Consider the following 57,497-nt stretch of genomic DNA (forward strand, 5'->3'; position numbering starts at 1 on the left):
CAGACCCCAAGCCCTACGTCTGGACCAAGACCGCGGACGAGATCCTCGAACGCCTCGCCTCATATCTGAACAGAATTCCTGACTCAGAAGACTAGCGGTCGCGACTCGTACGGCCGTGCCAGTCCAGGCACATCACCAGGGAGTCGTCCGCCGCGGGGCCGGACCCGCGGTGACCCAGCAGTTCCTGCAACATCACCCTGGGCACCTGCGGGGCGGGCAGGAGACGAGTGCTGTTGATCGACGCGGCCAGTGCGCGGAGGCTGTACTTCTCACCGCCCGGGGACAAGGCGTCGTAGACGCCGTCGCTGACGAAGAGCAGCCGGTCTCCGGGTTCGACCCGGAAGTGCTGCGGGACGTAGGCGGTGTCCTCGAACATACCCAGAGGCATCTGCGCCTCCAGCTCGATCTGCTCGACGACCCCTTCGCGTACCCGCCAGACCCGAGGGGAACCGGCGTCGATGACCTCCACATTCCCGGTCGGAAGGTGGAAGCGGAAGAGCAGCGTCGACAGGTACTGGCTGCCTCCGTGCTGCCCGTACACCGCCTGATCGGCCAGATACGCCTGGTCGCTCAGGCCGAGGCCGGCGCGGCGGGCGTTGCGCAGGGCGTTGACGGCGAGGTTCGTCAACAACGCGGCGTCGATGCCTTCGCCCATGCCGTTGCTGACGGTCAGGTACAGGTCATCGGCCGAGGCCGACCAGTCGAAGCTGTCACCGAAGATGGCGTAGGCGGGCTCCAGCTGGGCCCCCAGGCTGTACTCCGGGCGGGCGCAGGAACGCCCGGGCAGCAGCTGCCACTGCATCTCGGCGGCCAGGGTCAGCCGTTCCGCCCGTCGTGCCTGCAGGAAGAGGTCGGTGTCCCGTTCCGCGACGACCACCTCGTGCGCCAGCGCATCGGCGCACTCCTGCAGATCCTCCAGCACGTCCGCCGCCGGACCGTCCGCCCCCTCCACCGGCACGGTGACACTCAGGATGCCCAGCCGGTCGCCTCGGACGCCGACCGGCAGGTGCACCGTCACCGTGGATGCCGAGTGGTCGTACACACAGTGCGGTTCCTGGGCGCCGAACGCGCGTCCCGGGGCGCTGTCGTGCACCGAGACGGGAGGGCGCGTATGAGGCAGCACCTCGACGGGCTGCAGCCTCGTCATGGCGTAGTCGACCAGCAGGAGATCCACCGCCCGGGCATGATGGCGCTCCTCGATCACGGAACGCATCACGTCGAAGATCTCGTGGGGCGCGGCCGAGCGCAGCGAGCGCTCCACCGCACTGGGTCTGGGTCTGTCCACCGGTGCCGAACCTACCTTCTTGCGTTTGACTCCATCAAAGCGGCTGTCACCATCGACCGGCCGGGACGGGCCGCGAGGCCCACCCGGGAGTGTCACACGCACAAGGGCTCATGACCGCCCCGATCGGCCTGCCCCGACGAGCTCGTGCGCTGTGGCGTGGGAAGCAGAGCTCTGAATCGTCGATCATCGCCGACCTGTCTGAGATGAGCGGCGGCGGGTAGGCGGGAGAGGTCGCACCCGCAGTGAACGCGGGTGGATGTTGACGGGGGCACGTTTCATGGAGCAGTCGATGATGTACGGCAGGGCGGAACAGGAGCGGCGGGAGGCAGCCGGCACGAGCACCATGCAGGGCAGCGCCGCATACGAGATGACCTCGGGTGAGATCGCGCGCGCCCGTGAATTCGTGCGGTACTTCCTCTCCCGGGCTGAGGCCCTGCACGGGGCTTCCGTTTCCGAGCGTGCGGTGGACGTGGCGCAGCTGGTGGTGAGCGAGCTTGCCACGAACGTGTGCAAGTACGCGCCGGGTCCGTGTTTGCTGGATCTCGAGACCGACGGCAGCATGCTGGACATCACCATGTGGGACTCCGGCTCCGTACTTCCCGCGGCTTCGTCCGCCGATCCGACCCGAGTGGGCGGGCACGGACTGGAACTGGTGCTCATGGTCTGCCAGAGCTTCGAGATCCGCCGGGAGCCCGTCGGCAAACGCGTCCGCGTCCAGCTCTCCCTCCACGACAGCCCCAACGGGAACCCGGCCGGCCAGACCACCTGGTAGAAGCTCCCTCGGCGGTGCCGCCGGAGCGCGCGGAAGCCGTCGCGGGTCGGACGGGGTGCCTTGGCCCGGCAGGACGACGGGCCGAGCCCCGCGACCGCGTTTCCCGGCCGGGTCAGGCGAGCCCGAACGACCGGATCGCCGCGAGGAATTCCTCCGGCCGTTCGGTGTGGATGAGGTGCCCGGCGTCGATGGTGACCAGCTCGGCCTCCGGTATCGCCCGGGCCAGCTGTGCGAGCTGCTCCTGGTCGATGTGGCTGGTGGGGCCGCCGCCGATGACGAGGGTGGGCGCGGTGATCTCCGGGAGCCGCCCCCGGACGGCCGGGTCGGGGTCGTTCAGCTGGACGTCGATGTCGGGAACGACGGGCCAGTCGAAGTCGAGGGTGCCCTCCGGGCGGGCGGAGGGCGGCCGGGGCTGGTCGAGCGGGAGGAGGGGCGGCGCGTCCTCGATGACCAGCCGTCCGATCAGGCCCGGTTCCCGCTGGGCCAGGAGGTAGGCGGCCACCCCGCCCATGGAGTGCCCGACGACGGTCGCGCCGGCCAGGTTGCGGGCCTCCAGGAAGGCGTGCAGGTCGTCGCGGAACGTCTCGAAGGAGTAGCGGCCGGGCCAGTCGCTCAGCCCGTGGCCCCGGAAATCGGGGGCGTACACACGGTGGTCGGCGGCCAGGTCCTCCGCGATCCGGGTCCAGGTCCCGCTGGATCCCGCCCGTCCGTGCAGGAGGACGACGGGCGGGGACGCCTCGTCGCCCCACGCCCGGTATGCCAGCCGGACCCCGCCCGCCTGCACCGTGCGGACGTCCGGGTCGAGGAAGGCGTCCACCGTACGGGCGAAGGCTCCCGGGTCGTCCAGCCACGGGAAGTGCCCGGCACCCCGCTGGACGACGAACTCGGCGCCCGGGAACAGCGCGGCCAGCTCCGTGGCCCGGTCCGGGCTCGGGTGGCCGTCGTACTCCCCGGCGAGGACGAGGACCGGCACGGCCAGTGCGCGCAGGGCGGCGGCGGTGGCGGCGGGGTCGTGAATCCCTTCCCCGCTGTAGTGGCCGCGTGCCTCCGCGTTGGTCTGTCCGGCGGAGGCTTCGGCGTGGGCGCGGGCAGCCGCGTCCCAGCGGCCGTAGGTGAGGGGCCGGACGGCGGGCCACAGCTCGGCGAACGGTCCGCCGGCGAGCAGCGCCTCCTGGGCGGCCCTGGCCTCGGCGTACCAGGGCTCGTCGCGCCGCAGCTCGGCGGCCTCGCGCAGGTCCTGGTCGCTGATCTCGATGCCCGCGGCCCGGGTGCTGGGCGTGACGAGGGTCAGGGTGCGCAGCCGGTCCGGATGGCGGGCCGCGTACAGCAGGGCCAGGTCGGCCCCGGCGGAATGCGCCAGTACGTCGATCCGATCGAGGCCCAGGTGTTCGCGCAGCGCCTCCACGTCGTCGACGAGGCGATCGCAACGGTACGTCGAGGGGTCCTCGGGCACACCGGAGTCGCCGGTGCCGCGGAGGTCCAGCAGCACGAGCCGGCGCCGGGCGGCGAGCCCTCCGAGGTCACCGAGATACGCGCTCGCCCGCATCGGCCCGCCGGGCAGACAGATCAGCGGCTCCCCCTCCCCCACCAGGTGATGGGCGAGCGGAGTCGTGTCGTACGCGGAGAAGATCGGCATGTCTCCCATCCCAACAGGTAGCCGTGAGCGGGCGCACCGCACTTCGCCGCGGGCTGATCCGCCGCGAACTCCGCGTACCTCTTGCCAGCACCCATGGCCGCCTGAATTACTGCTCCCAGGAAGATCGACCGAATGATCGGTCGCCCCCTTGCGGCCGGTTTGTCACGCGCCGGCCGCCTGTTTCGGAGGGAAGGGCCTTGATGACGGCCATGCTGGACGCGGCGGAACGGCTCGGCCGCGGCGAACTGGAGGCCCTGCAACGGGAACGGCTGCGGTCCACGCTGCGCCACGCGTACGACAACGTCCCCTTCTACCGGAACGCCTTCGACAACGCGGGGCTGCGGCCCGACGACTGCCGGACACTCGCCGATCTGGCCCGGTTCCCCTTCACTGTGAAGGCGGACCTGCGGGACAACTACCCGTTCGGGATGTTCGCCGTGCCGGAGCACGAGGTGCGCAGGATCCACGCCTCCAGCGGCACGACGGGGCGTCCCACGGTCGTCGGGTACACCGAACGGGACCTGGACACCTGGGCGGACGTGGTGGCCCGTTCGATCCGGGCTGCGGGCGGGCGGCCCGGCCACAAGGTCCATGTGGCGTACGGATACGGGCTGTTCACCGGCGGGCTCGGGGCGCACTACGGTGCCGAGCGGCTCGGCTGCACGGTGATCCCGGCCTCCGGGGGCATGACCGCGCGCCAGGTCCGGCTGATCCAGGACTTCCGGCCCGAGATCATCATGATCACGCCGTCGTACATGCTGACGCTGCTGGACGAGTTCGAGCGGCAGGGCGTCGATCCGCGTTCGACGTCCCTGAAGGTCGGGATCTTCGGCGCGGAGCCGTGGACCGAGGAGATGCGCCGGGAGATCGAGAACCGGTTCGCCATCGACGCGGTCGACATATACGGACTCTCCGAGGTGATGGGCCCGGGGGTCGCGCAGGAGTGCGTGGAGACGAAGGACGGACTGCACATCTGGGAGGACCACTTCTATCCGGAGGTCGTGGACCCGTTCACCGGTGAGCCGCTGCCGGACGGCGAGGAGGGGGAGCTGGTCTTCACCTCGCTGACCAAGGAGGCGATGCCGGTGATCCGCTACCGCACCAGGGACCTGACGCGGCTGCTGCCGGGCACGGCGCGGACGTTCCGCCGGATGGAGAAGGTCACCGGCCGCAGCGACGACATGGTGATCCTGCGCGGGGTGAACCTCTTCCCCACCCAGATCGAGGAGATCGTGCTGCGTACGCCTGCCGTCGCCCCGCACTTCCAGCTGCGGCTGACCCGGCACGGGCGGCTCGACGCACTGACGGTCGTCGCGGAGGCGCGGGCGGACGCGACGGCCGACGAACGGGAGGAGGCGGCGCGGTCCATCGCGGCGGCCGTGAAGGACGGCGTCGGGGTGTCGGTGAGCGTCGAGATCGTGGATCCGGAGTCGCTGGAACGCTCGGTGGGCAAGATCCGGCGGATCGTGGATCTGCGGGAGTCCGGCACGGGCTGAGAGAGCGCCGGTGACGGGCGTGTTCACACCACCGCAACACCCGTTCCCACGATGCGGACAGCTGCCGGGAAGTCTCGACAGGGAGGGCCGGGCACTGCCAGTCTCCCGCTATGCATCTCGCCAACCGGCCCCTGGTCACCGCCCTCTGCTCCGCCGTCGCCCTCTGCGCCGCCCTCACGGGCTGTGCCCCGCAAGCGGAGGAGAAGGCACCGGACCGGGCCGCCGGTGCGACGGCGTCCTGCGCTCCCGGCAAGCTCGCCACCCAGGTGTCCGGCAAGGTCACCGTCGGCACCGACAAGCCCGCCTACGCCCCCTGGTTCTCCGACGACGAACCGTCCAACGGGAAGGGCTTCGAGTCGGCGGTGGCCTACGCCGTGGCGAAGGAGCTCGGCTACGGCCGCGACGCGGTGGTGTGGCAGCACACGCCGTTCAACAGCGCGTTCGCGCCCGGTGCGAAGAAGTTCGACTTCGACATCAACCAGGTCTCCATCAGCGAGGAACGGAAGAAGGCCGTCGCCTTCTCCTCCGGCTACTACGACGTGCGCCAGGCCGTCGTCGCGCTGAAGTCGTCGAAGGCCGCGAAGGCGACGCGGGTGGCCGACCTCAAGGACGTGAAGCTGGGCGCCCAAGTGGGCACCACCAGCCTCGACTTCATCACCGACCTGGTGAAGCCGAGTGAGAAGCCCGCCGTCTACCAGCGCAACGACTTCGCCAAGTCGGCGCTGAAGACCGGTCAGGTGGACGCCATCGTCGTGGACCTGCCGACCGCCTTCTACATCACCGGGGCCGAGGTGCCCGAGGCGGAGGTCGTGGGCCAGTTCGCCGCCCCCTCCGGTGATCCCGAGCAGTTCGGTCTGGTCCTCGACCGGGAGAGCGCGCTCACCTCCTGTGTCAGCGCTGCGGTGGACGCCCTGCGAAAGGACGGCACGCTCGCCGCGCTGGAGAAGAAGTGGCTCTCCGAGGCCGTCGACGCGCCGGTGCTCACGTGACCCTGCACAAGGCGCCGGCCGTCCATGAGGACGCCTACGTCCCCTCCGAGCGCCGGATCGCCCGCGAGCGGTACCGGCGGGCCCGCACCCGGCGGGCCACCGCGATCGCCGCGACCAGCACCCTGGTATCGGGCGCGGTGCTGTTCCTGCTGATCACGGGCTCGCCCGGCTGGACCCGTACCAAGGAGACGTTCTTCAGCGCCCATTACGCGCGCGTCGCCTTCCCGCAGGTCATGGAGGGGCTGTGGCTGAATCTCCGGCTGCTGGCCGTGTGCGGTGCGGCCGTCCTGGTGTTCGGCCTGCTGCTGGCCGTGGCGCGCACCCTGCGCGGGCCGGTGTTCTTCCCGGTGCGCGCCCTGGCCACCGCGTACACGGACTTCTTCCGGGGGCTGCCGCTCATCATCTGCCTGCTGATGGTGGTGTTCGGGGTGCCCGCCCTGCGGCTGGAGGGGGTGACCACCGATCCGGTGCTGCTGGGCGGCTGCGCGCTGGTGCTGACGTACTCGGCGTACGTCGCCGAGGTCTTCCGGGCCGGCATCGAATCCGTGCATCCCTCACAGCGGGCGGCGGCGCGTTCGCTGGGGCTGAGCAGTGGGCAGGCGCTGCGCTTCGTCGTGCTGCCCCAGGCGGTGCGGCGGGTGGTGCCGCCGCTGCTCAACGACCTGGTGTCGCTCCAGAAGGACACCGGGCTCGTCTCGATCGCCGGGGCGGTGGACGCCGTGTACGCGGCGCAGATCATCGCGAGCAAGGACTTCAACTACACCCCGTACGTCGTCGCGGGTCTGGTCTTCGTGGCGCTGACCATCCCGATGACCCGGCTCACCGACTGGGTGACGGCCCGGATGGACCGGCGGCGGGCCCAGGGAGGGATCGTATGAGCGTGACACCGACCCCGGAACCGACCGCTCCGGTGCTGCGGATGGAGGCGGTCCGGAAGTCGTTCGGGGCGTCGCCCGTGCTGCGGGACGTCGACCTGGAGGTGGCCCCGCACACGGTGACCGCCCTGATCGGCGCGTCGGGGTCCGGGAAGTCGACCCTGCTGCGCTGCGCAAACCTCCTGGAGGAGATCGACGACGGCGCGATCTGGCTGGAGGGCGAGGAGATCACCGATCCGCGGGCCGACGCGGACGCGGTGCGCCGCCGGATCGGCGTGGTGTTCCAGGCGTACAACCTCTTCCCGCATCTGACCGTCCTGCAGAACATCACCCTGGCGCCGCGCCGCGTCCACGGGCTCTCCCGGCCCCGGGCCGAGGTGGAGGCCCGCGAGTTGCTGGAGCGGCTGGGGCTCGGGGCGAAGGCGGACGAGTATCCGGACCGGCTCAGCGGCGGTCAGCAGCAGCGGGCCGCGATCGCCCGGGCCCTGGCCGTACGCCCCCGGCTGCTGCTCCTGGACGAGATCACGGCCGCCCTGGACCCGGAGCTGGTGGGCGAGGTGCTGGGTCTCGTACGGGAGGTGAAGGAGGACGGCATGACGATGGTCATCGCCACCCACGAGATGGCGTTCGCGCGTGAGGTCGCCGACCAGGTGTGCTTCCTGGACGCCGGGGTGGTGCTGGAACGCGGCACGCCCGAGGAGGTGTTCGGCGCACCCTGCCAGGAGCGCACGCAGCGGTTCCTGCGGCGGATCGTGGCGGCGGGGCGGCTGTAGCGCGGCGGAGGGCGGCCGGGCGAAGGGCCCGCGCGCTGTTCAGCCGGTCCGCTCGACGGGCCACCGGGCTCGGGCCAGCTCGTCCCGCAGTTGCCGCTTGAGGATCTTCCCGCTGGCGTTGCGCGGGAGCGCCTCCACGAACACGACCCGCTTGGGCGCCTTGAAGGCGGGGAGCTTCTCGCGGGCGTGGGCGATGAGTTCGCTCTCGTCCGCCTCGCCGCGCAGGACGACGACGGCGGTGACGGCCTCGATCCAGCGATCGTCGGGAAGGCCGATGACGGCGGTCTCGGCGACGGCGGGGTGGGTGTAGAGGGCGTCCTCGACCTGGCGGGAGGCGACCAGGACGCCTCCGGAGTTGATGACGTCCTTGACCCGGTCGACGACGGTGAGGAAGCCCTCGGCGTCCCGGACCGCGAGGTCGCCGGAGTGGAACCAGCCGTCACGGAAGGCTTCCGCCGTCTCCTCGGGCTTGTCCCAGTAGCCGGAGCACAGCTGGGGCGAGCGGTAGACGACCTCGCCGGGGGTGCCGTCGGGGACGTCCTCGCCCTTCTCGTCGACAACCCGGGCCTCCACGAAGAGGACCGGCCGGCCGCAGGACTCCATCCGGCCCTCGTGCTCGTCGGGGCCCAGCACGGTGGCCAGGGGGCCGATCTCGCTCTGGCCGAAGCAGTTGAAGAAGGCCAGGTGCGGAAGGCGTCCCCGCAGTCGTTCCAGGACGGGGACGGGCATGATCGAGGCCCCGTAGAACGCCTTGCGCAGTCCGGCGAGGTCGCGGGTGGCGAACTCCGGGTGGTTGGCGAGGCCGATCCAGACGGTGGGCGGGGCGAACAGACTGTCGGCCGCCCCCGCCTCCACGAGGTCGAGGATCGTGGCGGCGTCCGGGGCGTCCAGGATGGTGTTCTCCGCGCCGACCGCCAGATACGGCAGCAGGAACACGTGCATCTGGGCCGAGTGGTAGAGCGGCAGGGAGTGCACGGGCCGGTCGGTCGCGGCGAGGCCGAGCGCGGTGATCGCGCTGACGTACTCGTGGACCAGGGCCCCGTGCGTCATCATCGCACCCTTGGGCAGCGCGGTGGTCCCGGAGGTGTACAGCAGCTGCACCAGGTCGTCGGAGGCGGGCGGGCGCCGCGGGGTGAACGCCCGTTCCGTCTCCAGGGCGTCGAGCAGCGAGCCGGGTGCGTCGCGCAGCGCGCGCACCGGGAGTCCGGCGGGGAGCCGCGCGGCGAGGTCCGGGTCGGTCAGGACGAGGGAGGAGCCGGACTGTTCGAGGAGGTAGGCCAGGTCGTCACCGGTGAGGTTCTGGTTGACCGGTACGTGGACGAAGCCGGCCCGTGCGCAGGCGAGGAAGCCGATCAGATAGGCGTCGGAGTTGTGCGCGTAGGCGGCCACCCGGTCGCCGGGGGCGAGCCCGTACTCCTCGGTGAGGACGGCGGCGGCCGTGGAGACGGCGGCGTCCAGGGAGCGGTAGGTCCAGGCCCGGCCGGCGTACCGCACGGCGGTCCGTCCCGGGGTGCGCCGGGCGCTGCGGGTGAGGACGCCGTCGACTGTGCTGCTGCGTACACCTGTCATGGCGTGATCCTGTGCGTCCGGGCCCCCGGGGTCAAGAGTCCGGATACCGACCAGACGGTTGACAGCTCCCGGGGCTGCCTGGCTGAGTGGCGCGTGGCTGTCCGGACGGGCCGGACCGTCCGCCGTGCCACCCGCACCGGTGGGAGGAACACCTCGACGTTACGCAACCGTCTGGGACTGCTCGGGGTCGCCGGTCTCGCCCTGTTCACCGTGTCGGCGTCACTGCCGCCGGCCGTCGCGTCCGGGGCCCAGGAGACACGGCACCCGTCCGGGGGCGGTCTCTCCGCCGTCATCCGGTACACGGAGGTCTGCCACGAAGACGGCGGATGGCCGTCACGTCATGCCGAAGGACCGTGTCCACCAGGTGGGCCGCGTGTCGTAGCACTCCAGTGCGCTGTGCCCCTCGTAGTCGCTCTCCAGCGGTTCCTCGGGGACACTCACGTAGCCCAGTTCCTCCAGCGCCCGCTCCGCGGTGGCGAGGTCGGCGGGGTCCAGCGCCCCCTGCTCCCGGGCGTCTTCCGTACCGAGGAAGGCTCCCGGGTTGTCGGCGCAGACCTCGGCGAGTGAGCCGAACCTGCTCACACAGACCACGATCCGCCTCCCGCAGACCGTCGCCTCGGCCGGCACGCGGACGCGCCCCTACTCGCTGGTGTCCCGCGCGTCGTGCTCGTACTCGCACGGGGCCCCGAAGTCCGTCTCGAGCCGGCGCACGAGTGCGCGCAACGCGAGGCGGGGCGCGGAGGGCTCGTAGTGCAGCGGCCACTCCGGCCGTTCGGGGCCGTCGAGTGCACGCAGGAGGGCCGCCAGCCCGGTCTCGCTCATCGCCATCCGCCCATACTGCCGTCCGGCGCGGGTGGGACGTGCTCGGTGAATACGGCACCGGGCCCGCGAGCGGCGGGCGGGCCCTCGCGGACCCGTTGTCCTACAGGGGGCGTCGGCGCCCCTCCCAGTACGGTTCGCGCAGCCGCCGCTTGTAGAGCTTGCCGTTGGGGTCGCGGGGCATCGCGGCGATGAAGTCGAGGCTCCGGGGCCGCTTGTACCCGGCGAGCCGCTCCTCGCAGTGGGCGAGGATCGCGGCGGCGAGCGCCGGGGACGGCTCGTGGCCCCCGGCCGGTTCGACGACGGCCTTGACCTCCTCACCCCGGTCGGCGTGCGGGATGCCGAAGGCGGCGGCGTCCGCGACGGCGGGGTGGGTGAGCAGGGCCGACTCGATCTCGGCGGGGTAGATGTTGACCCCGCCCGCGATGATCATGTCGATCTTGCGGTCGCGGAGGAAGAGGTACCCGTCCGCGTCGAGCACGCCGAGGTCGCCGACGGTGAAGAAGTCGCCGATGCGGTTCGTGCGGGTCTTGGTCTCGTCCTTGTGATAGCTGAAGCCGCCGGTGCTCATCTTCATGTAGACGGTGCCCAGTTCGCCCGGACCCAGCCGGTTGCCGTCGTCGTCGAAGACGGCCAGCTCGCTGATCGGCCAGGCCTTGCCGACAGTGCCCGGCTTCTTCAGCCAGTCCTCGGCGGTGGCGAACGCTCCCCCGCCCTCGCTGGCCGCGTAGTACTCCTCGACGCAGCTCCCCCACCAGTCGATCATGGCGCGTTTGACGTGGTCGGGGCAGGGTGCCGCCCCGTGGATGGCGTGCCGCATCGAGGAGACGTCATAGCGGGCCTTCACCGCGTCGGGGAGTGCGAGCAGGCGGTGGAACTGCGTCGGGACCATGTGGGTGTGGGTGCACCGGTGGGCGTCGACGAGGCGCAGCATCTCCTTCGGGGACCAGCCGTCCATCAGGACGAGTGGGTGACCGATGTGGAGTGCGGCGCCCGCGAACTGGAGCACGGCGGTGTGGTAGAGCGGTGAGCAGACCAGGTGGACGTTGTCGTCGAACGGGCGGATGCCGAAGATGCCGAGGAACCCGCCGAGGTAGGTCTCCTCGGGGCGTTTGCCGGGCAGGGGACGTCTGATGCCGCGGGGGCGGCCGGTGGTGCCCGAGGTGTAGTTCATGACCCAGCCCAGGGTGCGGTCGTCGGGCGGGGTGGCGGGGTGGCCTTCGAGGAGTTCGGCGTAGGGGCGGCAGCCGGGGACCGTGCCGACGCCGTAGCGGTGGGTCGCGGGCAGTTCCGCCTCGTCGGCGGCGGCCGTGGCGGTGGCCGCGAAGCGTTCGTGGGCGATCAGGACACGGGCGCCCGAGTCGGCGACGATCCAGGCGATCTCGGGGCCGACGAGGTGGTGGTTGACCGGGACGAGGTAGAACCCGGCCTGCGAGGCGGCGAGGTGGGCGGTGAGGAGTTCGACGCCGTTGGGCAGCACGACGGCGAACGCGTCTCCCTCGCGCAGTCCGGCCGCGCGCAGTCCGTGGACCATGCGGTTGACGTCTGCGTGCAGGCGGCCCGCGCTCCACTCCTCGCCGTCGGGGGCGATCAGGACGGTGCGGTCGGGGTCGGCGGCGGCCTGGGCCCAGAAGCCGCCTGGCGGCTGGTTCACGTGGCACTCCTTCCGGCGATGCGGTTCATGCGGGTGACGGCCCGTTCGAAGCCCCGGGTCAGGTCGTCGACGACGGCCCGGACGCTGCGTTCGCTGGTCATCCGGCCGACGATCTGCCCGACGGGTGTGCCGAGCAGCTCGTCGACCTCGTACTTCTGGATCCGGGACACGGCCTCGGCGACCAGCAGCCCCTGGAGCGGCATGGGCAGGGTGCCGGGTCCCGCCGTGTCGTCCCAGGCGTCGGTCCACGCGGTACGGAGCTGGCGTGCGGGCTTCCCCGTGAGGGCTCGGGAGCGGACGGTGTCGCCGGAGCCCGCGGCCAGGAGTTTGGCGGTCAGGGCCGGGGAGTGCAGGTCGGCCTCCTCGGTGGTGAGCCAGAGGGAGCCGAGCCAGACGCCCTGCGCGCCGAGGGCGATCCCGGCTGCGGCCTGTTCGCCGCTGCCGATGCCTCCGGCGGCGAGGACGGGCAGCGGGGCGACGGCCTCGACGACTTCGGGAACCAGCACCATGGAGCCGATCTCGCCGGTGTGGCCGCCGGCCTCGTATCCCTGGGCGACGACGACGTCGATACCGGCCTCCGCGTGCCGCCGGGCGTGCCGGGCGCTGCCTGCCAGGGCGGCGACGAGGACGCCGTGGTCGTGGGCCCGCTCGATGACGTCGGCGGGCGGGGAGCCGAGGGCGTTGGCGAGGAGTTTGATCGGGTAGTCGAAGGCCACGTCGAGCTGACCCCGGGCGACCTCCTCCATCCAGCCGGTGATGCGCCAGCCGGACACCTCCCCCTCGGCCAGCTCGGGCACGCCGTGGCGGGCCAGGAGTTCCGTCACGAATCCGCGGTGCTCGGCGGGGATCATCGCCTCGACGTCCGCCTCGGTGACGCCCTCGACCTTCTTGGCCGGCATGACCACGTCGAGGCCGTAGGGCTTGCCGTCGGCGAGTCCGTGCAGCCGGTCCAGGTCGCGCGCGAGGTCGTCGGGTGCGGTGTAGCGCACGGCTCCGAGCACGCCGAAGCCGCCGGCTCTGGTGATGGCCGCGGCGACCTCGGGGAACGGCGTGAAGCCGAAGATGGCGTGCTCGATTCCCAGTTGCTTGCTCAGCTCCGTCTCCATGGGCGGCAGGATGCCGCAGCCGGGCGGCCGAGGGAAGAGTTTTTCTGATGCAGCGTCAGATTCTTTGCGGGCCGGGACGCACCCGGGAGCGCGCAGGTGACAGTAACCTCTGCGGCGGCAGGAACTTTCACTGATCGGCGAGATTTCGGAAGTTACTTTCGCGCAGGCTCCGGCGCACGGGCAGGGCCCCGTGACCGGACGTCGGGCGCGGGAAGGAGTTGCGGATGACCGGGGACATGCGGGGCAACGGGCGGGCGCAGGAAGGGCGGGGCGCGCGCGGGGGTCCCGAGCGGGCCGGGGGCCGCGGCTCCACGAGCGGCCCGCGTCCGGCCGAAGACCAGGGCGCCGGCGCCCGCGTGGGCGGGAGCGGCATCGCCCGGCGGCGGCTGGGCGGCGGGATACTGGCGCTGGGCGGCGCCCTCGCGCTGACGCCGATTCCGCTCGCGGGCGCGACCGCCCGGAACGGGCCGGGCGCGGGGACGGCGGACGAGGCTGCGGACACGGGAGCGGGCATGGAGTCAGGGGCGCACCGGCCCACGCTGCGGCGCGGGAGCGCCGCGCGCGCCGGGCTGCTGGAGGGCCCGCTGGACCAACTCGTCCGGGACGCCGAGGCCTACCTCGCCGACTCCCCCGCGCACCCGTGGTACGCGGGCGCGGTCCTGCTCGCCGGGCGGGGCGGGACGGTGGCGCTGCACCGGCCGATCGGCAAGGCGGTGCGCTATGCCGCGTACGACGAGAAGACCGACACCGGGGTGGAGTTCCCGGCGGACCAGCAGATCGCGATGGCCGAGGACACCGTCTTCGACCTTGCCTCGATCTCCAAGCTGTTCACCTCGCTTCTGGCCGTCCAGCAGATCGAGCGCGGCGAGCTGGAACTGGAGGCCACCGTCGCCGCCTACCTCCCGGACTTCGCGGGCGGCGGCAAGCAGGACATCACCGTCCGCCACCTGCTGACGCACACCTCGGGTTTCCGTTCGTGGATCCCGCTCTACGAGGAGCCGACCCGGGAGGGGAAGCTCCGGATGCTGTGGGAGGAGGTCCCGGCGAGCACCCCGGGCAGCGCCTACCTCTACTCCGACCTCAATCTGATCTCGCTGCAGCTGATCCTGGAGAAGATCACCGGCCGCCCGCTGGACGCGCTGCTCCACGACGAGATCACCGCCCCGCTCGGGATGCACCGCACCCGCTACAACCCGCCCGCCTCCTGGAAGCCGAAGATCGCGGCGACCGAGGACGCCCGGCCGCCCTGGTCCGGTCTCGATCGCGGGCTGGTCTGGGGCGAGGTGCACGACGAGAACGCCTTCGGCTTCGGCGGAGTGGCGGGCCACGCCGGGGTGTTCTCCTGCGCCTGGGACCTCGCGGTCCTCGCCCGGACCCTCCTCAACGGCGGGGTCTACGGTCGCTCCCGGATCCTGTCCGAGGAGTCGGTCGACCTGCTGTTCACCGACTTCAACACCGCGTTCCCGGGCGATGAGCACGGCCTCGGCTTCGAGCTCTACCAGCACTGGTACATGGGCGCGCTGGCGACCCCGCGCAGTGCGGGGCACACCGGATTCACCGGGACCAGCCTGGTGCTCGACCCGTCGACCGACACCTTCCTCATCGTGCTCGGCAACTCCGTGCATCCGGTCAGGAGTTGGCGCTCGGGCAGCGCGCCCCGTGTGGCGGCCGCCAACCAGCTGGCGCGGGCCGTTCCGGTCCGGCCCGAACGCGGGCGCACCGCGTGGTTCTCCGGGATGGCGAGCGCGTCCACCGCCACCCTCACCCTGCCCGCCCTGCGCCTGGAGTCCACACGGGCCCGCCTGGAGTGCGCGCTGTGGTGGGACACCGAACCGGCCGCCGACGGCCTCTTCCTGGAAGCGTCGGCGGGGCAGGACTGGCAGCCGGTGCCGTTCACCACCCTCGCGCCGGGCCCCGGCCACCGCCCGGAACCGCGGCCGCACCCGGCGGGCTCGGCGACCGGCTGGTCGGGGCGCGTCTGGCACCGGCTGGAGGCGGACCTGACGGCCTGGCGCGGCCGGGACGTACGCCTGCGGTGGCGCTACGCCACCGACCGGCTGTACGTGGGACGCGGCGCGTACGTGGACGGGCTACGGGTCCGCGACGGCGCCCGCACGGTCTTCGACGCGGAGCGGCCCCGGGACGCCGGCCGGATCGAGGCGACGGGCTGGGCGCCCTCGGCGGACTGAGCCCCCGGCGACCGGTCCCCTCACCCTGCCGGAGCCACCGCGCCCGGAGCCACCGCGCCCGGACTCGCCGCGTCCACGCCCACGGGCACAGGCGCGGTCGACTCCCGGACCACCAGCCGCGGCCGGATCAGCAGGGAGCGGCCCGCCGAGGGCGCCGACTCGATCCGGGCGCGCAGTTGCTGGAAGGTCTCCGCCGCCATCTCCGTCAGGGGCTGGCGGACGGTGGTGAGCGGCGGCTCGAAGAGGTCGGCGAGCAGGATGTCGTCGAAGCCGACCACCGACACATCGCGCCCGGCGGTGCGCCCGGCGTCCTTGGCGCCCCGGCAGATCCCGATCGCGCACATGTCGTTGATGGCGACGAACGCGGTGGGCGGGCGGGGCCCGGAGAGCAGTTCGCGGGCGGCCTTGCGGCCCAGTTCGGCCGCGTCCTTGTCGCCGAACTCGGCGGTGTCCGCCCCGGGCCAGACCGTGGCGTCGGCCGGGTCGAGCCCCGCCTCCTCCAGCGCGGCGCAAAAACCCCGGAGCCGCTCGCGGCGGTTGACGCTGTTGACCGAGCCGGAGACGAAGGCGAGTCTTCGGTGGCCGAGTTCGAGGAGATGGCGGGTGGCCAGCTCCGCCCCCATGGCGTTGTCCACGCTGATGCTCGCCAGTGACGGCGGGTCGCCGGCCTGGGCCGTGCGGTCGAAGGCGACCATCTTCAGCCCCCGGCTGAGCAGCGGCTCGACGTGTTCGAGCGAGGGCAGCGAGGAGCAGAGCACCACTCCGCTGACCCCGTCCGCCAACAACTCCTCGCCGTACTTGAGCTCCCGGGCGGGGTCGCGCTCGCTGTTGCAGAGCAGCACGTGGTACCCCTCGGCGAGCGCCATGGCCTCCAGCTCCCGCGCGAGCGAACCCCAGAACGGGTTCGCCACGGAGGGCACGATCAGGCCGATCACCTTGATGCGGCCCGTGCGCAGCATGCGCGCCGCACGGTTGGGCCGGTAGCCGAGGCGCTCGATGGTCTGCTCGACACGGGCCAGGGTGGCCGCCTGCATACGGTCGGTGCGCCCGTTGAGGACGTTGGAGACCGTACTCGCGGAAACGCCCGCAGCCGCCGCGACCTGATGGATCGTTACCCCGCTCATGCCACCTCCGGTTCGAAACTCCCTGACGACTCTAGTGTATCGATTTACTGACGTCTCTCTACCGATACACCCGTAACTTGCTCGAAAAATTTTTGTGCATCAGCTGTTGACGTCGCTCCAGGGGCATTCCTAGTCTCAGTGCATCGATTTACCAGCACTTCCCAGCCATGGCTGGGACACCGTCACTGGATCGATCCACAAACTCCGCCTCAAAAGGGGTGCCTCATGGAACTCAACAGACGGTCGCTGCTCGCCGCCATCGGTGCGGGCACCGCCGCCGCGCTCACGGGCTGCGGCACCGGCACCTCGGCGGCCGGCTCCGCCGACGGTCCCGCCGAGGGCGAGATCACCCTCCTCACCCCGATCTACGAGGGCGCGAAGGGCAAGAAGCTGCTGGAGGGCGACATCCTCGGCGGGTTCCGGAAGAAGTATCCGGACGTCGAGGTGAACGTGGACTACACCACGTACGACCAGCTCAACGAGAAGATCACCACCGGGCTCGCGGGCGGCCTGCTGCCCGACGTGCTGATGATGGGGGTCGGCTGGATCCCGCCGTTCGCCGCCAAGGGGGCGATCGCGGAACTGCCCGAGAAGCTGGCGAAGACCCACGACTACGAGAAGCGGGTGCTGGAGCCTTCGCGTCACGACGGCAAGCTGTACGCCCTGCCCGTGGTGCTCGACACCCGCATCGTGGTCTACCGCAAGGACCACTTCGCCGAGGCCGGCATCCGCAAGACGCCCGCCAACTGGTCCGAACTGCACGCTGTGGCAAAGCAGTTGACGAGGAAGGGTCGGGTCGGGTTCGACCCCTTCTCCATCAATCTGCGCCAGTGCTGGGAGACCTTCCTCTTCGCCAACGGCGGCCGGTTGTTCAGCGCGGACGGCAGGAAGCCGCTGTTCACCGACGCCCGCGGGGTGGAGGCCCTCCAGTTCTTCAAGGACCTGGTGGCCGACGGTTCGGCCGACTACGCGCGCAAGACCGACGTCGGAGCACCGTCGAACGTGCAGACCGGCCAGGGCTCGATGATGATGACGACCAGCGCTCTGTGGGTCCAGGTCAAGGAGCAGAGCCCGGAGCTGATCGAGCAGGACAAGCTCGGCTCGTTCGTCCTGGCCAACCGCAGGCCCGCGATGCTCCAGGGCGGCACGCTCGTCAGCCAGTCGGCGAGCTCCCGGCACCCGGCCGCGGCCCGTGCGCTCGTGGAGTGGCTGGCCACCCCCGAATCGATCCTGGGCGCGGCCCAGCAGCGCGGTTCGGTGCCCGGACTGCGGGATCTCAGCGACACCGCCTACGTCAAGGAGAACCAGTTCGTCGACCTCTCCCTGAAGAACCTCCAGCACGCGACGTCCGAGGGCGGCACCGCCGCCTGGATGGAGATCCGCGAGAAGATCGTGCCGACGCTGGAGCCCGCGATCGTGGGCGACCAGTCGGCGAAGGACGCCATCGCGGAGCTCGGCCGGCTCGCCGAGGCCGCCATCGGCCGGATGTGAGGACCCGTCACTGTGGGAGCGACATCCGTACTCAAGGCGCGGCCCGTGCGGCCGCCCGCACCTCCTGAATCGGCGCCGACCCGGCGCACCCGCCGGACCCCCACGGGCCCCGGACGCCGACGGCGCCGGGCCGGCATGCTCATGGTGGCGCCCGCGCTGCTGCACGCCTCGCTGTGGATCGGCCTGCCGGTACTGGCCGCGGTGGTCCTGGCGTTCACGAAGTACGACGTGCTGACCGCCCCGCAGTTCGTGGGTCTCGACAACTTCCGGGACATGCTGGACGACACGGTCTTCCGCAAGTCCATCGTCAACACCGTCGTCTACACCTTCTTCACCGTGCCGTTCGGCATGCTGCTGGGCCTGCTGCTGGCCATGGCCCTGCACACCGGCCTCAAGGCCCGTGGCGTCTTCCGCACCGCGGTCTTCCTGCCCCAGGTCACGGCCACGGTCGCCATCGCCCTGGTCTGGCTGTGGATCTACAACCCGGGCAACGGCCTGCTCAACGCACTGCTGTCGTTCCTCGGCATCGACGGCCCGGCCTGGCTCTCCTCGACGACATGGGCGATGCCCTCGGTGATCCTGGTCGGCATCTGGCAGGGCATCGGCATGAAGATGCTCATCTATCTCGCCGCGCTCCAGTCACTCCCCAGGGAGCTGTACGAGGCGGCGTCGGTGGACGGCGCCTCGAAGGTCCGGCAGTTCTTCTCCATCACGCTGCCGCTGCTGAAGCCCGCCACGTTCTTCGTGCTCATCACGTCGATGATCAGCGCGTTCCAGTCCTTCGACCAGATCTACATCCTCACCGACGGCGGCCCCGCCAACAGCACGACGATGATGACCTACGAGATCTACAAGTCCGCCTTCCGGGAGTTCCGCGTCGGATACGCCTGCGCCCAGTCCCTGGTGCTGTTCGTGCTGCTGATGGGCTTCACCCTGGTCAACCGGCGGATCATGGGAGGCACCCGTGGCCACAGTTGATACGCGGAAGCCGGTGGACGTGAGCGCCGCGAAAGCGCGAGGGCACGGCGGCAGGCGGCCGGTGTCCCCGGGCCGGATCGCGCTCTACATCACACTGTCGGTGATCTCCCTGCTGATGGTGGTGCCGTTCGTCTGGATGGTGATCACCTCACTCAAGTCGCCGGTGGAGATCGCGTCCCAGGACGCCGGACTCCTGCCCGGAAGCTGGCAGTTCAGCAACTACGTCGAAGCGTTCCGGGCGGCCCCGTTCGCCACGTACGCCCGCAACAGCTTCATCATCGCGATCAGCCACACCGTGCTGAACGTCCTGGTCGCCTCCATGGCCGGGTACGCGCTGGCACGGATCAGGTTCCGCGGCAGCGAGGTGATCTTCTACCTGTTCATCGCGGCGCTGATGATCCCGACGTACACGAAGGTGCTGCCGGAGTTCCTGATCGTCCGCTTCATGCCGCTGGCCGGCGGGAACGACATCCTCGGTCAGGGCGGGAGCGGCTGGCTCGACACCTGGTGGGCCCTGATCGTCCCGGGTGCGGTGACGCCGTTCGCGGTCTTCCTCTTCCGCCAGTTCTACCTGGACCTGCCGGTGGAGCTGGAGGAGGCGGCCCGCCTCGACGGCCTCGGCGAGTTCCGCATCTACGCCCGGATCATGACGCCGCAGGTCAAGCCGGCGCTCACCACCGTGGCGCTGCTGACCTTCGAGTCGTCCTGGAACAACTTCCTGTGGCCGTTGCTGGTGACCCGGACGGACAGTCTGCGGGTCATCCAGGTCGGGCTCTCCGTCTTCAAGACGGAGAACGGCACCCAGTGGCACTTCCTGATGGCCGGCACCACGCTCGCCACCCTTCCCATGGTCCTTCTCTTCCTCGTCGGCCAGCGCTACTTCGTGCAGGGCTTCGCCACCGCCGGTCTCAAGTGACCGGCCCCCGGCCGCCTGTGGCCGGGCACCGCATCCGGCCCCCGGCGGCCGGAAACCGAAAGGGCTTCACCCATGTCTGCTGATCTTCAGGGCTCCCGCGCGCTGGTGACGGGGGCGGGGCACGGCATCGGCCGCGCCATCGCGCTCGCACTGGCAGAGGCCGGCGCCGACGTCGCCGTGCACTACCACTCCTCCGCCGACCGGGCGGCCGACACGGTCTCGGCGATCGAGGCGCTGGGCAGGCGCTCCAAGGCGTTCGCCGCCGACGCGACCGTCACCGCGGACGTGGACCGGCTGGTCGAGGAGGCGGCCGGCTTCCTCGGCGGACTCGACATCCTGGTCTGCAACGCCGGTCACCTCGTCGGCCGCTCGACCATCGCCGAGATGAGCGACGAGCACTTCGACCGGGTGATCTCCACCAACCTGTCCTCGACCTTCCGCACGGTGCGGGCGGCGCTGCCGCATCTGACGCGGTCCCCGGCCGGACGCGTCATCACCATGTCCTCGCTCGCCGCGCACAACGGCGGCGGCCCCGGCTCGGTGGCGTACGCCGCCGCGAAGGCCGGGATCCGCGGCTTCACCAAGGGCCTGGCCAAGGAGCTGGCCGGCACCGGCATCACGGTCAACGCGGTCGCGCCGGGCTTCATCAAGGGCACGGCCTTCCACGACACCTTCACCGCGCCCGCGGCGCAGCAGGCCATGGAAGCGGGCATCCCGGTCGGCCGCGCGGGCACCCCCGAGGACGTGGCGTCCGCCGTCGTCCACCTGGCCTCGCCCGCCTCGGGCTTCCTGACGGCGACCACGACGGACATCGACGGTGGCGTATGGCCGCGTTGAGGCGGATCGCGCGGGAGCGCGGCGGCTGGTGGCACGCGTACGTATGCCCGGCGCACGGAGTGGAGCTGGAGCACGGCGACCTCCTCGCCGGGGTGTTCCCCGAGGGCGGTGCGCGGTGTGCGCACGGCTGCCGGGTGGACACCGAAGCGGTACGGGGCGGGTGGCTGGTCCTCTCGCACCAGGCCTGGGCCCGTCATCTGCGGGTGCTGGCGCACCGGGGCGAGCGGGCGGAGGCGGTGGAGCGGCTGGGCGAGTACGCGGGCCTGTACGCCGAGCTGGCCGCCGACCGGCACGGCGAGGCCCAGGGCTGGATGCTGCGCGGCCGGCTCTTCCACCAGGCGCTGACGGACGCCATCTGGGCGGTGAACGTCGGGCACGCGGTGATCACGCTCGCGGAGAAGGAGTCCGGGGATCTGGCGGCGGTGCTGCCGCTGCTGGAGGCCCTGGAGGAAGCGGCGCTGGAGGCCCGGGACGTGCTGACCGCCCAGGGCCACCTGGCCTCCAACTACACGGCGTGGCTGAACGCGGCCGGTGTCGCGGCGAGCCGGGCGGCGGCGGCCGTCCGGTCCACGGCATGGGAGGGCGCCGGGTGCTGGTTGGAGGGCGAGCACGGGCTGTACGCGCATCTGCGCGTGGCCGTCGCGGACGACGGCTGGGAGTGGGAGGGCAGTACCTACTACCACGGCTTCGTGCTGCGGGCGGCGTTGCTGGCGCTGCGCTCCACCGATCCGTCCGCCCTGCCGACCGACGTGGTGGGCGTGCTGGCGGGGATGACGGACGTGCTGGCGGCCGTCGCGACGCCGGGCGGTGTGCTGCCCGCCCTGCACGACGGCCCCTACCGGCGCGACGCTCTCGGTCTTGAGTGGCTGGAACTGATCGCGCTGGCCCGGCAGTCGGTGCCGTCGGACGCGCTGGACGCGGTGGCGGACCGGGTCCGTGCGGAGCTGGGTGACGCGGACGACGCGCTGGACCGTGAGCTGGGCGGCTGGTTCGCCGGGCCGCCGCTCCCCCGACGGGCCGCTTCCGCCCCGGTCACCGTGTTTCCCTCGACCGGGTACGCGGTGCTGCGGGCGGCGGGCATCCACGCCCTGGTGGACTTCGGCCCGCACGGCGGATCGCACGGCCACCGGGACAAGCTCTCGCTGTATCTGTACGGCGACACCACCGCGTGGCAGCCGGACCCGGGCCAGGTGCCGTACGCCCACCCGGACTTCCGCGACCTGTACACCTCGACGGCGGCCCACCCCACGTTCCGGGTGGACGGCGCCGAGCAGGCCGAGTGCGCCGGTGCGCTGACGGCGGCGGACGCCGTCTCGGTGACCGTTGAGGTGACGGAGGCGTACGAGGGTGTCCGGGCGGTCCGCCGGGTGGCCGTCGGCCCGTGCTATCTGGTGGACCTGCTGACGGTGGAGGTCACGGGCCGAAAGGACCCCCGCGTCACCGCCCAACTGCGGCCCGGCACCGCGCTGGACGTGCAGGTGCAGGCGGCGGGCCCGGTGCGCACCACCTGGTACGGGGACGAGACGCTGCACGGCTGGCACACCCGGAGCGCCGGGGTGCCGGTGCGCCCCCTCACGCTCCCGGGTCCCGGTCCGGCGGACGACCCGCAGCGCGCCCTGCCCCGGGTCGACTTCACGGCCGATGGAGCGCACGTCGTCTTCGCCTCGGTCTACCAGGCGGCGTCGGCGGGCCCCGCGGTGAGCGAGGTGCGGCTGGACGGCATGGAGCTGACCGTGGAGCTGGCGGACGGTTCGCGGTCCCGCTTCCGGACGGAGGGCTGAGCCGTGCTGCTCTCGGCGACCCCGCCGCCCGGTCCGCGCCCCGCCCAGGAGACCCGGGTGCGGGAGGAGGCGGCCCGGCACCGCGGGCTGGCCCCGCCCCGCACCCACCCGCCGGCCAGCATCACCTGGCTGGGCCCGGCCGCGTCCAACCCGGCGCTGGCCTACCGGATCGGCGGCGACCCGGCCGATCTCGCGGAGAGCGTGCGCTGGATCGAGGCGGCGTCACGGCTGCCGCACTGGGGCCGGGCCCATATGCCCGACCACGACCTGGACGCCGGCTGGCTGCTCCACCACCTGGCGCTCGCCCTGCGCTGGATCGGGAACGACCTGCCGGACGACGTGGCCGCTCTGCTCCGCTACAAGCTGCTGATCCAGGGGCGTCGCCTCTACGACTTCGCGGTGGCGAGCGAGGGCCGCTGGTGGTCGTCCTCGTACTGGCAGAACCACAACTGGATCTGCTATGCCGGTCTGGCGACGGCCGGCTACGTGCTGGGCAAGGAGGAGTGGACCGAACGGGCGAAGTCGAACCTCGCCACGGTGCTGGAGGTGCTGCCCGAGGACGGTTCGCACGCGGAGGGAGTCGTCTACTGGCGTTACGGAGTCCCGTTCCTGGCGATCCATCTGGATCTGCTGGCGGAGGCCGAGGGTGTCGACTGGTGGGACCGGGGAGGCTTCATGGCGAACACCTTCGGCTACCGGCTGCACCAGAGCGCCCCCGGCTTCGCGTTCACGATCGACCACGGTGACTGCCACGACCGGCGCAGCGGCCACAGCGCCGGGCTCTACTACCGGCTGGCCGCGCAGTACGGCATCGCCGAGGCGCAGTGGCTGGGCGACCTGGCATCGGGCGAGCTGCTGTGGACGGAGGCGGAGCACAGCGGGGTGCGGCCGGGCATCCTGCCGGAGGCGTATCTCGAATACCTCTGGTACGACCCGGCGGTCTCTGCGGCCCGGCCCACCGCGACCCGGGCCTTCTTCCCGGACCTCGGGCTGCTCGCGGCCCGGACCGGCTGGGACGCGGACGCCACCGCGGTGTCGTTCAAGGCGAGTCCGGGCGGCGGTCACCGGGCCTGGGAGACGAGCGCGAAGCACCGGGCGGAGCTGGGCCACGAGACGCTGAACCAGGGTCACCACCACCCGGACTCGGGCTCCTTCGTCCTGCTGTCGGGGGGCGCCCACCTGGCCGTGGACGACGGTTACAGCAACCGCAAGCGGGCGGAGCACCACAACCTGCTGCTGGTCGACGGGCAGGGGTACGCGGACGAGGACCGCTACCACGTCTACGAGGGGATTCCCTATCTGCGGCAGGCCCGGCAGCGGGACGTGCTGGTGGGCGACGAGGAGGGATGGGCGCACGCCACGGCGGAGATCGCCGCGATGTACGACCCGGCCCTCGGGGTCGGCCGGCTGGACCGGACCCTGGTGTTCACCCCGGCGGGGCGCCTGGCCCTCCTGGACCTGGCGGAGTCGGAGGAACCGCGGGAGTGGACGTTCCTGCTCCGGACGGACCGGCCGACGGAGGAACACGGCGACGGCAGCCGGCTGATCAGGTCCGGCGAGGCCACCGCCCGGGTGCGGCGGCTGGCCCCGGACGAGGCGTCGGTGCGCACCGGGGTCATGGAGGTGGCGGCGAATCCGACGTCCAGCACTCCGGAACTGCGGCTCACCCGCACCCTGCACACGCTGGACGTGACCACCCCGGCCTGCCGCGCGGGCCTGTTCCTCACCGCCATCACTCCGGACGCCGCGTGCCCGGTCGCGGGGGCGGAGCTGACCGAGGGCCACGGAGTGCGGTTCGCGGACGGCGAGGAGAGCGTGCTGCTCTCCCCCGTCGCCCGCCGTATCCGGGGGGTGGGGATCTCGGCGGACGCCGCCGCCGTCCTGCTCACCGCCGCCGGAGCCCCGTACGTCGTGGCGGCGACCCGGCTGGAGCTGGCGGACCGGGTACTCCTCGACGTAACGGATCCGTACACAGGAAAGGTCGGGTAGATCATGGGGACCCCTCTCGCCGGGGCGGTGGCGTCGCCGCCCGTTCCGGAAGCCACCCCGTCGGGCTGGCCGACGCTGCTGCGCCGGCTGGAGTTCGTCGCCTACCCGGCCGCCGCCGGGGCCGCGTTCACGCTGCTGGCGCTGGGCGTGGTGACCTGGCTGCCGGCGCTCGCCGCGATGGGCCGCGCGCTCCAGCGGTGGCGGGTGGACGGGGACAGCCGATGCTTCGCCAACACGCTGGCCGCCTTCGGCGGTTACTGGCGCGCGCTGTGGCCCCACGGTCTGCTGTCCACCGCCGTCGCGGTCGTCCTGGTCGGCAACACCCTGCATCTGCTGGGCCGTTCGGAGGCGTGGACCTTCCCGTTGCTGGCCGCGCAGGTGGGCATCGCAGCGGCGTTCGTGATCCATCATGTGGCGTTCGCGGCCGAGGCGGGCCGGGAGCCGGACGGCGGTGTCCGGTCCTGGTCGGCCGGGGCGCTGGCACTCGGCTTCGGCTCCCCTGCCCGGGGCACCGCCCTGCTCGGCGCGGCGATCTCCGCCGCCCTGCTCTCCCTCGTCGTACCGCTGGGGCCACTGCTGCTCGGCCCGAGCGTTCCGGTACTGCTCGCCCTGTCCTTCGCCGATCCCAGGAGGCACACCTCGTGACCCGTCCACCGCGCACCGCCCTGGCCGCCGCGCTCGTCGTCGGCCTCGCCCCGCTCGTCGTGACCACGCCCTCGGCCGCCGCCCCTGCGGCGGGCGCGTACTACGTGTCGCCGTCCGGCAGCGACGCCAACTCCGGTACGTCGGCGGGCGCTCCGCTGGCCACGATCCAGAAGGCGGTGGATCTGGCTCCGTCGGGCGCGGTGGTGAACCTGGCGCCGGGCACCTACCGGCAGGACGTGGTGACCGCGCGGGCCGGGGTCACCGTCACCGGCCCGTCGAACGCCGTGGTGAAGGGCGCGGGCGACGCCCGGATCATCCAGGTCCGGCACGACGGCACGACGCTCAGCGGCTTCACCGTGGACGGGCTGCACGGCTCGGCCTCGGACGTTTCGGGCTACCGGCTCAAACTCATCTATGTCATGAGCACGACCCCCGGGAACGGGGTGGGCGGCCTGCGCGTCACCGGCATGACCCTCAAGAACGCCGCCGACGAGTGCCTGCGGCTGCGCTATCTCGTCACGGGGGCCGAGGTGGACGACAACACCATCACGGACTGCGGGGTCGCCGACTTCGTGTTCGACGGGGGCGGGAAGAACGGCGAGGGGATCTACCTCGGCACGGCTCCCGAACAGCAGGGATCCAACGGGGCACCGGACGCGGCGGCCGACGTCAGCCGGAACAACCGCGTCCACCACAACACCATCGTCACGCGGGGCAACGAGTGCGTGGACGTGAAGGAGAACGCGACCAACAACTACGTCGAGCACAACGACTGCAGCGGCCAGCGCGACCCCAGCTCCGGCGGGCTCGACGCCCGGGGCAGCGGCAACATCTTCCGCTACAACACCGTCCACGACAACGTGGGCGCGGGCGTCCGGCTAGGCGGTGACACCGCGACGGACGGCACCGCGACCTCCGTCTACGGCAACACCATCACCGGCAACGCGGGCGGCGGCATCAAGTTCATGCGCACCCCGCAGGGCCCGGTCTGCTCCAACACCATGAGCGGCAACACGGGTGGCGACGCCGTGGGTACCTACGGCAGCTCCTACGACCCGACCGGTGTGTGCCCGAAGTGAGCGGCCGGGGGCCCGCGAGACGCGGGGTTCTGTACGCGGCGGCGGCAGCCGGGGCCGCCGCGGTCGCCGCCACAGCGACGGACGCGCGCGCGGCGGGGGCGGCCGGCCCCGCGCGTTCGGGCTGGACCACGTCCTGGGCCACGGCCCAGACCGCGCCGACCGCCACCGACCCGGTGGCGTACGCGGGGCTGACCGACGGCGACTGCACGGCCGTGCTGCGGCTGTCGGCGGGCGGAGCGGTGCGGCTGCGGTACGCGAACGCCTTCGGGACCGCGCCCGTGCTGGTCGGCCCGGTGACCGCGGGCGGCCGACCGGTGACCTTCGCCGGACGGAGCCAGGAGTGGCTGGCGGCGGGCGCGAGTCTGACCAGTGACCCCGTCGCGGGGCTGCGGGTGGCGGACGGGGCGCGGCTGGAGGTGCGGACGCGGGTCCCCGGCCCGACCGGCCCGCTCTCCTTCCACCGCAACACCCATGCCTGGCACACCGTCGACGGGGTGCGCACCCGGTCGGTCCTCCTGCTGACCGGGGTGGAGACCACCGGGGCGCGCGGCCCGGTGGTCGCGGTGTTCGGCGACTCCATCGCGGAGGGCGTCGGCACCCCCGACGACGCCGATCTGCGGTGGCCCGACCAGCTGGCGCGGCGGCTGCCCGGTTCGGCCGTCGCCAACCTCGGCATCAGCGGCAACCGGCTGCTGCTCGACGACGACCGCTTCGGGCCCGGCGGCCAGGCCCGCTTCGACCGCGACGTCCTCGGGCTGCCGGGGCTGCGTACGGTGCTGGTGCACCTGGGCGTCAACGACCTCCAGCGGCCGCCGGGCCAGAGCGGCCCGGACCAGGTCCTGGCCGGATACCGGCAGGTGGCGCTGCGCGCCCGGGGCGCCGGGCTGCGGGTCGTGGGCGCCACCATCACCCCGTTCGAGGGGTGGACCCGCTGGTCTCCCGAGCTGGACGCGGTCCGCGGGCAGATCAACCTGGCCGTGCGCACCGGGCGCATCTTCGACGGGGTGGCCGACTTCGACGCCGCGCTGCGCGACCCGGACCGCCCTTCTCGGATGCTCCCCGCGCACGACAGCGGCGACGGTCTGCATCCGGGCCCTTCGGGTCACGCGGCGCTCGCCGCCGCCGTCGACCGCCGACACCTTCTGTGAGCCGCCGTGGACCGAGATCCTCGGCCGGCCGGCATCTCGCACCGGCCGACACCTTCCGTGAGCCGACACCTTCTGTGAGAGGCGACATGACGAACCGAGGCACCACCCGGCGCACCGTCCTGACCGGTGCGGCCGCCCTGGGCGCGGCGGCGACGCTGCCCCTGACCCTCGCCGGTCCCGCCCACGCCGCGTCCGGCACGGCACGGACCGGGGCCGAGGACGCCGCGGCGCTGCGCAGCCGTTGGCACACGCTGCTCACCGGCGGCCCCGGCCTCGACCGGGACGACGAGCGGATCGTCGCCGCGACCGCCCGCGTGGGGCGGGCCGGGGCCACCGCCGCCACCGGCCTCGACCCGTCCCGGACGGACGGGCTGTTCCCCGACCTGACCAGCACGACGCTCTCCAACCACGTCACCACGTCGTTCAAGCGGCTGGCGACGGCCGCCACCGCCTGGGCGGTACCCGGCACCCCGCAGCACGGTGACACGGCGCTGCTGGCGAAGCTGCTGGGCGGCGTCGACTGGATGCTGACCCACCGTTACGGCCCCGAGCACACCCGCTTCGACAACGACTGGGACTGGGAGATAGGCGCGGCGCTCGCGCTCAACGACACGGCGGTGCTGCTCCACGACGAGCTGGGCGCGGAGCGCCTGGAACGCGTCACGGCCGCCGTGCTCCACTACACGCCGGACCCGAACCTGTGGCGGGTGAACCGGCAGATCGCGACCGGCGCCAACCGGGTGTGGGTCTCCACCGTGGTCGCCGTCAACGCGGTGCTGCGCGGCGACGGCGACGCGCTGGTCCGGGTCCGTGACGCCCTGTCCGACGTCGAGGGTTCGGGCGCCAACAGCGTCCTGGCCTTCAACGACACCGGCGGCGCGGCGGCCGGGACGGGAGAGGGGTTCTCGTCCGACGGCTCGTTCCTCCAGCACTACAAGCATCCGTACAACGGCGGCTACGGCAAGGAGCTGCTGGGGAATCTGTCCCGGTTGCTCAACCTGCTGGCCGGTACGGCGTGGACGGTGACCGATCCCGATCTCGACAACGTGCGGGGCTGGGTGGACGACGGCTTCGACCCGCTGATGTTCCGGGGCGATGTGATGGCGTCGGTGTGCGGGCGGGAGATCGCCCGGCCGAGCAAGCAGGGGCACGCGTCGGCGCAGACGGTCGTCGAGGCGGTGCTGCGGCTGATCCCGTGCTTCCCGGGTGAGCCCGCCGACCGGTTCACGGCGCTGGTGAAGCAGTGGATCGCCGAGGACGGCTACCGGGACTTCCTCGCCGTGACCGACCTGGCCTCGCTGGTCGCCGCGCAGCGTGCGATCGCCTCCGCCGTCCCGGCCCGGGGCCCGCTGGTCGCCCACAAGCAGCATCCTTTGATGGACAAGGCGGCCCACCACCGCCCCGCGTTCGGGCTCGGCATCTCCGCGTACTCCACCCGGATCTACAACTACGAGTCGATCCAGAACGAGAACCTGCGCGGCTGGCACCTCTCGGACGGGATGGTGCTGCTGTACACCGACGATCTCGGTCACTACAGCGAGGACTACTGGCCCACCGTCGACCCGGCCAGGCTGCCCGGCACCACCGTCATCGCCGGGCGCCCGGCCGACGCGGCGGGACAGCGCACCACCAGCACCGCCGACTGGGCCGGCGGCACCGCGCTCCCGGACACGACGCTGGGCGCGTACGGGATGGAGCTGCGGGCCTTCGGCAGCACCCTGCACGGGCTCAAGAGCTGGTTCTGCCTGGACGACGTCATCGCCTGTGTCGGTTCGGGCATCACCGCGGAGGCGGGGACCGCCGAGACCGTGGTGGAGAACCGCAAGCTGCGCGACCCGCGGGCCGCGCTCCTCGTGGACGGCACGGCCGCCCCGGACAGTGCCGGCTGGTCCGCCGAGCTGGCGGACGTCCGGTGGCTGCACCTCGCCGGAACCGGCGGGTACGTCTTCCCCCGGCCCGCTTCCGTGCGCGCCCTGCGCGAGGAGCGCACCGCGACCTGGCGGGAGATCAACCGCAAGTACGGCACCGACACCCCGGTCACCCGCCCGTATCTGACGCTCTGGCACGACCACGGCGCGGCTCCGAGCGGGGCCGGCTACTTCTACCTCCAGCTCCCCGCCGCCTCGGCCGGGCGCACCCGGCTGCTGTCGGCCGCGCCGCCGGTGGAGCTGGCCGCCTGTTCGACCGCCGTGCACGCGGTGCGGCGCGGTGCGGACGGGCTGCTGGCGGCCAACTTCTGGCAGGCGGGCTCGGCGCGGGAGCTGAGCTGCGACGGTCCGGCGTCCGTCCTGGTGCGCCCGAAGGGGCGGAACGTGGGCGTCGCCCTGTCCGACCCCACCCACCTGCGGTCCACCGTGGTCGTCGAGCTGGCCGGACGCGGGCTGACGCTCGCGTCGGGCGGCCCCCGGGTGAGCGCGGCGCGCACGCCGGGCGGCATCCGGATCACCGCCGACACGTCGGGGCTGCGCGGCGCGACCCTCGACCTCACCCTGAAGAGGAGCTAGAGCCTTGCTGTTCGACATGGATCTGGAGCGGCTGCGGGAGTACCGCCCCGAGCCGCAGGAACCGGCCGACTTCGACGCCTTCTGGGAGAAGACCCTCGCGGAGAGCGCCCGGCACGACGTCGATGCCCGGTTCGTGCCGTACGGGACGGGACTGGCGACCGTCGACGTACTCGATGTGACGTTCAGGGGCTGGGAGGGGCAGCCGGTGAAGGCGTGGCTGATGCTGCCGAAGCAGCGCCCCGGGCCGCTGCCCGCCGTGGTGCAGTACGTCGGGTACAACGGCGGCCGGGGCATCCCGTACACGTGGCTGACCTGGAGCGCGCTCGGTTACGCGCACCTGGTGATGGACAACCGGGGGCAGGGCGGCGGCGGCAAGAACACCGCCGACACCCCGGACATCGGACCCGAGGGTCACGGTTCGTCCTCGCCGGGCTTCCTGACCCGGGGCATCGAGGACCCCCACCGGCACTACTACCGGCGGCTCATCACCGACGCGGTCCGGGCCGTCGACGCGGCGAAGGCCCATGACGCGGTGGACTCCGAGCGGGTCGCCGTCCTGGGCGGCAGCCAGGGCGGCGGGCTCGCGCTGGCCGTCGCCGGGCTGCGGGACGACGTGGCGGCGGCCGTCGCCGACGTGCCGTTCCTCTGCCACTACCGGCGGGCCTCGCAGATCACGGACGCCGGACCGTACGCGGAGATAGCCCGCTGGCTGTCGGGGCACCGCTTCCGCGTCGAGGAGGCGATGGAGACCCTGTCCTACTTCGACGGGGTCAACTTCGCCGCGCGCGCGAGCGCTCCCGCGTGGTTCTCGGTGGGGCTGATGGACCGGATCTGCCCTTCCTCCACGGTGTTCGCGGCCTACCACCGCTATGCGGGGCCGGCCGAGATCGAGGTGTTCCCGTACAACGGGCACGAGGGCGGCGCCGAGTACGACCTGCCGCGCAAGCTGGGTGCGCTGCGGGGGGTCTTCGAGGATTGAGGCGGCCGAGGGGACGGTGTCACCGGCCCAGCGCGGCCATCGCCGCGTTGTGGCCGGGGACCCCGCTGACGCCACCACCGCGCACCGCGCCCGCCCCGCAGAGCAGCACGTTGACGTGCGCGGTCTCCACACCCCAGCGCCCGGTGCCCTCGTCCGCGTACGGGAAGGAGAGGTCGCGGTGGAAGATGTGGCCGCCGGGCAGCCGCAGATCGCGCTCCAGGTCGAGCGGGGTCTTGGCCTCGATACAGGGTTCGCCGTTCGCGTCGAGGGCCAGGCAGTCGGTGACCGACTCCTCCAGGTGCGCGTCCAGTTCGGCCAGGGTCGCCCTCAACAGGGCCGCGCGGGCGGCGTCGTTGTCGGCGGCGAAGAGCCGGGCCGGGGCGTGCAGGCCGAAGAGGGTGAGGGTCTGGTAGCCGCGTGCGGCGAGGTCGGGGCCGAGGATCGAGGGGTCGGTCAGCGAGTGGCAGTAGATCTCGGAGGGCGGGGCGGCGGGCAGCCGTCCGGCCGCAGCGTCCCGGTGGGCGTCGGCGAGCTGCCCGTACCCCTCGGCGATGTGGAACGTGCCGGCGAAGGCCTGCCGGGGGTCGACGGACCGGTCGCGGAGCTTCGGCAGCCGGGTGAGCAGCATGTTCACCTTGAGCTGCGCGCCCTCGGCGGGCGGCGGCGGGGTGTCGCCGAGGAGGGTGGCGAGGGCCTGCGGTGAGGCGTTGACGAGCACGCGGCGGGCCGCGACGACGTGTTGTCCGTCCGGGGTGCGGACGGTGACCTCGGCGTGGGTGCCGTCGGTCTCGATCCGGGTCGCCTCGTGCCGTACGCGGATCTCGGCGCCCGCCGCACGGGCGGCCCCGGCCAGCGCGTCGGTGAGCGCGCCCATGCCGCCCACGGGGACGTCCCAGTCACCGGTGCCGCCGCCGATCACGTGGTAGAGGAAGCACCGGTTCTGGAGCAGCGAGGGGTCGTGGGCATCGGCGAAGGTGCCGATCAGGGCGTCGGTGAGGACGACCCCGCGTACCAGGTCGTCGGTGAAGTTCTCCTCGACGGCCACCCCGAGCGGTTCCTCGAACAGCATCCGCCAGGCATCGGCGTCGTCGACGCGCTCGCGCAGCGCGTCCCGGCTCGGCAGCGGCTCGGTGAGCGTCGGGAAGACCCGTGCCGCGAGCCGTTGCGTCATGGCGTAGAACCGCTGCCAGGCCGCGTACTCGCCCTCGCCGCCGGTCAACGCGGCGAAGGACCCCCGGGTCCCGTGGCCCGCGACGAGCAGCCCGGTGGGGCGTCCGTCGCGCACGGCGGGCGTGTAGGAGGAAACGGTCCGCTTGCGTACGGCGAAGTCGAGGCCGAGGTCCCGGACGATCTTGTCGGGCAGCAGGGACACCAGGTAGGAGTAGCGCGAGAGCCGGGCGTCGACCCCGGCGAAGGGGCGGGTCGAGATCGCCGCTCCCCCGGTGGTGCCGAGACGTTCCAGGACGAGGACCGACTGCCCGGCACGGGCCAGGTAGGCGGCGGCGACCAGGCCGTTGTGGCCGCCGCCCACGATCACGGCGTCGTAGCGGCCGCGGGCGGGCGCACCGGGGCCGAAGGCCCCCTGGGGGGCGGGCCGACCTGCGGGTGACCGGGGCTCGGGTGTCTGGGGTGCGGGCATGCACCTTCGTAACACGCCGCCTTCCGTCCCGGCCAGAGGTGGCGTGCGTCCCGGTCGCGCGAGGACGCCGAGGCCGGGACGGACGCGGGACGGGCGGGCGGATCAGGTGCGGTGCGGTCCGGCGGCCTCCGCCGACCGTCCGAGCCGCTCCAGGCAGTGCGCCTCGTCGTCGCGGGCCGCCAGCGTCTGGGGGTGGTCGGGGCCCAGCACCCGGCCGCGCGCCTCGGCGACCTCCCGGTACGCCACCAGCGCCTCGCTCCACCGGCCGAGCCAGCCGAGCCCCGCGGCGACCTCCCGGCGGCTGACCACGGTGTCCGGGTGATCGGGACCCAGGGTGCGTTCCCGGAGGGCGCAGACCTCGCGTGCCTCCGCGAGCGCCTCCTCCCAGCGGCCCGTCCGCCCCAGGTTGACCCCGAGGCCGTGGCGGGCACGCAGCGTCTCGGGGTCGGCTGCGCCCGCGGTCCGGGTGCGGTCGGCGACGAGGAAGCGGTACAGCTCCAGGGCCTCCGCGTCGCGGCCGAGCCGGCCGAGGCTGATGCCGGTCTCGTAGCGGGCGGCGAAGGTGTCGGGGTGATCGGGCCCGAGAGTGCCCGCGCGGGCCCTGGCCACGTCCTGGAAGGTCTCCAGCGCCTCCGCCCAGCGGCCCAGCCTGCCCAGGGAGTACGCCACTTCGTAACGGGTCGTGAGGGTGTCGGGGTGCGTCGGGCCGAGCAGCCGGGCGCGGGCGTCGGCGACCTCCCGGGCCAGCTGCCAGGACTCCTCGGGCCGCCCCAGCCGGCTGAGGTTGAACGCCAGGTTGTGGCGGCAGCGCAGGGTGTCGGGATGGTCGGGGCCCATGACGCGCTCGCGGACGGCGAGGACCGCCTCGTACACCTGGTGGGCCTCGGCGTGCCGGCCGAGACGGCCCAGTGCGTGGGCGGTCGCCTGGCGGGCGGCGAGCGTCTGCGGGTGGTCGGCGCCCAGGGCGCGCTCGCGGCCCTCGGCGACCCGGGCGAACTCGCGCAGCCCTTCCTCGGCCCGGCCCGTACGGCTGAGGGTGAGGCCGAGTTCGTAACGGCTGGCGAGGGTGTCGGGGTGGTCGGGGCCGAGGACGCGGCCACGCTGGGCGGCGACCTCCCGGTGCACCTCGCCCGCCTCCTCCCAGCGGCCCAGCCGGCCGAGGTCGATGCCCGCGCCGTGTCGGCCGTCGAGCGTGGCGAGGAGATCGGAGGCGGGGAGCCCGGCCGGCCCGGATGCGGCGGGGCCGGAGTGCGGGGCGGTGGCGGAGTGCCGGGTGCCGGTGGTCCACCGGCCCGTCAGCCCGGCGGCCGGGTCCGGCCGCCTGGCGGCGGGGCCCGTCGCGCCGGTCGCCCGGTGTCCGGCGGTCATGGAGCGGGTCCAGGCGGGCAGGGCCCTCGGGCGCGGAGCCGCCGGCCGCTCGGCGCCGGACAGGGCGAGGGGCCCCGGCCCGAGCGCGGGCTGTTCGCCGGTCCGGCCGAGGACGATGCGGCGGCGCAGGTCGCCCGCGTCGACGGGCCGCTCCTCGGGGGCCTTGGCGAGCAGGTCGAGGACGACACGGTCGAAGAAGCCGGGCAGGTCGGCACGGTGGGTGCGCAGTGGTTCCGGCGGAGTGTCACGGTGTCCGACGAGCACGGCCCAGGCGTCGTCCTGGTCGAAGGGCGGTACGCCGGTGGCGATCTCGTACAGGACGCAGCCCAGCGAGTAGAGGTCGCTGCGGTGGTCGACCTCCTTGCCGCTGATCTGCTCGGGCGACATGTAGTGCGGGGTGCCCATGGCGAGGCCGGTGGTGGTGAGGCGGGAGGTCATGCCGATGTCGTGGCCGAGGCGCGCTATGCCGAAGTCGCAGATCTTCACCGTGCCGTCGGTCAGGCGCATGATGTTGGCGGGCTTGAGGTCGCGGTGGACGATGCCCTGCCGGTGGGTGTAGCCGAGGGCGTCGGCGACCTGTTCCGCGATGTCGACGACATGGTCGACGGGCAGCGGGTGCTGCTGGTTCTCCTGAAGGAGCTGGCTCAGGTTGTGCCCGTCGAGCAGCTCCATGACGAGGTAGAGCACGCCCTCGTGCTCTCCGAAGTCGTGCACGACCGTGACGCCCCGGTGCTGGAGGGAGGCGGCCACCCGGGCCTCGCGCCGAAAACGTTCGCGCAGGATGCGGGTGAACGCCTGGTCGTGCTGGGGACCCATGGGTTTGAGGCATTTGACGGCGACCTGACGGCCCAGCGACTCGTCGCGGGCGCGCCACACCTCGCCCATGCCGCCTCGCCCGATCAGTTCGAGCAGTCGGTACCGGCTCTGGATCAGCCTGGTGTCCGCCATCTGCCGCTTCCCGCCCCCGTTGTTCCCGCTGCTGACGCTGTGCCCTCCCCGGCCCGTCCAGTATGGCGGCCGGTCCGCGGAGTCGGTACGCGGCGGGGCGGCTGTCGGGCCCCAGCCGTGCCATCGCCCCGAGGATATGACCGGGCGGCAGCTGCCGACGCGCGGAGCCGCAGCTCCGGTCCGTCGACGCCGTGCACCTGCCAGGTGACCGACCGGGGCCCGAGGAGCCCGGGGTCGGGGCGTGGCGGAGAGGCGTCGTTCTTGCGCGTGCACCGCCGGCCCGGCGGTGCACGGGGGCGGTGCCGGTACGCGTACGGACCGGGACCGGAACCGCGATCGACGGTACGCCGGGGAGGGGTGTTTCCGGCAGGGCGGGTCGGACGGCGGCCGAGGCCGGTTCACGGCGGTCGAGCGGCTCAGGGGGCGTGCGACGCCTATTCGGCACGCCGCTTGGAATACCCCCTGGGGGTATGTTGTTATAGCGGGCGTCCCCAGGACGGAAGACACCCGAAGGCACATCACGAAGGTGGAGTCACGATGAACAGCAATTCCGGCCACGACATGAGCGGCCACGGCGGCGCCCGCCCCGGCGGACTCTCGGTCTCCGAGAGCGGATACACCCTCGAACTCGACTCGACGATCTTTCCGGCCGGAGTACGGACGGTCAGCTTCCGGGTGACCGGTCCCGACGGACGACCGGTCACCGGGTTCACCCCCGAACACGAGAAGAAGCTGCACTTCATCGCCGTCCGGCGCGACACGACCGGATTCCAGCACGTGCACCCGGTGATGGACGGGAACGGCACCTGGAGCGTCGACCTGACGCTGGAGCCGGGAGACTGGAGGTTCTTCGCCGACGTCCGTCCGGCCGGCCACGGCGGGACCATGACCCTGGGCATCGACGCCTCGGTCGCCGGGCAGTACGCCCCGCAGCCGATCTCCGAGGGCTCGCGCAGCGCTCACGTCGGCGCGTACACCGTCACCCTCGACGGCGAACTCCTGCCCGGCACGGCGAGCGACCTGACGCTCACCGTCAGCCGGAACGGTCGGCCCGTCACCGATCTTCAGCCCTACCTGGGCGCGTACGGACACCTGGTGGCGCTGCGGGTCGGCGACCTGGGCTACCTCCACGTCCACCCGGAGGGCGAGCCCGGAGACGGCGTCACCGAGCCCGGCCCCGGGATCACGTTCATGGCCGCGGCGCCGTCGGGCGGCGTCTACCGCCTCTACCTGGACTTCCGGCACGACGATGTCGTCCGGACGGCCGAGTTCACGGTACGGACCACTGCGACCACTCCCGGCCCGCACGCCGCACCCCGGGCCGCGTCCGAGCACACGGGCCACCACCACGGCGGCCACGCACACCACTGACCGACCCCGGGAACGTCACCGGCCGACCGGGGCACTCGATCCGTCGAGCGCCCCACCACCCTCCAGCACAGCCTCCCGTCGGAAGGACCGCCATGCCCCGCCTGACCCGACTCACCCCCGACACAGCGGTCGGCGCGTCGCGCGACCTCCTCGCCGAGCTGGTCTCCCGGCACGGCGAGGTCGGGGACATGGTCTCCACGATGGCGCACTCGCCCGCCGTCCTGGGCGGCTATCTGCAGCTCGGCCGGGCCATGGGGCGAGCCAAGCTCGACCGCAGAATCAGCGAGCGGATCTCGATCGCCGTCCAGACCCGGCAGGGCTGTCTGCTCTGCCTGGACGCCCATGTCGGCGCCGCTCGGAGGATGGGAGTGGACGAGGGCGAGATCGAACGTGCCCGCGCGGGCACTTCTGACGACCCCGGGATCGCGGCGATCATCGCCCTCGCCCTCCAGGTCCACCGCGAGCCGACGTCGATCACCGACGCCCAGGTCATCGCGCTCCGCGAGCACGGCTACAGCGACCGCGCGATAGCCGACGTCGTCGGCGTCGTCGCACTCAACGTTCTCACCGGCGCCTTCAACCTGCTGGCCGGCCTCACCCCGGAGGGCGGCGGCGATGCGTAGAGACACACCCGCCTCCCCTCGCGGGGCGCGGCCTCCGGCACGGGGCCGCGCCCCGCCGCACGGCACCGGAAGGACACGCCATGCGCCTGTTCGCCAACCGCGACTACCGCCGCCTGTTCAGCGCCCAGATCGTCGCCCTCTTCGGCACCGGGCTGGCCACCGTGGCCCTCGGACTCCTCGCCTACGACCTCGCGGGTCCGAGCGCCGGCGCGGTCCTCGGTACCGCCCTGACCATCAAGATGGTCATGTACGTGGTCATCGCCCCGATCGCCGCCGCGTACGTCGACCGCCTCCCCAGAAGAACCCTCCTGACCGCCCTCGACGCGATACGCGCCGTGGTGGTCCTGGCCCTGCCGTTCGTCACGGAGATCTGGCACATCTATCTGCTGGTCGGCCTGCTGCAAGCAGCGTCAGCGGCGTTCACCCCGACGTTCCAGGCCGTGATTCCCGACATCGTCGCCGAGGAGTCCGACTACGTACGCGCCCTGTCCGCCTCCCAGGTCGCCTCCACGATGGAGAGCCTCCTCTCCCCCGTACTGGCAGCGGTTGCCCTGGCGTTCCTGAGCTTCGACCGGCTGTTCCTGGGCACCTCCGCCGGATTCCTCCTCTCCGCCCTGCTCGTGCTGTCGACGCGCATCCCCGAGGCCCGTCCCAGCACCCACACCCGGGCATGGGACAGGGCGACGGCAGGGATCAGGACCTTCCTCCGGACACCTCGACTGCGCGGCATCATGGCACTCAACCTCGCGGTCGCGGCGGCGGGCTCGATCGTCGTCGTCAACACCGTCAACTACGTCCGTGACGTGCTCGGGGGCTCGCAGTCGGCCGTCGCGTGGATGCTCGCCGCCTCCGGCACCGGGACCCTGCTGGCCGCCCTCGTACTGCCCCGGGTACTCGACCGGGTCGCGGCCCGGACGGTCATGGTGGCCGGCGCCGGAGTCCTCGTCGGCGGCACGGCCGCCGCGGTGACGCTCGCCGCGGCCGGCCTGACCACCTGGACCGGCACGGCGGTCGTCTGGGCCCTGATCGGCATCGGCATGGCGCTGGTCATCACCCCGACCGGCAAGGTCCTGCGCGCCTCGGTCGAACCGAACGCGATCCCCGGGGTCTTCGCGGCCCAGTTCTCGCTTTCGCACCTCGCCTGGCTGATCACCTACCCCATCGCCGGATGGCTCGGCACGAACACCGGCTTCGCCGCCGCCTGGTCCGCCCTCGCGGCGCTCGCCGCGGCGGGCGCGATCGGCGCCCTCCTCCTGTGGCCGCGCCACGACGGACGAGGAGCCGGGTCCGGGCCCGTGACGCCCGTCCCGGACAGGCGCCCGGATCGGTCCGCCCTGTCGAGGGCCGCATAGAACGCATGGGCGGCCGCCGACGTCGCGCGGGCCCCTGCGGAGCCCGGCGACGGAGCCCAGCGACCCCCGGCCGACACATCCGATCGGCCCCGACCGCAGCTCGGCATACCCCTAGGGGGTATATTGCTCATTCGAAGCGAGGTACCCCCCTCCCGTATAGGAGACAGCTATGTCAACACCGTCCGCCCCTCCCGGTCCACGCCGCTGGACGGCACTCGTCCTCATAGCCCTGGCCCAGTTCACGGTCATCATGGACACGTCCATCATTGGCGTGGCCCTCCCCAAGATGCAGGTGGACCTGGGCTTCTCTCCCGAAGGCCTGTCCTGGGTGTTCAACGCCTATGTCGTCGCCTTCGGCGGGCTTCTGCTGCTCGGTGGGCGGCTCTCCGACCTGTTCGGCGCCAAGCGGATCTTCGTCGCCGGCTGGACCGTGATGGCCGCCGGATCCCTGGTCGCCGGACTCGCCTCCGAGGTCTGGGTCGAACTGACCGGGCGCGCCCTGCAGGGCGTCGGCGCCGCGCTGATCGCCCCGTCCGCCCTGACGCTGCTGATGATGCTCTTCGGCTCCCGCCCCAAGGAGCTGACCAAGGCGCTGGCGCTGTACGGCGCCGCGGCCCCGGCGGGCGGCACCGCCGGAGTCTTCCTCGGTGGCGTGATCACCGAGTACGCCAGCTGGCCCTGGGTGTTCTACATCAACATCCCGATCGCCCTGACCGTGCTGGCCTTCACCCCGGGGGTCATGCCCTCCTCTCCCGTCCGCCGCGGATCCGTCGACCTCGCCGGAGCGGCCACCGTCACCGTGGGACTGGCCACCGCCGTCTACGCCATCGTCCGTGCCCCGGAAACCGGCTGGGGCTCGGCCGAGACCTGGCTCGTCCTGCTGGCAGGCGTGGCGCTGATCGCCGCCTTCGTCGCCATCCAGTCGAAGCGCCGCGAGCCACTGATGCGGCTGGGCATCTGGAAGGCCCCCGACCTCGCCGGGGCGAACATCGCGCAGCTGCTGATGGCCGCCGCGTGGATCCCCATGTGGTTCTTCCTCAACCTGTACCTCCAGCAGGTGCTGGGACTGGGAGCGTTCGCCTCGGGCGCCGCCCTGCTGCCCATGACGGTCGCCATCATGATCATGATGATCGTCCTGGCGCCCCGCCTGATGGCCCGCTTCGGGAGCAAGCCACTGATCGTCACCGGCCTGCTGGCCCTCGCGGCAGGCATGCTGTGGCTGTCGTTCGCCCGGGCGGACGGCACCTTCTGGGTCGACGTGCTGCCCGCCTCCCTGCTGGCCGCGGCCGGCATGTCGCTGGCGTTCATCCCCTCCCTGGGCACCGCGCTGTCCAGTGCGCGCCCCGAGGAAGGCGGCCTGGCCTCCGGCATCGTCAACACCGGCTACCAGGTCGGCTCCGCTCTCGGGCTGGCCGCGATGACAGCCGTGTCCGCGGCGTACGGCGCCCGGGAACTCGGCAACCCCGAAGCTCTCACCGACGGGTTCTCCGCAGCCTTCGTCGGGGCGGCGGCACTCGCGGCCGTGGGAGCGGTCGCGTCACTGCTCACGCTGCGCGGGACGCCCGCCCAGGGCTCCGCCCCCAGCGAGAAGCAGCCCGTCTAGGGCGTGTTTCGACCGCACCCGCGGGGACGGCCCGGCCGGGCCGTCCCCGCGGGTGCGGTCGGCTGAGCAGCGCGGGAACGTCTCGACGCTCGTCGCCGGGACCGGCGGAGTCACGGGTCCTCCCGGGGCGTGGACGATTCGGGCGCGCGGGAGGCCCCTGCTGCCGCCCGTGCGGTGCTTCGACCCTGATGCGCGCGGAGGGCCCGCTTCTCGCCCGAAGAGCCGATCGCTCCCCTCACCGCCGCACGCGCGGCATGCCCAGCCCGATCCACGAGATGATCTCCCGCTGGATCTCGTTGTTGCCGCCGCCGAAGGTGAAGATCACGGCCGACCGGTAGCCGCGTTCCAGTTCGCCGTGGAGCACGGCACCGGCCGAGCCCTCCTTCAGCGCGCCCGCGGAGCCGACGATCTCCATCAGCCAGGCGTAGGCGTCCCGGCGGGCCTCGGAACCGTAGACCTTGACCGCCGAGGCGTCCTGGGGGGTGAGCGTGCCCTCCTGGAGGGCCGCGACCATCTGCCAGTTGAGCAGCTTCATCGCGTCGAGGCGGGTGTGGGTGCGGGCGAGCAGGGCGCGGACCCAGCCGAGGTCGATGACCCGGCGGCCGTCGGCGAGTTTGGTGTCGGCGGCCCAGCGCTGGACGTTGTGCAGGGCGCGGACCGCCATCGTGCCGTGGGCGGCGAGCGTGACGCGTTCGTGGTTGAGCTGGTTGGTGATGAGCCGCCAGCCCTTGTTCTCCTCGCCGACGCGGCGGGACACCGGGACGCGGATGTTCTCGTAGTAGCTCGCCGTCGTGTCGTGCGAGGCGAGGGTGTTGATCAGGGTGCAGGAGTAGCCCGGGTCGCTCGTGGGGACGAGGAGCATGGTGATGCCCTTGTGGGGCGGGGCGTCGGGGTCGGTACGCACGGCGAGCCAGACCCAGTCCGCGGTGTCGCCGTTGGTGGTCCAGATCTTCTGTCCGTCGACGACGTACTCGTCCCCGTCGCGGACGGCGCGGGTCCTGAGAGCGGCGAGGTCGGTGCCGGCGTCCGGTTCGCTGTAGCCGATCGCGAAGTCGATCTCCCCGGCCAGGATCCCGGGCAGGAAGTGGGCCTTCTGCTCGTCGGTGCCGAACCGCATGATCGTGGGCCCGACGGTGTTCAGGGCCATCAGCGGCAGCGGCACGCCGGCCTGGGCGGCCTCGTCGAAGAAGATGAACTGTTCCATCGGGGTCAGTCCCCGGCCGCCGTACTCCTTCGGCCAGCCGACCCCCAGCCAGCCGTCGGCGCCGAGCCTGCGGACGGTGTCGCGGTAGAAGCGCTTCTGGGCAGCGGGCTCCGCGTAACGGGCATAGGCGTTGTCGGGCACCAGGGTGGCGAAGTAGGTGCGCAGTTCGGTACGCAGCCGCTGCTGCTCAAGCGTGTATTCGAGGTGCACGGCCCCTCCAGAGTCTCGCTTCGGCGTCGTCCGTGTGCGGCGGCGCACACAGTAGAACGTGTTGCAAGAATCCGGAAGGGCCGGCGGGACGTCCGGCAGTCGCGCGGACCGGCTGGCAGCCGCGGGGGCGGTGTGCCGTCCACGGCCTGAGGCCGGGCCCTCGCGGTCAGCGCTTGACGGCGCGCAGCACCACGAACTTCGGGTCGCCCGCGACCGTGGTGCAGTTCCCGAAGATCCGGCGCAGGTGAGTGTGGTAGGAGAGGTGCCGATTGCCCACCACCCAGAGCTCGCCGCCCTGGCGCAGGGCGGTCCGCGCACCGGCGAACATCGTGCGGGCCGTCGCGTCGGTGGTCGCCATGTGCGAGTGGAAGGGCGGATTGTTCAGCACCAGGTCCACGCTGCCCGGATCGAGGTCGCCCAGACCGTCGCCGACCAGGAAGTCGGCCTTCGCACCGTCCGGCGCACCGGCCCGGAAGGTCTCCTCCGCGGAGGCGACCGCTCCGTAGGACTCGTCGACGAAGGTGAGGTGCGCCTCAGGGTTGGCGATGGCGGCGGAGAGCCCGAGGACCCCGTTGCCGCAGCCCAGGTCGACGACCCGGACGGCCCCGGACCGGGTGGGCAGGTGCTTCAGGAAGAAGCGGGTGCCGATGTCGAGGCGCTCCGCGCAGAAGATCCCCGCGTGGTTGACGGCGGTCAGGCCGGCGACCGGGCCCACGTCTGCGGGCAGCTCGTAGCGGTAGGGCCACGGGCTCGGCGTACGCGGCAGCGCGGGGTCCGGGGTGCAGAAGACGAGCCGCGCCTTGCGCACCGCGAGGGAGGTGCGGGTCGGGCCGATGATCCGCTCGAAGAGCTTGAGCGTGGAGGTGTGGATCTCCTTGACCATGCCGGTGCCGATGATCACGGTGCCGGAGTGGACGGCGGGGGCGACCCGGTGGAGCTGGTCCTCCAGGAACGCCAGGGACTTGGGCACCCGGACGATCAGGACGTCGATCCGGTCCGGCGGGGTGTCGCGCGAGGACAGCAGCCGGACCGCGTCCTGGTCGATGCCGTTCCGGGCGAGGTTGGCGAGGGTCGCGCGCCGGGCCAGGTAGGAGTCGCTGATCTGGACGGGCCGGTGTGCGGCCAGGGCGGTGGCGAGCGCCCCCCACCGGTCCCCCACGACCGCGACCGTCCCCGAGAGGTCGACCGGGCCCGTCTCGGGGTCCGTCAGCTGCCGGAGCAGGTATTCGTCGGCGGCGTCCCACGCCCGGAAGGGGTCGCGCGGGTGCTCGGGGAAGCGGGCGAGCTCGAAAGCGCCCTGTGAGGTCGTCAAACGGTTCATATGTCGCTCAGGCTAGCCGAGGGAGCCGGGGCGCGCCCCACACGCTCCCCGGCTCCCCGGCCGCTCCACCTCGGCGTACGGCTCCGCGCGCCCGCCCACCGGGTGCGGCCGCGGGCCCGCCGGGCCGTCAGGGCAGTTGTTTGTCGATGGCCGACCGCCCCTCGGCGGCCAGCTTGCGCCGTGCCCATTCCAGGGTCTTTGGCGTCAGGTCCCGCCCGGAGGCGAGCACCAGGTCCTCCGCGCTCGGCCGGTCGCTCGCGCCCGTGTGCAGGAGCCGGTCGGGCGTGACGCCCTCCGGGCCGGCCACGGCCGCGGATACGGATTCGGGCTCTTCGCTCATGCCGCCTCCTCGTCCTTGCGGCAATTCTCGCCCCCCGCGGACCCGGCCGCATCCGAGAAACGCTCTCCCGTTACCCGGGAGGGTGAATCTGCCCTTGGGGGGCCCGGGGAGTGGGCAGGAGAGGGAGGTCGTTGCCCCATTCTCCGAGGCGGTGCCCATGCTCCACGGTGTCGACGTCAGTGCCTATCAGCCCTCCTACGACACGGACGGACTCGACTTCGTCATCGTCAAGTCCACCGAAGGCCGCACCTATGTCAATCCGCGTCTGGACGCGCAGGTGAAACGGGCCAGGGACGCCGAGTGCGTCGTCGGCTTCTACCACTTCCTCTGGCCGGGAGACGTGGCGGACCAGGTGGACTACTTCCTGAGCAAGACCCCGGAGAAGGCGGGCGATCTGCTCGCGGTCGACTGGGAACAGACCGGCGGCGGTACACGGGCGAGCAACGCGGACAAGGACCGCTTCATCCGCGCGGTGAAGCGGGAGCGGCCCGACCACCGGGTCCTGCTGTACTGCAACCGCACCTTCTGGCTCGACCACGACACCACCGACTACGCGGGCGACGGGCTGTGGATCGCCGACTACGGCACCGCGGGCAAGCCACGCATCAAGGCGGACTGGCGCATTCACCAGTACACCGACGACCCTCTCGACCGGAACGTGGCCGACTTCGACTCGGTCCGTGCCCTGCGCGACTGGGCGGCCGGCTAGCGACGTGCCACGTCTCCCCGGAGCCTGTCGGCTCCGGGGAAGCGCGGTGGCCGACCGCATGGCGCCTCGACGCACCCCGGGCGCCACCCCCACGTCCCGCATGGCCGGAATGAGGTCACGCGCCCACGGGGGCTGCTTAGTGTCGGTCGGAAGCGCGGGACGGAAGGCTGGTTCACCTGGCGACCGGACAATGGACGCGGCCGCCGGCGAGGAGCCACCGGCGTTCGGTCTCCTACGGACAGCGACCCGGTGCCGACCGATGACACCCCGCGTCCGCGGCCGAGAGACGGAGCTGAGAAATGCCGGCGCCATCGCCCCAGGGCGACGAGACCCACCTGCACGGGTGCATGATCGGCCTGTTCTGGATAGAACGGGACCGGGTCTGTCTGGGCTCACCTCCGACCGAGGAGGACCCCGGTGTGTTCCTCTTCCCGACCGGGCTCTCGGTCGGTGAAGGCGCCCGGCGACAAGCATGGTCCTGGGCCGATGTCACGGACCTGCGGCTCCTGGACGTTCCGGTCCGTTCGTCCGCCGCCCGGTGGGCGACCCGGGTGATGAGCGTCGCCGCGGCGGCGCTGAACGCCTGGGGTCCGGACGGCCCGACGATGATGACCGCCGTGCTGTGCGTCAGGGGCGACCAGCGTGTCGAGACGCCGGTCTTCTCCGGCGCGGCCACCGCGTACACCCGGCGAGAGGTCGACCTCTCGCTCGGGCTCCTCTCCCATTTCGTGCGGGGCAGCGCCACACCGGCCCTGCTGACGCGGTGGTGGCACGAGAATCAGCCGTCCGACGTCCTGCACTCGCACGAGCGGGAAGCGGTTCTCGAGGACTGGACGGCACCCCTGATGTGAGGCCCACGCACTCTCCGGGGCTCGCGCGCCGGGAGTCCCTGGACCACCGGGTCGCACGGCGTACCCGCGTCCCCGGAGGCTTCCCCGCAAGGCCTTTCTTGACCTGCACATGATAGGTACACAGTGTTCACCCGTGGGGCGCGGTGCGTGTGGAAGGCTCCCGCCTGACCACCTACCGCACGGCCGCCGCGCGAGCACCACGACCCAGGGTCCTCGCCGCGACGCCCGCGTTCCGGAGAGGACACCCCACATGTCCCGTCGTCACTCGTTCTACGCGCGTCCACTGCTCGCCGCGGTGGCAGCCGTCACCGTGCTCGCCGGCACGGCCGCCGCGGCCCCGTCGGACGCCTCGCCCGGTCGTCACACGGCCACCGCGGCGGCGCTCGACGACACCTACTACCAGGAAGCGCTCGGCAAGACCGGCGCCGAGTTGAAGTCCGCCCTGCACACGATCATCAGCGACCAGACCAAGCTCTCCTACAGCCAGGTGTGGGACGCCCTCAAGGCCACCGACGAGGATCCCGCCAACTCCTCCAACGTCGTCCTGCTGTACACCGGGCGCTCCCAGTCCAAGAACGACAACGGCGGCAACTCGGGCCAGTGGAACCGGGAGCACGTCTGGGCCAAGTCGCACGGTGACTTCGGCACGGCGACGGGTCCGGGCACCGACGTCCACCACCTGCGGCCCACCGACGTCAAGGTCAACTCCACGCGCGGGAACAAGGACTTCGACAACGGTGGGAGCGAACTGGGCGACGCTCCAGGCAACTTCACCGACGGCGACTCCTTCGAGCCGCGCGACGAGGTCAAGGGCGACGTCGCCCGCATGGTCCTCTACATGGCCGTGCGCTACGAGGGCAACGACTCGTTCGCCGACCTCGAACCCAACGATCAGGTGAGCAACGGATCCGCGCCGAAGATGGGCAGGCTGTCCGTTCTGAAGCAGTGGAGCCAGGAAGACCCGCCGGACACCTTCGAGAAGCGCCGCAACGACGTCATATTCGACCGGTTCCAGCACAACCGGAACCCGTTCATAGACCACCCGGAGTGGGTCGGCGCCATCTGGTAGCCCCGGCCCACCCGGCGGTACCGGCTCAGTCCTCCCCGGCCAGGGCCTGCGCGCAGCCCTCGACGGCGCCTTCACGGGTGGCGTAGCGCGGCAGGTCCTGGCCGGTCCGTTCCCGCACGAGGTCCAGGTGTCCCAACAGGTCGTTCGGATCGACGACCGCCGCGCGTCGCCCGTCGCCCGCGAGCCGGGCGAGCCCGGTGTGCAGCATCGCCAGGGCCACGGAGTCGACGGACGTGACGTCGTGCAGGTCGAGGACGACCGAGCCCCCGCCCGGCCCGGACTCGTCCAGGGCGTACAGCACGCGCTCGGCGGCCGTGAAGTCGATGGACCCCTGGGCGACGACGACGCCGACCTGTTGGTGGAGTACCCGTTCGTGCCCGGCCGAGGGCGCCGAAGGCAGGTCGTCCGCGGTGGTGACGAGGGTGACGGTGGAGCCGGGGAGCGCGGGATTGAGCATGAGATGGAGCCCGTAACGGTCCGACATCGCCTCCAGTGCGGCGTGGCCGCGTACCGATCCGCCGGTGGCGTCCAGCGGCGGGCTGTAGGTCGCCACCCCGAAGCGGGCGGGGCCCACCGCGATGAGCCCGCCGGACACCCCGCTCTTGGCGGGAAGGCCGACGCGCAGCAGCCATTCGCCGGAGCCGTCGTACATCCCGCAGGTCGCCATGACGGCGAGGACCCGGGCGGCGACCTCGGCGGGGACGACCCTCTCGCGGGTCACCGGGTTCACTCCGCCGTAGGCGAGGGTCGCGGCCATCGTGGCGAGGTCGACGGCGGTGACGCGGATCGCGCACTGGCGGAAGTAGCGGTCGACCGCCAGGACCGGGTCGACGGGCATGGTGCCGGTGGAGCGGATCAGGTAGGCCAGCGCCCGGTTGCGGTCCCCGGTCACCGACTCGGAGCTGAACACCTCCTCGTCGACGTCCAGTTCGCGTCCGGCGAAGCAACCGAGGCAGTGCAGGATCCGGTCGAAGGCGGGTTCGTCCGGGGTGTCGGGGATCAGGGCGGTGGTGACGATCGCGCCGGCGTTGACCATGGCGTTGGCCGGCCTGCCCGTACCGGGTTCGAGGCTGATGGCGTTGAACGCCTCGCCGCTCGGCTCGGCGCCGACCCAGCGGCTCACCTCGTCGAGGCCGAGCAGGGAGAGCGCGAGGGCGTAGACGAACGGTTTGGAGACCGACTGAAGGGTGAAGGGGACCTCGGCCTCGCCCGCGACGTAGCGGTGTCCGTCCATGCTCACCAGCGCGAGACCGAACGCGTCCGGGTCGGCGAGGGCCAGCTGCGGGATGTAGTCGGCCGGCTTCCCCTCCCGTACGCCGACGAACCGGTCGCGCAGGTTCTGGAGGGAGTCGGTAACCGCGTCGGCGGCGCTCACGCCCGCGCCTCAGCCGCGCTCGGCCTGGGCGACCCGGGGGAAGGTCTTCACCCCGGCGGCCTTGCGGCTGTCGGCCTGGGCGGTGACCGTACGGCCGGGCGGGGCGTCCTCGACGCCGACGACGACGGTGTCGAGCACCTTGTCCTCGGCGTCGACGAACTCCACCTTCACGGCGAAGAACGTCGCCTCGTCGGTGGGGTTGGTGACCCGGACGAGCGCGCTGCGGACCTCCTCGGACGCGGTGAGCGGCAGGCCTTTGAGCGAGACGTCGCCGACGGCGTTGCCCCGGCCCTCGACCTCCTCAAGCCGCTTCGTCGCCTCCTGCCGGACGCGTTCGGACTCGGCGGACACCGAGGCGGCGAAGCTCTCCTGGGTACGGGGGCTCGGCGCCTCGGAAGGCGATTCCTCCGGTTCGGGAGTGAGGGTGTGGACGCCTTGGTCGGTGCCTTCGCCGCTGGTGTCGGAGTCGCAGGCCGCCGTGGAGGCGAACAGCAGGGCCGCGACGGCGACGGGGGCCAGGGCGCGTGCGGCTCGGCGCGCGGGGAAGTTCGCTTTCACGGACGGGTCCGTCCAATCCAGGAGAGGGAACGCGGAGGGGGTGAAGGGCTGTGCTCGGGTCACACCTCCTGGTCACCGAAGATGTCGCGGAGCTTCGCCTCGCGCTCGGTGTCGAGGTTGCTGTGGAGGAGTTCGGCGCCGTCGCCGGGCAGTTGTGCGCCGATCCGCTCGGGCACCTCGTTCATGGTCAGCAGGAACAGCGCCGAGGTCCCGGGTGTCACCTTCTCCTTGACCTCGGCGATGAAGTCGTCGTCGATACCGACATCCGCGAGCTTCCCGCCGAGCGCCCCGGCGGCCGCCCCGATGGCCGCGCCCAGCAGCGGCATGAGGAAGATCAGACCGAAGAGCATGCCCCAGAAGGTCCCGCTGAGGGCCCCGGCGCCGACGAGGTTCAGCAGCTGCTTCGTGCGCGGCTTGGCGCGGTCGGCGGGCCAGCTGACCACCGCCGCGTCGAGAATCTTGATCAGCCCCTCCTTCTGAAGCGACTTCAGCGCCTCCTCGACGCCCTCCGCGCCTTCGGCCGTCCGGAACTTCCACACGGTGAGCGTGGACATCGCGCAACCTCCCGCACTCCAAGGGCAACAACTCGCCCATATTAGGATCAAAAGGTATGAATTGACTCGTCGAAGCATCCGCTTCATACGGGAGCGGGTTCGAGCCCTGGGAGGGAACGATGGATACGGACGCCCTGACCGCCGACCTGTTGCGGGAGCTGCGGGCGACCCGGCCCTATCCGGCCCTGTCCCTGACCATGCCGACCCACCGCAAGGCCCCGGCCAACGCTCAGGACCCGGTCCGCCTGCGGAACCTGGTGGCGGATGCCGGACACCGCCTAGACGCCGATCCGCAGGTCAGCAGAGAGGTCCGGGCCGCCCTCATGGGCCGGCTGGAGCGGGCGGCGGCCGAGGTGGACCCGCGCGGGGCGCTGGACTCCCTGGTGCTCCTCGTCACCACCGACGAGTTCTGGATCTGGCAGCTTCCGCGCACCGCACCCGAACGGGTGGTGCTCAGCGACACCTACCTCACCCGCAACCTCGTCGCCGCCAAGGCCCAGACCCGGCCGTTCCGGGCGCTGACGGTCGCCGCCGACCACGCGACCCTGTGGATCGGCACGGGCGACGGCATCCGTCCGGAGGAGGTGGGCGGCTTCCCGCTGACCGCGCCGAAGGAGCCGCCGAACCCGCAGCGTGAGGAACGGATCGGGGACACCCCGAGCACCTTCAGTGACGAGGAGACGCGGAACTTCTTCCGCGATGTCGACGAGAAGCTGCGCGCGGTGCTCGCCGACGACCCGCGCCCGCTGTACCTGATGGGCCTCGCCCCCGCCCTCGCCCTGCTGGACGAGGTCGGCGAGAGCTCCGGGTCCGCCGTCGGCCGGGTCACCAAGGGCGCGCCGGCCGAGCTGTCGCCCGCCGAGGTCCTGAAAGAGCTGCGGCCCGCCCTCGAGGAAGGCGCTCGCCGGGCGGTGGCGGAGGTGGAGACCCGGCTCGACAACGCCCGAAGCGCCCATTCCTTCGCCGGTGGGCTCGACGAGGTGTGGACCGCCGTCCGTGAGGGCCGGGCGGGTCTGGTCGTGGTGGAGGAACACTTCCAGGCGGCCGTTCAGGTGACCGACGAGCACCTGGAGCCGGTGCCCGAGGGGAGCGCGCAGAGCGCGGACGGCGCGATCCGCGAGGACATCGTCGACGAACTGGTCGAAGTGGCGCTCGACGGCGGCGCCGACGTGGTCTTCGTCGAGGACGGTTCGCTGGCGGAACACGGCCGGATCGCGGCGGCACTGCGCTACTGACCGAAGCCGCCGGGGGGGGTGCCCTCCGCCGTCAGCCCAGGCGGCGGACCGGCTGCCCGTCGAGGAAGGCCCGGATGCCCTCCACGGCCTGGCCGTAGTAGGTCTCATAGTTGGCGCGCGACACATAGCCCAGGTGCGGGGTGGCCAGCAGACGCGGGGCCGTGCGGACCAGGTGGCCGGCCGGGAGCGGCTCGATGTCGAACACATCGGTCGCGGCCCCGGCGATGACTCCCGTGTCCAGGGCGGCGAGCAGGGCGTCCGTGTCGACGACGGCCGCCCTGGAGGTGTTGATCAGATACGCGGTCGGGCGCATCAGGGCGAGTTCGGCCGCACCGATCAGGCCCCGGGTCCGGTCGCCGAGCGCGAGGTGGACGGAGACGAAGTCGCTGGAGGCCAGCAGTTCTTCCCTGGAGGCGGCGAGCGTCGCCCCGACCTCGTCGGTGCGTTCCTTCGTGAGGTTCTGGCTCCACGCGAGGACGTCCATGCCGAAGGCCAGGCCCACCTGCGCCACCCGGCCGCCGATCTTTCCGAGTCCCAGCAGCCCGAGCGTCCGCCCGTGCAGATCGGCGCCGAGGGTGGACTGCCAGGGGCCGTCCGTGCGCAGGGCCTCCGTCTCGGGGACGATCCCGCGCGCCAGGCAGAGCAGCAGCGCCCAGGTCAGCTCGACGGGCGGGGTGGAGGAGCTGGCGGTGCCGCAGACGACGACGCCGTGCCGCTTCGCGGCGTCGAGGTCGATGACGGAGTTGCGCATGCCGGAGGCGACGAGCAGCCGTAGCCGGGGCAGCCGGGCGAACAGCTCCGCCGGGAAGGGCACCCGCTCGCGCAGGGTGACCACGATGTCGAAGTCGGCGAGGGCCGCGGCCGCTTCGTCCTCGGTGGCGAGGTGCTCGGTGAAGGTCACGACCTCGACGTCGGCGGTCACGGGCGACCAGTCGACGACGGTGGTGGCGACGGACTGGAAGTCCTCGATCACGGCACAGCGCGGCTTCATGGCGGCCTCTCCGGTGGGTCTCGGGTCGCCGCCCATGATCGCTCAACTTTCCGGCCGCGGGAACAGCACCCGGTGACCGACGCCTTCAGCCGCCCCACGTCCAGTCCACGACCTCCGGCAGGTCCGTGCCGTGCTCGCGGATCCAGGCGTGGTGGCGGGTCCGGACGTCCGCCATCTCCTGGCGTACGGCGACGGCCCGGACGCCGAGCCCCGGCACCCGGTCGATGACGTCCATGACCAGCCGGTAGAGGTCGTTGCGGACGACCATGTCGAACGGCGTGGTCGTGGTGCCTTCCTCCTTGTAGCCGCGCACATGGAGGTTGGCGTGGCCGTTACGGCGGTAGGCGAGGCGGTGGATCAGCCACGGGTAGCCGTGGTAGGCGAAGATCACCGGCCTGTCGCGGGTGAACAGGGCGTCGTACTCGGAGTCCGGCATACCGTGCGGGTGCTCAGCGTCGGGCATCATGCGGGCGATGTCGACGACATTGACCACGCGCACGGACAGCTCCGGCAGATGGCGGCGGATCAGGTCGGCGGCGGCCAGCGTCTCCTGGGTGGGTACGTCCCCGGCGCAGGCGAGGACCACGTCCACCTCCCGGCTGCCGTCCTCGGTCCCGGCCCACTCCCAGGCTCCGGCCCCGCGCGCGCAGTGGGCGCGGGCCTGGTCCAGGGTGAGCCAGTCGAAGGTCGGCTGCTTCCCGGCGACGATCACGTTGACGTGGTCCCGGCTGCGGAGCGCGTGGTCGGCGACGGAGAGCAGGGTGTTGGTGTCCGGTGGGAGGTAGACGCGCACGACCTCGGGGCTCTTGTTGAGGATGTGGTCGACGAAGCCGGGGTCCTGGTGCGAGAAGCCGTTGTGGTCCTGGCGCCAGACGTGCGAGGTGAGCAGGTAGTTGAGCGAGGCGATGGGCCGCCGCCAGGGCAGTCGGCGCGAGGTGCGCAGCCATTTGATGTGCTGGTTGACCATGGAGTCGACGATGTGGGCGAACGCCTCGTAACTGGAGAAGAGCCCGTGCCGTCCGGTGAGGAGGTATCCCTCCAGCCAGCCCTGGCAGAGGTGTTCGGAGAGCATCTCCATCACGCGGCCGTCGTGGGCGAGGTGTTCGTCGGTGGGCAGGGTGGCGGCCTGCCAGGCCTTGCCGGTGGCCCGGTAGAGGGCGTCCAGCCTGTTGGAGGCGGTCTCGTCGGGGCCGACGACGCGGAAGTCCCTGCGGTCCGCGGTGGCGGCCATCAGGCTCTCCAGGAGGCCGCCGAGCACCTTGGTCGGCTCGTGGAGGGATGTGCCGGGCTTGTCGACTCGTACGGCGTGGTCCGCCGGGTCGGGCAGCGGGAGGTCGCGCAGGAGCAGCCCGCCGTTGGCGTACGGGGTGGAGCCGAGCCGGGCCGCTCCCCCGGGCACGCAGGCGAGGACCTGTTCGGTGGGGCGGCCGTCGGCGTCGAAGAGTTCGACGGGCCGGTAGGAGCGCAGCCACGCCTCCAGTTGCCGCAGGTGTTCCGGGTTGTCGCGGACGCCGGAGAGCGGGACCTGGTGGGAGCGCCAGGTGTTCTCGACGGGAAGTCCGTCGACCTCTTCGGGTCCGGTCCAGCCCTTGGGGGTACGCAGCACGATCATGGGCCAGCGGGGGCGCTCGGTGGCGCCGTCCTCCCGGGCGGCCCGCTGGTACGCGCCGATACGGTCCAGGGCGGTGTCCATGGCGGCGGCCAGTGCCCGGTGGACGGCGGCCGGGTCGTCGCCGCTGACGAAAAGGGGGTCGTGGCCGTAGCCGCGCAGCAGCTGGCCGAGCTCCTCCTCGGGGATGCGGGCGAGGACCGTCGGGTTGGCGATCTTGTAGCCGTTGAGGTGGAGGATGGGCAGGACGGCTCCGTCGTGGACCGGGTCGAGGAACTTGTCCCCGTGCCAGGAGGTGGCGAGCGGCCCCGTCTCGGCCTCGCCGTCGCCGATCACGCACGCCACCACCAGGTCCGGGTGGTCGAAGGCGGCTCCGTAGGCGTGGGCGAGGGAGTAGCCGAGTTCGCCGCCCTCGTGGATGGAGCCGGGTGTCTCGGGAGCGACGTGGCTGGGCACGCCGCCGGGGAACGAGAACTGCTTGAAGAGCCTCCCCATGCCCTCGGCGTCCCGGCCGACGTCCGGGTAGGTCTCGGAGTAGCTGCCCTCCAGCCAGGAGTTGGCGAGGACGGCCGGTCCCCCGTGGCCGGGCCCCCACACGCACAGAGCGCTCAGGTCGCGGCCCTTGATGACCCGGTTGAGGTGGGTGTGGACGAGGTTGAGACCAGGCGAGGTGCCCCAGTGGCCGAGCAGCCGGGGCTTGATGTCCTCGGGGACGAGTGGCCGGGTCAGCAGAGGGTTGGCCATCAGGTAGATCTGGCCGACGGCGAGGTAGTTGGCCGCGCGCCAGTGCGCGTCGAGCGCGGCGAGTTCGTCGTCGGGGAGGGCGGAGGGAGCGGAAGGCGTACGGGGGTCGCTCACGGAGCAGGTCTCCTCGTCGGGTGACGGCGTACGGGCGGGGTGTCAGGACGCCTCGGGCCCGTACCAGAGCGTGGTGGCGTTGCAGAACTCGCGGATGCCGTGTCCGGCCAGCTCACGGCCGTATCCGGAGCGCTTGATCCCGCCGAAGGGCAGGGCCGGGTGTGAGGCGGTCATCCCGTTGAAGAAGACCCCGCCGGCCTCCAGGTCGCGGGCGCAGCGCTCCTGCTCGCCCGCGTCGCGGGTCCAGACGTTGGAACTGAGTCCGAAGGGGGTGTCGTTGGCCAGGCGGATCGCCTCGTCGAGGTCGGCGACCCGGTAGAGGGTGGCGACCGGGCCGAAGGTCTCCTCGCGGTGGACGCGCATGGCGGTGGTGACGGAGGCGAGCGCGGTGGGTTCGTAGAACCAGCCGTGCTCCAGGCCGCCGCCGAGCTTGTCGGGACGGCGTCCGCCGCACAGCACCTCGGCACCGCGTTCGACTGCGTCGTCGACGAGTTCCTCCAGGTCGGTGCGGCCCTGTTCGGTGGAGAGCGGTCCGATGTCGGTGCCCTCCTCCAGCGGGTCGCCGACGGTCAGGGCGCGCATGCCCGCGGTGAACCGCTCGGCGAAGGCGTCGTACACGTCGGCGTGCACGATGAAGCGCTTGGCGGCGATGCAGGACTGGCCGTTGTTCTGGGCGCGGGCGGTGACCGCGGTGGCGGCGGCCTTCTCCACGTCCGCCGAGGGCAGGACGACGTACGGATCGCTGCCGCCCAGCTCCAGCACGGTCTTCTTGACCTCGTCGCCCGCGGTGGCGGCGACGGCCCGGCCGGCGGGTTCGCTGCCGGTGAGGGTGGCGGCGACGACGCGCGGATCGCGCAGGACCGCCTCGACGGCGCCCGAGCCGATCAGGAGCGTACGGAAACAGCCTGCGGGGAAGCCCGCGCGGTGGAAGAGGTCCTCCAGGTAGAGGGCCGTCTGGGGCACGTTCGACGCGTGCTTGAGAAGTCCGACGTTGCCCGCCATCAGCGCGGGGGCGGCGAAGCGCACCACCTGCCAGAGCGGGAAGTTCCACGGCATCACGGCGAGGACCACGCCGAGGGGCCGGTAGCGGACCAGCGCGCGGGAGGCACCGGAGTCCCGCACGTCGTCGGGGTCCGGGTGTTCGTCGGCGAGCAGCCCCTCGGCACGGTCGGCGTACCAGCGCATCGCCTTCGCGCACTTGGCCGCCTCCGCGCGGGCCGCCGTGACGGGCTTGCCCATCTCGACGGTCATCGTGCGGGCGATGGTGTCGCGGTCCTCGTCGAGGAGGTCGGCGGCCCGGTTCAGCCAGCCGGCCCGCTGCTCGAAGGATGAGGTGCGGTACTGGCGGAAGGTCTCCGCGGCGGCGGTGATCCTGCGTCCGGTCTCCTCCTCGCCGAGGGCGTCGAAAGACCTGATCAGTTCGCCGTTCGCGGGGTTGACCGTCGCGATGGGCATGGCAGTGGCCTCCTTGCATCGGTACTCCGACCGTGCCGCGCCGCACCGGTCAGCGCAACGCGGCACTCGCCTCCCCCGCACGTACCCGACCGACGCGGATCATGCGTGCCGGGGCAGCGCGTTCCGCGTCGGCCGGGTGAGAGGGCCGCGCCTTCGGGCGGTTACACGAGCGCGGCCACGGGAACGTGGCGGGCGGTGCGGACGCCGGGCAGCGGGGCGTGCGGGAGCAGGCCCGCGGGCCGCTGTGCCTCGGCGTAGCGGGTGAACCAGACCACTTTGCCGTCGGTGGTCCGGCAGGTGCCCCAGCTGTCGCTCAGGGCCATGACCCGGCTCAGCCCGCCGCCGGCCGGCAGCAGCCGCGGCATCCGGGCGCTGTTGTCCGCGACGGACACGGTCACGTGCCGCCCGGTCCAGCGGAGTTCGAGGACGCAGGTGTCGCCGTCGCCGACATGCCGGTGGACGTTGGTCAGGAGCTCGTCCAGGGCCCGGCACACCGGCCGGACGTGCAGGTCGAGACTCCAGTGACGAAGGTGTGCGGCGACGATCCGCCGCACCTGCGAAACGCGCTCTGCCGACACCTGCAGTTCGACCGAGTAGTGCCGGTCGGGTGGAACGGTCATCGTCGAGGCTCCTCACCACGAGGCCCACGTCTGTCACCCGCCGTACTGCACCCCGTCGTACGAACGAACCCCGAACACGAAGCGTGAGCACAGATCACTTCTGGGTCACTCATCAGGGTGCGTCGAGTGGGCCGGACGCGCAACAGCTGGGCCGTCCGTGCTGGTGGGCGGTGTCCGGTCGTAGGGCGGTCAGAGCAGGTAGGGCAGCAAGGTGTCCGGGGTGAGGGGCAGTTCGCGCAGCCGGGCGCCGGTGGCGTGGCGGACCGCGTTACCGATGGCGGCGGCGGTGCCGACGATCCCGATCTCGCCGATGCCCTTGCTGCCCATCGGGTTGAGGTGGCGGTCGTCCTCCTCGATCCAGTGCGCCTGGATGTCGGCCGTGTCGGCGCAGACGGGCACGTGGTAGGAGGCGAGGTCCTTGGCGGTGAAGTCGCCGAAGTCCGGGTCGATTCCGCAGCCCTCGGTGAGGGCCATGCCGATGCCCATCACCATGCCGCCGGTGAACTGGGAGCGTGCGGTGCGCTCGTTGAGGATCCGCCCGGCGGCGTACACGCCGAGGAGGCGGCGTACGCGCACCTCGCCCGTGACGGCGTCGACGGCCGTCTCGGCGAAGTGCGCGCCGAAGGCGTGCCGGGCGTACGGGGACTCCTCGCCGGTCTCCTGTTCGGTGTCGGCGGTGGTGGTGATCCCGCCGGCGGGCAGGGGGCCCGGGTGCTCCGCGAGGCGGGCGGCGAGGCCGGTCGCCGCCTTGTGCACGGACCAGCCCCAGGAGGCGGTGCCGGAGGAGCCTCCGGCCAGCGGGGCGGCGGGCAGATCGGTGGAGCCGATGTCGACGCGTACGGCCTCCGGGGCGACGCCGAGCACGTCGGCGGCGATCTGGGCCAGGACGGTGCGGGCCCCGGTGCCGATGTCGGTGGCGTTGACGGCGATGCTCAGGGCACCGTCCGCCGTGGCGTGGGCGCTCGCGGTGGAGCGGGAGACGAGGACGGGGTACGTCGCCGAGGCCACGCCCGTACCGATGAGCCAGCGGCCTTCCTGACGGGCGGCGGGCCGGGGGTCGCGGTCCTGCCAGCCGAACCGGGCCGCACCGTCGCGCAGACAGGCGGCGAGGCCCCGGCTGCTGAAGGGGAGGCCGCTGTCCGGTTCGGTCTCCGGATCGTTGCGCAGCCGCAGCTCCACGGGGTCCAGGCCGAGCGCGGAGGCCAGTTCGTCCATGGCGGACTCCAGGGCATACATCCCGGAGGCCTCTCCCGGGGCGCGCATCCAGGAGGGGCTGGGGACGTCGAGGGCGGCCACCCGGTGCGCGGTCCGGCTGTGCGGCGAGGCGTACATGACCCGGGCGGGCACGGCGGCCTGCTCGACGAACTCCTTCACGGTGGAGGTCTGGGTGACGACCTCGTGGCTGACCGCGGTGAGCACCCCGTCCAGGTCCGCGCCGAGCCTGACCCGCTGGATCGTGGGGGCGCGGTGGCCGACGACCTCCGCCAGCTGGGCGCGGGGGAACACCAGCTTCACCGGCCGCCCGGTGTGCCGGGCGGCCATCGCCGCGAGGACCGCCTGGGGGCGGGTGGTGCCCTTCGAGCCGAAGCCGCCGCCGACGTGCTCGGAGACCACGGTGATCCGGTCCGCCGCCAGTCCGAACGCCTGGGCCAGGCTCTCGCGGACCTTGGTGGAGCCCTGGCTGGAGTCGTGGACGGTGAGGTGTCCGTCGGCCCACACCGCGGTGGCGGCGTGCGGTTCCATGGGGTGGTTGTGCAGCGCGCTCATCCGGTACGTCGCGTCGACCTGGACGGGCGACCCCGCCAGGGCCCGCTCGACGTCGCCGCGGACCCGGACGGCGGGTGCGCCGGCGTTGGCCTCCTCGGGCGTGTAGAGGCCGGGATGATCGTCGGTGAGGATCACGTCGGGCTCGTCGCGTACGTACTCGACGTGGAGCTCCCCTGCCCCTGTCCGGGCGGCCTCCAGGGACTCCGCGATGACGAGGGCGATGGGCCAGCCGTGGTGCGGGACCCGGTCGTCCTGGAGCACGGCGAGGATCGGGTCGTCGGGCTCCTGGAGTTCGGGCGCGTTGTCATGGGTGAGGACGGTGTGGACGCCGGGGACGGCGAGGGCGTCGACGGCCCGTACGGCGGTGACGCGTCCGGCAGCGACGGCGGCCGGGACGGTCCAGGCGTAGAGGCAGCCGACGGGTGCCTGGTCGGCCGCGTAGCGGGCCGTACCGGTGACCTTGTCCCGCGCCTCTCTGCGGACGACGGGCGCACCGGGGAACTGCGGGGCTCGGGTGGTCATGGCGGTGGTCCTCGGGGGTCGGTGGGCGGACGCGCAGGGGCGTCCGGCGGTCGGGCGCGGGGCGGGTGGTTCAGCCGGGCCGGGTGGGCTGCCGTGCGGTGAGTTCGCCGAGCACGTCGAGGGCGAGCCGGCGGGCGAGGTCCACCTTGAACGCGTTGTCGCGCAGCGGCCGCGCCTCGGCCAGTTCGGCGATCAGGGCGTGCTGGAACACGGCGGGCGTGGCCGGAGCCCCGCGCAGCTCGGCCTCGGCCCTGTGGGCCCGCCACGGCCGGTGGGCGACGCCGCCGAACGCGAGGGTGGCGTGCTCCACGCGGCCGGCGTCCACCCGCAGCGTGGCGGCGACGGAGACGAGCGCGAACGCGAAGCTGGCACGGTCGCGGGCCTTGCGGTAGCGGGTGACCGCCCCGGGCGCCTGCGGCGGGAGCACCACCTCGGTGATCAGCTCGCCGGGCCTGATCACGGTGTCCTGGTCGGGGTTCTCCCCCGGCAGGCGGTGGAACTCGGTGACGGGGACGGCCCGTTCGCCCTCGGGTCCCAGGAGCACCACGGCCGCGTCGAGCGCGGCGAGGGCCACGGCCATGTCGGACGGGTTGGTGGCCACGCACTCCGGCGAGTGTCCGAGGATCGCCAGGTCGCGGTGGGTGCCCTCGCGTGCGGGGCAGCCGGAGCCGGGGAGCCGTTTGTTGCAGGGCTTGGAGACGTCCTGGAAGT

General features: G+C 72.3%; 47 protein-coding genes (1 of these 47 running past the window's edge). 25 read left to right on the forward strand and 22 right to left on the reverse strand.

Annotation, left to right across the window (positions count from 1 at the left end):
- Positions 1-91: 91 nt before the first annotated feature.
- Positions 92-1,285, reverse strand: a complete 1,194-nt coding sequence (locus ACIRJT_RS24635) for a PP2C family protein-serine/threonine phosphatase (RefSeq protein ID WP_403912670.1) — start codon at positions 1,283-1,285, stop codon at positions 92-94.
- A 289-nt stretch (positions 1,286-1,574) separates the two neighbouring features.
- Here ACIRJT_RS24635 and ACIRJT_RS24640 point away from each other — a divergent pair, with 289 nt between their 5' ends.
- Positions 1,575-2,057 carry an ATP-binding protein gene (locus tag ACIRJT_RS24640; RefSeq protein ID WP_403912672.1) on the forward strand — a complete coding sequence of 161 codons (483 nt, stop codon included), beginning with the start codon at positions 1,575-1,577 and terminating at the stop codon, positions 2,055-2,057.
- 112 nt (positions 2,058-2,169) lie between these two features.
- On the opposite strand, the gene ACIRJT_RS24645 is transcribed toward ACIRJT_RS24640, so the two are convergent.
- Positions 2,170-3,693 carry an alpha/beta fold hydrolase gene (locus ACIRJT_RS24645; protein WP_403912675.1) on the reverse strand — a complete coding sequence of 508 codons (1,524 nt, stop codon included), beginning with the start codon at positions 3,691-3,693 and terminating at the stop codon, positions 2,170-2,172.
- Positions 3,694-3,893: 200 nt separating this feature from the next.
- On the opposite strand from ACIRJT_RS24645, the gene paaK reads away from it, so the two are divergent.
- From paaK to ACIRJT_RS24665, 4 genes are all read left to right on the forward strand, one after another.
- On the forward strand, positions 3,894-5,189 hold the full coding sequence (gene paaK, locus ACIRJT_RS24650; protein ID WP_403912678.1) for a phenylacetate--CoA ligase PaaK: 1,296 nt from the start codon (positions 3,894-3,896) through the stop codon (positions 5,187-5,189).
- Positions 5,190-5,299: 110 nt separating this feature from the next.
- Positions 5,300-6,178, forward strand: a complete 879-nt coding sequence (locus tag ACIRJT_RS24655; RefSeq protein WP_403912680.1) for an ABC transporter substrate-binding protein — start codon at positions 5,300-5,302, stop codon at positions 6,176-6,178.
- Positions 6,175-7,056, forward strand: a complete 882-nt coding sequence (locus tag ACIRJT_RS24660) for an amino acid ABC transporter permease (RefSeq protein ID WP_403912683.1) — start codon at positions 6,175-6,177, stop codon at positions 7,054-7,056. Before ACIRJT_RS24655 ends, ACIRJT_RS24660 begins: the two co-directional genes overlap by 4 nt.
- The gene (locus tag ACIRJT_RS24665; protein ID WP_403912686.1) at positions 7,053-7,826 is read left to right on the forward strand and encodes an amino acid ABC transporter ATP-binding protein; all 774 of its coding nucleotides are present in this window, start codon (positions 7,053-7,055) and stop codon (positions 7,824-7,826) included. The genes ACIRJT_RS24660 and ACIRJT_RS24665 overlap by 4 nt, the downstream gene beginning before the upstream one ends.
- Positions 7,827-7,865: 39 nt before the next feature.
- Here ACIRJT_RS24665 and ACIRJT_RS24670 read toward each other — a convergent pair whose 3' ends face one another.
- The 5 genes from ACIRJT_RS24670 to ACIRJT_RS24690 form a co-directional block, all read right to left on the reverse strand.
- Entirely contained in the window at positions 7,866-9,395 is a 1,530-nt protein-coding gene (locus ACIRJT_RS24670; RefSeq protein ID WP_403912689.1) for an acyl-CoA synthetase, read from the reverse strand.
- A 333-nt stretch (positions 9,396-9,728) separates the two neighbouring features.
- Positions 9,729-9,977 carry a hypothetical protein gene (locus ACIRJT_RS24675; RefSeq protein ID WP_403913188.1) on the reverse strand — a complete coding sequence of 83 codons (249 nt, stop codon included), beginning with the start codon at positions 9,975-9,977 and terminating at the stop codon, positions 9,729-9,731.
- A gap of 57 nt (positions 9,978-10,034) precedes the next feature.
- Complete coding sequence (locus ACIRJT_RS24680) at positions 10,035-10,223, reverse strand: hypothetical protein (protein WP_403912691.1); 189 nt, start codon at positions 10,221-10,223, stop codon at positions 10,035-10,037.
- 94 nt (positions 10,224-10,317) lie between these two features.
- A complete protein-coding gene (locus tag ACIRJT_RS24685) occupies positions 10,318-11,868 on the reverse strand; it encodes an acyl-CoA synthetase (RefSeq protein WP_403912694.1) in 1,551 nt (516 codons plus the stop codon).
- On the reverse strand, positions 11,865-12,974 hold the full coding sequence (locus ACIRJT_RS24690) for an NAD(P)H-dependent flavin oxidoreductase (protein ID WP_403912696.1): 1,110 nt from the start codon (positions 12,972-12,974) through the stop codon (positions 11,865-11,867). Before ACIRJT_RS24690 ends, ACIRJT_RS24685 begins: the two co-directional genes overlap by 4 nt.
- 224 nt (positions 12,975-13,198) lie before the next feature.
- Between ACIRJT_RS24690 and ACIRJT_RS24695 the strand changes: the two genes are divergently transcribed.
- A complete protein-coding gene (locus ACIRJT_RS24695; protein ID WP_403912699.1) occupies positions 13,199-15,163 on the forward strand; it encodes a serine hydrolase in 1,965 nt (654 codons plus the stop codon).
- A 20-nt stretch (positions 15,164-15,183) separates the two neighbouring features.
- Here ACIRJT_RS24695 and ACIRJT_RS24700 read toward each other — a convergent pair whose 3' ends face one another.
- Positions 15,184-16,287 (reverse strand): LacI family DNA-binding transcriptional regulator, encoded by a 1,104-nt coding sequence (locus ACIRJT_RS24700; RefSeq protein ID WP_403912701.1) that lies wholly within the window; start codon positions 16,285-16,287, stop codon positions 15,184-15,186.
- A gap of 225 nt (positions 16,288-16,512) precedes the next feature.
- Between ACIRJT_RS24700 and ACIRJT_RS24705 the strand changes: the two genes are divergently transcribed.
- The 11 genes from ACIRJT_RS24705 to ACIRJT_RS24755 all read left to right on the forward strand — a co-directional run bounded on the left by ACIRJT_RS24705 (position 16,513) and on the right by ACIRJT_RS24755 (position 30,634).
- A complete protein-coding gene (locus ACIRJT_RS24705; protein WP_403912704.1) occupies positions 16,513-17,778 on the forward strand; it encodes an ABC transporter substrate-binding protein in 1,266 nt (421 codons plus the stop codon).
- Positions 17,779-17,790: 12 nt separating this feature from the next.
- Positions 17,791-18,756 (forward strand): carbohydrate ABC transporter permease, encoded by a 966-nt coding sequence (locus ACIRJT_RS24710; protein WP_403912707.1) that lies wholly within the window; start codon positions 17,791-17,793, stop codon positions 18,754-18,756.
- Entirely contained in the window at positions 18,743-19,672 is a 930-nt protein-coding gene (locus ACIRJT_RS24715; protein WP_403912709.1) for a carbohydrate ABC transporter permease, read from the forward strand. The genes ACIRJT_RS24710 and ACIRJT_RS24715 overlap by 14 nt, the downstream gene beginning before the upstream one ends.
- 72 nt (positions 19,673-19,744) lie before the next feature.
- The gene (locus tag ACIRJT_RS24720; RefSeq protein WP_403912712.1) at positions 19,745-20,509 is read left to right on the forward strand and encodes an SDR family NAD(P)-dependent oxidoreductase; all 765 of its coding nucleotides are present in this window, start codon (positions 19,745-19,747) and stop codon (positions 20,507-20,509) included.
- Positions 20,497-22,290 (forward strand): heparinase II/III family protein, encoded by a 1,794-nt coding sequence (locus ACIRJT_RS24725; protein ID WP_403912713.1) that lies wholly within the window; start codon positions 20,497-20,499, stop codon positions 22,288-22,290. The genes ACIRJT_RS24720 and ACIRJT_RS24725 overlap by 13 nt, the downstream gene beginning before the upstream one ends.
- Positions 22,291-22,293: 3 nt before the next feature.
- On the forward strand, positions 22,294-24,279 hold the full coding sequence (locus tag ACIRJT_RS24730) for a hypothetical protein (RefSeq protein ID WP_403912715.1): 1,986 nt from the start codon (positions 22,294-22,296) through the stop codon (positions 24,277-24,279).
- Positions 24,280-24,282: 3 nt separating this feature from the next.
- Positions 24,283-24,924 (forward strand): hypothetical protein, encoded by a 642-nt coding sequence (locus tag ACIRJT_RS24735; RefSeq protein WP_403912718.1) that lies wholly within the window; start codon positions 24,283-24,285, stop codon positions 24,922-24,924.
- On the forward strand, positions 24,921-26,003 hold the full coding sequence (locus tag ACIRJT_RS24740) for a DUF1565 domain-containing protein (RefSeq protein ID WP_403912720.1): 1,083 nt from the start codon (positions 24,921-24,923) through the stop codon (positions 26,001-26,003). The genes ACIRJT_RS24735 and ACIRJT_RS24740 overlap by 4 nt, the downstream gene beginning before the upstream one ends.
- Entirely contained in the window at positions 26,000-27,151 is a 1,152-nt protein-coding gene (locus ACIRJT_RS24745) for an SGNH/GDSL hydrolase family protein (protein ID WP_403913165.1), read from the forward strand. The genes ACIRJT_RS24740 and ACIRJT_RS24745 overlap by 4 nt, the downstream gene beginning before the upstream one ends.
- Positions 27,152-27,237: 86 nt before the next feature.
- A complete protein-coding gene (locus tag ACIRJT_RS24750) occupies positions 27,238-29,655 on the forward strand; it encodes a polysaccharide lyase 8 family protein (RefSeq protein ID WP_403912723.1) in 2,418 nt (805 codons plus the stop codon).
- 4 nt (positions 29,656-29,659) lie between these two features.
- Entirely contained in the window at positions 29,660-30,634 is a 975-nt protein-coding gene (locus tag ACIRJT_RS24755; RefSeq protein WP_403912726.1) for an acetylxylan esterase, read from the forward strand.
- Between the two features lie 19 nt (positions 30,635-30,653).
- On the opposite strand, the gene ACIRJT_RS24760 is transcribed toward ACIRJT_RS24755, so the two are convergent.
- Entirely contained in the window at positions 30,654-32,273 is a 1,620-nt protein-coding gene (locus tag ACIRJT_RS24760; RefSeq protein ID WP_403912729.1) for a phytoene desaturase family protein, read from the reverse strand.
- A 102-nt stretch (positions 32,274-32,375) separates the two neighbouring features.
- Positions 32,376-34,589 carry a tetratricopeptide repeat protein gene (locus tag ACIRJT_RS24765; protein ID WP_403912732.1) on the reverse strand — a complete coding sequence of 738 codons (2,214 nt, stop codon included), beginning with the start codon at positions 34,587-34,589 and terminating at the stop codon, positions 32,376-32,378.
- Positions 34,590-35,126: 537 nt separating this feature from the next.
- On the opposite strand from ACIRJT_RS24765, the gene ACIRJT_RS24770 reads away from it, so the two are divergent.
- From ACIRJT_RS24770 to ACIRJT_RS24785, 4 genes are all read left to right on the forward strand, one after another.
- Positions 35,127-35,960, forward strand: coding sequence for a hypothetical protein (locus ACIRJT_RS24770; protein WP_403912735.1), 834 nt, complete (start codon positions 35,127-35,129; stop codon positions 35,958-35,960).
- A gap of 92 nt (positions 35,961-36,052) precedes the next feature.
- Positions 36,053-36,583, forward strand: coding sequence for a carboxymuconolactone decarboxylase family protein (locus ACIRJT_RS24775; RefSeq protein WP_403912737.1), 531 nt, complete (start codon positions 36,053-36,055; stop codon positions 36,581-36,583).
- Between the two features lie 80 nt (positions 36,584-36,663).
- Positions 36,664-37,935, forward strand: coding sequence for an MFS transporter (locus tag ACIRJT_RS24780; protein WP_403912740.1), 1,272 nt, complete (start codon positions 36,664-36,666; stop codon positions 37,933-37,935).
- A 169-nt stretch (positions 37,936-38,104) separates the two neighbouring features.
- Entirely contained in the window at positions 38,105-39,538 is a 1,434-nt protein-coding gene (locus ACIRJT_RS24785) for an MFS transporter (RefSeq protein WP_403912743.1), read from the forward strand.
- A gap of 235 nt (positions 39,539-39,773) precedes the next feature.
- Here ACIRJT_RS24785 and ACIRJT_RS24790 read toward each other — a convergent pair whose 3' ends face one another.
- The 3 genes from ACIRJT_RS24790 to ACIRJT_RS24800 form a co-directional block, all read right to left on the reverse strand.
- Positions 39,774-40,952: an acyl-CoA dehydrogenase family protein gene (locus ACIRJT_RS24790; RefSeq protein ID WP_403912746.1), complete on the reverse strand. Its 1,179-nt coding sequence runs from the start codon at positions 40,950-40,952 to the stop codon at positions 39,774-39,776.
- Positions 40,953-41,118: 166 nt separating this feature from the next.
- Complete coding sequence (locus tag ACIRJT_RS24795) at positions 41,119-42,273, reverse strand: methyltransferase (protein ID WP_403912748.1); 1,155 nt, start codon at positions 42,271-42,273, stop codon at positions 41,119-41,121.
- Between the two features lie 127 nt (positions 42,274-42,400).
- Positions 42,401-42,613 (reverse strand): hypothetical protein, encoded by a 213-nt coding sequence (locus tag ACIRJT_RS24800; protein ID WP_403912751.1) that lies wholly within the window; start codon positions 42,611-42,613, stop codon positions 42,401-42,403.
- A 157-nt stretch (positions 42,614-42,770) separates the two neighbouring features.
- On the opposite strand from ACIRJT_RS24800, the gene ACIRJT_RS24805 reads away from it, so the two are divergent.
- The 3 genes from ACIRJT_RS24805 (at position 42,771) to ACIRJT_RS24815 (ending at position 45,242) form a co-directional block, all read left to right on the forward strand.
- A complete protein-coding gene (locus ACIRJT_RS24805) occupies positions 42,771-43,322 on the forward strand; it encodes a GH25 family lysozyme (protein ID WP_403912754.1) in 552 nt (183 codons plus the stop codon).
- A 299-nt stretch (positions 43,323-43,621) separates the two neighbouring features.
- Positions 43,622-44,173: a hypothetical protein gene (locus ACIRJT_RS24810; protein ID WP_403912757.1), complete on the forward strand. Its 552-nt coding sequence runs from the start codon at positions 43,622-43,624 to the stop codon at positions 44,171-44,173.
- Between the two features lie 250 nt (positions 44,174-44,423).
- On the forward strand, positions 44,424-45,242 hold the full coding sequence (locus ACIRJT_RS24815; RefSeq protein ID WP_403912760.1) for an endonuclease I family protein: 819 nt from the start codon (positions 44,424-44,426) through the stop codon (positions 45,240-45,242).
- A gap of 25 nt (positions 45,243-45,267) precedes the next feature.
- Here the strand turns inward: ACIRJT_RS24815 and glsA are convergent, their stop codons facing one another.
- From glsA to ACIRJT_RS24830, 3 genes are read right to left on the reverse strand one after another with little or no spacing between them, the layout of a single operon-like run.
- On the reverse strand, positions 45,268-46,617 hold the full coding sequence (gene glsA / locus ACIRJT_RS24820; protein WP_403912763.1) for a glutaminase A: 1,350 nt from the start codon (positions 46,615-46,617) through the stop codon (positions 45,268-45,270).
- 9 nt (positions 46,618-46,626) lie between these two features.
- Positions 46,627-47,175 carry a hypothetical protein gene (locus ACIRJT_RS24825; RefSeq protein ID WP_403912765.1) on the reverse strand — a complete coding sequence of 183 codons (549 nt, stop codon included), beginning with the start codon at positions 47,173-47,175 and terminating at the stop codon, positions 46,627-46,629.
- A gap of 59 nt (positions 47,176-47,234) precedes the next feature.
- Positions 47,235-47,729: a DUF1269 domain-containing protein gene (locus tag ACIRJT_RS24830; protein ID WP_403912768.1), complete on the reverse strand. Its 495-nt coding sequence runs from the start codon at positions 47,727-47,729 to the stop codon at positions 47,235-47,237.
- Between the two features lie 119 nt (positions 47,730-47,848).
- On the opposite strand from ACIRJT_RS24830, the gene ACIRJT_RS24835 reads away from it, so the two are divergent.
- Positions 47,849-48,964 carry a chemotaxis protein gene (locus ACIRJT_RS24835; RefSeq protein ID WP_403912771.1) on the forward strand — a complete coding sequence of 372 codons (1,116 nt, stop codon included), beginning with the start codon at positions 47,849-47,851 and terminating at the stop codon, positions 48,962-48,964.
- Between the two features lie 31 nt (positions 48,965-48,995).
- On the opposite strand, the gene ACIRJT_RS24840 is transcribed toward ACIRJT_RS24835, so the two are convergent.
- From ACIRJT_RS24840 to ACIRJT_RS24865, 6 genes are all read right to left on the reverse strand, one after another.
- A complete protein-coding gene (locus ACIRJT_RS24840) occupies positions 48,996-49,955 on the reverse strand; it encodes a D-2-hydroxyacid dehydrogenase family protein (protein WP_403912773.1) in 960 nt (319 codons plus the stop codon).
- A gap of 85 nt (positions 49,956-50,040) precedes the next feature.
- Positions 50,041-52,422 carry a phosphoketolase gene (locus tag ACIRJT_RS24845; RefSeq protein ID WP_403912775.1) on the reverse strand — a complete coding sequence of 794 codons (2,382 nt, stop codon included), beginning with the start codon at positions 52,420-52,422 and terminating at the stop codon, positions 50,041-50,043.
- A 42-nt stretch (positions 52,423-52,464) separates the two neighbouring features.
- The gene (locus ACIRJT_RS24850) at positions 52,465-53,877 is read right to left on the reverse strand and encodes an NADP-dependent succinic semialdehyde dehydrogenase (protein WP_403912778.1); all 1,413 of its coding nucleotides are present in this window, start codon (positions 53,875-53,877) and stop codon (positions 52,465-52,467) included.
- A gap of 161 nt (positions 53,878-54,038) precedes the next feature.
- Complete coding sequence (locus ACIRJT_RS24855; RefSeq protein ID WP_403912781.1) at positions 54,039-54,497, reverse strand: ATP-binding protein; 459 nt, start codon at positions 54,495-54,497, stop codon at positions 54,039-54,041.
- Positions 54,498-54,686: 189 nt separating this feature from the next.
- Positions 54,687-56,786 carry a xanthine dehydrogenase family protein molybdopterin-binding subunit gene (locus tag ACIRJT_RS24860; protein ID WP_403912784.1) on the reverse strand — a complete coding sequence of 700 codons (2,100 nt, stop codon included), beginning with the start codon at positions 56,784-56,786 and terminating at the stop codon, positions 54,687-54,689.
- A 70-nt stretch (positions 56,787-56,856) separates the two neighbouring features.
- On the reverse strand, positions 56,857-57,497 hold the 3' portion of the coding sequence (locus ACIRJT_RS24865) for an FAD binding domain-containing protein (protein ID WP_403912787.1). The gene runs 361 nt beyond the window's last position; only the last 641 of its 1,002 coding nucleotides appear in the window; the start codon falls outside the window, past its right edge; it ends in the stop codon at positions 56,857-56,859.

It is taken from the genome of Streptomyces sp. NPDC102283, assembly GCF_044766265.1.
Classification (GTDB): Bacteria; Actinomycetota; Actinomycetes; order Streptomycetales; family Streptomycetaceae; genus Streptomyces.

Bases quoted from the DNA above. Each gene is read 5' to 3' on its own strand.
- ACIRJT_RS24640 (WP_403912672.1), top strand. From the start codon at position 1,575: ATGATGTACGGCAGGGCGGAACAGGAGCGGCGGGAGGCAGCCGGCACG.
- ACIRJT_RS24645 (WP_403912675.1), bottom strand. From the start codon at position 3,693: ATGCCGATCTTCTCCGCGTACGACACGACTCCGCTCGCCCATCACCTG.
- paaK (WP_403912678.1), top strand. From the start codon at position 3,894: ATGACGGCCATGCTGGACGCGGCGGAACGGCTCGGCCGCGGCGAACTG.
- ACIRJT_RS24655 (WP_403912680.1), top strand. From the start codon at position 5,300: ATGCATCTCGCCAACCGGCCCCTGGTCACCGCCCTCTGCTCCGCCGTC.
- ACIRJT_RS24665 (WP_403912686.1), top strand. From the start codon at position 7,053: ATGAGCGTGACACCGACCCCGGAACCGACCGCTCCGGTGCTGCGGATG.
- ACIRJT_RS24670 (WP_403912689.1), bottom strand. From the start codon at position 9,395: ATGACAGGTGTACGCAGCAGCACAGTCGACGGCGTCCTCACCCGCAGC.
- ACIRJT_RS24680 (WP_403912691.1), bottom strand. From the start codon at position 10,223: ATGGCGATGAGCGAGACCGGGCTGGCGGCCCTCCTGCGTGCACTCGAC.
- ACIRJT_RS24690 (WP_403912696.1), bottom strand. From the start codon at position 12,974: ATGGAGACGGAGCTGAGCAAGCAACTGGGAATCGAGCACGCCATCTTC.
- ACIRJT_RS24695 (WP_403912699.1), top strand. From the start codon at position 13,199: ATGACCGGGGACATGCGGGGCAACGGGCGGGCGCAGGAAGGGCGGGGC.
- ACIRJT_RS24700 (WP_403912701.1), bottom strand. From the start codon at position 16,287: ATGAGCGGGGTAACGATCCATCAGGTCGCGGCGGCTGCGGGCGTTTCC.
- ACIRJT_RS24705 (WP_403912704.1), top strand. From the start codon at position 16,513: ATGGAACTCAACAGACGGTCGCTGCTCGCCGCCATCGGTGCGGGCACC.
- ACIRJT_RS24720 (WP_403912712.1), top strand. From the start codon at position 19,745: ATGTCTGCTGATCTTCAGGGCTCCCGCGCGCTGGTGACGGGGGCGGGG.
- ACIRJT_RS24725 (WP_403912713.1), top strand. From the start codon at position 20,497: ATGGCCGCGTTGAGGCGGATCGCGCGGGAGCGCGGCGGCTGGTGGCAC.
- ACIRJT_RS24735 (WP_403912718.1), top strand. From the start codon at position 24,283: ATGGGGACCCCTCTCGCCGGGGCGGTGGCGTCGCCGCCCGTTCCGGAA.
- ACIRJT_RS24750 (WP_403912723.1), top strand. From the start codon at position 27,238: ATGACGAACCGAGGCACCACCCGGCGCACCGTCCTGACCGGTGCGGCC.
- ACIRJT_RS24760 (WP_403912729.1), bottom strand. From the start codon at position 32,273: ATGCCCGCACCCCAGACACCCGAGCCCCGGTCACCCGCAGGTCGGCCC.
- ACIRJT_RS24765 (WP_403912732.1), bottom strand. From the start codon at position 34,589: ATGGCGGACACCAGGCTGATCCAGAGCCGGTACCGACTGCTCGAACTG.
- ACIRJT_RS24770 (WP_403912735.1), top strand. From the start codon at position 35,127: ATGAACAGCAATTCCGGCCACGACATGAGCGGCCACGGCGGCGCCCGC.
- ACIRJT_RS24775 (WP_403912737.1), top strand. From the start codon at position 36,053: ATGCCCCGCCTGACCCGACTCACCCCCGACACAGCGGTCGGCGCGTCG.
- ACIRJT_RS24780 (WP_403912740.1), top strand. From the start codon at position 36,664: ATGCGCCTGTTCGCCAACCGCGACTACCGCCGCCTGTTCAGCGCCCAG.
- ACIRJT_RS24785 (WP_403912743.1), top strand. From the start codon at position 38,105: ATGTCAACACCGTCCGCCCCTCCCGGTCCACGCCGCTGGACGGCACTC.
- ACIRJT_RS24795 (WP_403912748.1), bottom strand. From the start codon at position 42,273: ATGAACCGTTTGACGACCTCACAGGGCGCTTTCGAGCTCGCCCGCTTC.
- ACIRJT_RS24800 (WP_403912751.1), bottom strand. From the start codon at position 42,613: ATGAGCGAAGAGCCCGAATCCGTATCCGCGGCCGTGGCCGGCCCGGAG.
- ACIRJT_RS24805 (WP_403912754.1), top strand. From the start codon at position 42,771: ATGCTCCACGGTGTCGACGTCAGTGCCTATCAGCCCTCCTACGACACG.
- ACIRJT_RS24810 (WP_403912757.1), top strand. From the start codon at position 43,622: ATGCCGGCGCCATCGCCCCAGGGCGACGAGACCCACCTGCACGGGTGC.
- ACIRJT_RS24815 (WP_403912760.1), top strand. From the start codon at position 44,424: ATGTCCCGTCGTCACTCGTTCTACGCGCGTCCACTGCTCGCCGCGGTG.
- ACIRJT_RS24830 (WP_403912768.1), bottom strand. From the start codon at position 47,729: ATGTCCACGCTCACCGTGTGGAAGTTCCGGACGGCCGAAGGCGCGGAG.
- ACIRJT_RS24835 (WP_403912771.1), top strand. From the start codon at position 47,849: ATGGATACGGACGCCCTGACCGCCGACCTGTTGCGGGAGCTGCGGGCG.
- ACIRJT_RS24840 (WP_403912773.1), bottom strand. From the start codon at position 49,955: ATGAAGCCGCGCTGTGCCGTGATCGAGGACTTCCAGTCCGTCGCCACC.
- ACIRJT_RS24850 (WP_403912778.1), bottom strand. From the start codon at position 53,877: ATGCCCATCGCGACGGTCAACCCCGCGAACGGCGAACTGATCAGGTCT.
- ACIRJT_RS24855 (WP_403912781.1), bottom strand. From the start codon at position 54,497: ATGACCGTTCCACCCGACCGGCACTACTCGGTCGAACTGCAGGTGTCG.
- ACIRJT_RS24860 (WP_403912784.1), bottom strand. From the start codon at position 56,786: ATGACCACCCGAGCCCCGCAGTTCCCCGGTGCGCCCGTCGTCCGCAGA.